Raw genomic sequence first — 40,985 nt, 5'->3', positions numbered from 1 at the left:
ACTCCGGATCTTGCCATTGCAAATATCCCTCCAGGGCTGAACCATCTGGCAACTGGATACGCAGCTCCCGCTTTTCGCGGATCCATTGCTGCAGTAGCCGCACACCTGGCAGGTTTGTATTCATTTCCAGCTGTGGGCTAGAGGCCATACCATCAAGACAGCTTCAGTGCAGCAATGCAGTTTCGCAAGTATCAGGGCTTAGGCAATGATTTTATTTTGATTGACGCCCGTAAAACTGAATCACCCCCGATACATCCAGATCAGGCACGCTTGTTGTGCGATCGCCGCTTCGGTGTTGGCGCTGATGGGTTGATCCTTGCTCTACCTCCACAGGGACTGGGTGATGTGCGGATGCAAATAATTAATGCAGACGGTTCTGAGGCTGAAATGTGCGGTAATGGGGTCCGCTGTTTTGCTCGATTTCTGGCCGACCTCGATGGCGCCACTCCATCCGGTTCGTGGCGGGTAGAAACACCTGCAGGCATCATCGTTCCGCAGCTTCTAGCCGATCAACAGGTTTCGGTAAACATGGGGGAACCTTTTCTATCCCCCTCGGCCATTCCCACGAGCATTGATGTTGGTGAATTGCTGCCCGAAGCCTGGTTGGAGGTGGCAGGTGAGCAGCTGCTTGTGGCTGCTGTTGGCATGGGCAATCCCCATGCAGTGGTTCAGGTTGATGACCTTGATCTAATTGCTTTTACAGAATTGGGTAGTGAGTTGGAAATACATCCTGCTTTTCCCGCCCGCACGAATGTGCATTTCGTTCAGGTGATTTCGCCAAACCAGCTGCGAATGAAGGTTTGGGAACGTGGCGCTGGCGCAACTCTTGCCTGTGGTACTGGCGCGTGTGCCGTTTTGGTTGCAAGCCATTTGCGTGGCGCTTGCGCTCGTGAAGCTGATATTGAGCTGCCTGGGGGCTTCCTTCATATTCGCTGGGACGAGGACAACCATCTGCAAATGGTTGGGCCTGCTGAATTTGTTTTTAGTGGTTATTGGTCTATAGAAGAAAATACAGAATTGCAATTCACTAAATCTATTGATTGCTCAATTGATTGCAGCCAGGGCTGCCTAGATCCTGAAAATTGCCCAAGCGCCAGCGCTCGCGCAAACGCAATGGCAGTGTTGGATAAATTTTCGCTAAATCAATTGGTAGATCTAGCCAATGAGTCTATTGAGCAACGCACAATCAAACGTATCAAAGGTGGTTGATTCATTGCTTTATTTAGACGCCTGCGCTGCGGCCCCGCCCCATCCACTGGTGTTGGCAGTTATGGCTGAATATCAGGCTGATTGCTGGGCGAATCCATCTAGCCTCCACAGTGCTGGCCTTATGGCCGCCGATCTTTTAGAACGAAGCCGCCTTGAGTTGGCTGCCCTAGTTGGGCTTAAGAAAGGGGAGGTTATTTTTACTTCCGGTGGCACCGAAGCAAATAATCTTGCTCTCTTTGGGGTGTGCAGGCGTTTAACTCCTGGCAGATTGCTGCTTTCACCCCTTGAGCATCAATCTGTAAGAGCCCCTGCCGCTCAACTTCGATTAGAAGGCTGGCAAATTGAATTGTTACCCGTTGATCAGCAGGGGCTTGTGAAGCTGGAGGAGCTGGAGAAATTACTTGAGCCTCCCACCCGTTTGCTTAGCCTCGTTTGGGGTAGCGCTGAAGTGGGAACGCTTCAACCAATGGCGGCTGTAGCAGCACTCTGCAAGGCGAAGGGTGTTTTGCTCCATAGCGATGCGGTTCAGGTGGCAGGGGAGGTTTTAGTGGATTTAGAAGCAATTCCAGTTGATTTACTTTCTGTATCCGCCCATAAATTCCAGGGTCCGCGTGGGGTTGGGGCTCTGTTGCTCGCTGATGGCATCGAACTACAGCCGCAGATACGTGGTGGTGGTCAGGAGGGGGGGCATCGATCCGGCACTGAGCCGGTGATCTTGGCTGCTGGCATGGTGAAGGCTCTTGAATTGAGACAAACATGCCAGCCCCATCCAGCTGAGCAGTTGGCTCAGTTGCGGGATCGCTTAATGGAGCAGTTGCTGGAATTAATTGGCGTGCGCCTCAGCGGACCATCCAATCCCAAGCAAAGGCTTCCCCATCACCTAAGCCTGCTTTTGAGTAGCCCAGAAGGCGTTCCCCTATCTGGCAGATCGATGGTGCGCGCAATGGCCCGTGGAGGCGTTGCCTGCAGCAGTGGTTCCGCCTGTAGTAGTGGTAAAGAATTAGCCAACTCAAATTTGTTAGCCCTTGGCTTGAGTGATGCAGAAGCAGCCAGTGGCTTGCGCTTCAGCTTTGGACCATGGCTTGAGCCTTCTGATCTAGATGAAATACCAGCTTTATTTGAGCGCTGTTTGGTTGAACTATCGCTGAAAAAATTGCAATGAACTTGCCTAGCGATCTTTTTAGCGCCGAAACTCAGCTGTTAGCTGCGCTATTGGCAGCCATAAAAGCAGAACCAAAGGGTCGTTGGAGTGCTGAATTGCGCTTTGAAGGGCTGCGAATTCTGCCAGTTGCATTGCGGCTTCTGGCAGAAATAAAAAACGCATCCTTTGCTTGCTCATTGGTATTTCCTGATGCCGGCGCCAGTGCCCTAGCTAAGCGAGATGCACCAAATATCGCGAGCAGCTGTTCAAACCTCAATGATTGGCTGAATTTGCAGGAAGCAAACCAAAGCAACAGCGCAGATTTATTGATTTTTGTGGCTCCACTCCCTCCTGATTACAGCGCTGTGGAAAGTATTTGCCAGAACCACGGCGGTCCGTTGCTTTTACTGAACGGCAGATTGGAGGATGCTGCCGTTGGTATTGGCAGCGTGGCGCGGGCTCGCAGAAAGGGTTTTCTCGCAACATGGCAAAACGCTTACAGCCTTCAACCGTTGTTAGAGGCGGCTCTGCTGCATGCATATCCAGATCAGTGGTTTCTCTTCAAACAAGGCGATAGCGGTTTTGTGCCAGTAGCTGCCTTTGATAAAAAACCAGCCCCTGAAGAATTAGACGAAGCCCTTAGTAATCCTTTGGGCCAGGGATTAAGGGCGCTTGATCGATTTTTGAATGAGTTGAGCTAACTCCACCTAAGCTCTGGAAACTGTTTTTAACACCATGGCAGAGAAGCCAAGCAATTTTTTGAAGCGTTTAAACCCAATAGATCTTGGCGCTGCAGCTGCAGTATTGCTAGCCGCCGTGGGTGTTATTTGGAGCCCCAAACTTGCTGGCAGCGTTGCTAGGGCAACCGGAGGCATGAAATCAGTGCTTGTAACTGTTGATGTGAAGGGTATTCCTTCCGAGAACCCCAATGCCTTGTTAAGCAAAATCAGAGCTGACGCTAAAACGAGCCTCGTGATTCGTAATCAACCCCACGGAAGCGTAGATATCAAGCAAGTAACAGCAATAAACAAAAGAGTTGTAGTGGTGCTCCCCAGCGGCGTTGTTACCACTGCTCCAGATCCGAATGCAAGTGGTTTTTCCACACTTGATGCTCGTTTTGTGCTCCGAGGCGATGGCCAGGTAAGTAAAGCCGGCGTTGTATTAGGTAATCAAGCTTTAAAAATTGGCTCACCTGTTGAATTAGATGGCGCCACCTATAGAATTAAAGGAGTAGTTAGCAATGTTCAAATTATAAACCCCTGATATGTTTAATTTAACTAAAGCCTTGTGGGCAACTGGTTTACTTGCAAGTTGTAATTTAGGCGCTCAATTTAGTTCTGTTAGAGCCCAGCAGCTTGAGCCGCCAACCCTGCCGCTGCTAAGCCCCATGGGTTTACCCATGCTGCAAGCCCAGGTGATGTGCCCTCAATTGCAAAGGGGGGTGCAACAAGCTGTTGGGGCAGAGGCTGCTGTGTGGAGCATCAGTGTGGCCGATTCCAGCGGTCGATTACTTGCCGATATAAACGGTGATCGACCTCGCATACCCGCCTCAAATCAAAAACTTTTAAGCACCGCTATTGCCTTAGATCGTCTGGGGCCAGATCACCGCCTTAACACCGAGCTTTGGCAGTTACCAGATGGCTCTTTCCGGCTTTTGGGCAGTGGCGACCCCAGCCTTGGCTTCTTGCAACTAAAACGTTTCGCCAAGTTGGCCTCAGGTTCTGGCGGCAGCAGTAACTCTGGCAGTGGCCTTGTGCGCCTTCAGCTGGAGGAAGAACCCGCCAGTAGATGGTGGCCCCAGGGTTGGTCGCTGGCAGATCGCAACTACGACTACGGAGCTCCGATCACGCGGCTCGCGCTTACCTCAAATGCTGTTGATATGTCGGTGCAGAACCCCCCTGCCCGCATGAAGCGCCTGCTCAGCCAGGAAATTGGCCGTAATGGACGCACCGCAATGATTAGTTCAATTCCAGCCGGTAGTACAAAACCAGCAGACAGCATTTTACTGCTAAGCGAATCATCAAAATCGATGCATCACTTACTCAGCTTGGCCAATAGTGAAAGCCACAACTTCACAGCAGAGGTGCTGCTTCGCGAAGGCACCGGCAGCTGGAACTTGCCAATCACCCAGCGACGCACCTTGGAGTGGTTGCAGCAGCAAGGTTTGCCCATACAAGGGGTGGCAATTCAGGATGGTTCCGGACTCGATCGGGGCAACCGCGTTACCAGCAGGTTGTTAACCGCTCTGTTGCTACGCATGGCCCAACATCCCTACGCCAAAAACTACCTTGCAAGCATGGCCGTTACTGGCCAGAAGGGCACTCTGGCTTCTTATTTTCGAGGTACCGAATTGGAGGGCAGGTTTAGCGGTAAAACAGGCACAATCAGCGGCGTTAAAGCAGTTTCTGGTGTGCTGAGCACAGCGGATGGACCTGTTTATGTGAGCATGATTTCAAATGGGTCTGCTGCCCCGGTTACTGTGATGGGAAGGGTTTTGAAGTTGGGTATGGGGGCAGGCCATTGCCGCCAGTTGGGTTTTTAAGCAGAACGGCGGCCAATTTTGCGAGCGTTACTGCGATTTGTTGATACGGAATTCCCCTGATCTGGCGGAACCTCAAGATCACTGCTTTGCAGCCTTACAAGCTCGCGTCTACCAGCGATAACCACTTTGCCCATCTCCTGCAAGCGACTATCTAGTTCGCCAAGCACTTGCTCGGCATAGCGATTAGCACCTTGCTGCACAGTGGCCGCTTCTTGACGACTGCGCAAAAGCAAGGCTTCAGCTTGTTGCTGTGTAGTTTGACGGAAATTAAGTGCTTCTTTTTGCAGCCGCTCTGCTTCTGCTTGGCTTTCTTGCTGAAGCCTGATGGCCTCTTGGCGTATTTGTTCTAGTTCTTGGAGTGATTGCTGGCGGTTTCGTTCGTGGGCCTCAGCCGAACTGCGTTTCATTTGTTGGTGTTCCTGCTCTAACTGTTGGAAACGCGCACCAGCCTCCTGTTCCAACTGCTGACGTCTTGCTGCAAATTGCTGGTCCATCTGGGCCACTCTTGCTTGATGTTCCTGTTCGGTTGCAGCAACTTGCCGCCTTGCTTGTACAAGCAGTTGCTCTCCTTGTTGCCTGGCCTGTTCGCGCACTTCGGCTCCTTGGCGCTCCGCCTCTTGTCGAACGCTGGCACCGTTAATCAAAGCATCTCTCTCCCTACGGGCTTGGCTAATAATTTCTTCAGCCTGCTGGCGTGCTTGCGCCAGGTAAGCCTCTTTTTGACGCATCAGTTCAACGGCCTGATCCACCTCCCTAGGCAGTGATTGGCGAACCGCATCAAGTATTTCAACAGCGTCTTGCTCGTTAACCAGGCGACCACCGGAGAAGGGAACCCGCGTTCCCTCGAGCACAATTTCTTCTAGCTGATCAAGCTGATCGAGTACTTCCAATCGAGCCTGGGCCATCTGGTTCTCGCAACATCACTCCTGTTGATTAAACAGCTCGATCAGATCGATCGCCACCATTTCGGGCACCATATGTGCCACATCACCGCCAAAACGGGCCACTTCCTTAACAACACTGCTACTTAAAAAGCTGTGGCTCACAGCTGTAGCCATAAAAAGTGTGTCCACAGCAGGGGAGAGGCTGGCGTTTGTATGGGCCAATTGCAACTCAAATTCGAAATCGCTCAGGGCTCTTAAACCCCGGAGGATTACGCGTGCCTGCTCTTGCAAAGCAAAATTAACGGTTAAGCCAGAAAAACTTGTGATCCGCACCTGGGGGAGATGGCTTGTTGCGATGCTCAGTTGTTGCAAACGTTTTTCAAGGCTAAAAGTGGGCTGCTTATTTGGGTTTTGCAGCACTGCCACCACCACTTCATCAAAAAGAGCGCTGGCCCTTTGAATTAAATCGAGGTGCCCAAGGGTAACTGGATCGAAACTACCTGGATAAACGGCCCGCATGCTTATGGGGTTGCTCTCCCTAGAGTGACGCAACGCGCTCCAGGGGTTTCCATCACAGGGCTGAAGGCGGGCCACCAGCCACTCATTCAGGATCCAGCTCGATTGGAGGCTTTGCTTAAGGCTCTGCCAGTAGAACCAGGCTGTTACTTAATGCGTGATGCTGAAGATCGCATCCTCTACATAGGTAAATCAAAAAGTTTGCGCAGCCGAGTGCGTAGCTATTTCCGTGATGGACCTTCTGATCGCCCCAGAATCAACTTAATGGTTCGCCAAGTGGTGGAGATTGAATTCATTGTTACCGATAGTGAGGCTGAGGCGTTAGTTCTTGAATCAAATCTAATCAAGAACCACCAGCCTCATTTTAATGTACTTTTAAAAGACGATAAGAAATATCCCTATTTGTGCATCACGTGGAGCGAAGATTATCCGCGTATATTTATTACAAGGCAACGCAGATTCCGCCGCGCGAGTGATCGTTTCTACGGGCCATATGTCGATGTTGGTTTGTTGCGGCGCACCCTAGCAATCGTTAAGCGAGTATTTCCTCTGCGGCAACGGCCTCAACCCTTGCATCGAGATAGAACCTGCCTTAACTATGACATCGGTAGATGCCCTGGCGTTTGCCAGGAAAAAATTTCTGCAGAAAATTATAAAATAATAATCCAAAAAGTTGCAATGGTATTTCAAGGCCGAAATGATGAGCTGCTAGATTTACTACAACAGCAAATGGTTCGTTATGCCGAACGTCTTGATTTTGAAGCAGCCGCACTCGCGCGCGATCAATTAAAAGGCCTAGAGCTACTTACATCTGAGCAGAAAGTTGCCTTACCAGATTCTGATATCAGTAGGGATGTGATTGCATTAGCAAGTGATGATCGTGTAGCTGCAGTTCAATTATTTCAGGTTAGAGCAGGTAAATTAGTTGGACGTCTTGGCTATACAGCTGATGCCGAAGCGGCATCCCCCGGCGCGATTCTGCAAAGGGTGCTGGAGGAGCACTACAGCCAGGTGGATCCGGTGGAAATTCCCCCTGAGGTTTTACTGCAACATCCCCTGCCAGAGCAGGAATTACTTGAGGCCTGGCTGCGGCAGAGACGGGGGCGCAAGGTAACCCTGCTGAATCCGCAACGGCAGCAGAAAGCCGAACTAATTGAGATGGTTGTGCGCAATGCCAGTTATGAATTAGTTAGGGCGCAGCGCAATGCTGAACAGCAGCATTTAGCCCTTGAGGATCTAGCTCAACTTCTAGAATTAGAGCATCCTCCCAGACGTATTGAAGGTTTTGATATCAGCCATATTCAAGGCAGCGATGCAGTGGCATCCCAGGTGGTATTTATCGACGGACTTCCCGCGAAACAGCATTATCGCAAATACAAAATTCAAAGTAGCAGCATTCAATCGGGGCATAGTGATGATTTTATGGCGATGGCGGAAATTATGCGCCGCAGGTTTAGACGCTGGAGCCAAGCAAAGCAAGGGGGCGCTGATTTAAATGAATTGCGGCGCCGTACCAAAACAACATTGCAAAGCGATGGTTTAATCGATTGGCCTGATGTTGTGATGATCGATGGCGGTAAGGGACAGTTATCTGCAGTGATGGAAGCACTTAGAGAATTGGATTTGGCTGATGAGTTAGTGGTTTGTTCACTTGCCAAACAAAAAGAGGAAATATTTACCCCAGGTGCTTCTAATTCTTTAAATACAGAACCTGATCAATTAGGGGTAGTTCTCTTGAGACGGCTGCGGGATGAAGCCCATAGATTCGCGGTTGGATTTCACAGGCAACAGCGAGGAGAGCGTATGAAGAGATCCCGTCTTAGCGACATTCCAGGTCTTGGACCTAAACGTGTAAAAGATCTGCTTGCTCATTTCCGTTCAATTGATGCAATTCAATTGGCTACAGCTGAACAATTAGGGGGATGTCCTGGGATGGGCTCAGCATTAGCTAAACAAATTTACGATTATTTTCATCCAACAAATGATGAGGAAACCGCTTAGACCATCGTTACAAATTCCTCAGAAATACTTGGATGTAATGCCATCGTTCTATCAAAATCCGCTTTGGTTGCGCCCATCCCTACTGCAATTGCAGCCATCTGAATAATTTCAGCTGCATGGTTGCCAACCATGTGGCACCCTAATATTCGATTAGAGGTTTTAGCTACTACAAGTTTTAATATGCACCGAGGCCCAACGGCAGGTAAGGCTTGCTGCAAGCTACGAAATTTGGCTTTATATATAACTATATTTTCAATTCCAAACCTGTTAGTGGCCTCATCTTCACTCAGGCCAACACAGGCAAATTCAGGCTGCGTGAAAACTGCTGTAGCAATAATCTCGTGGTTTACAACCCTTTTGATTCCTGCAAATACATTATCGGCAACTGCCCTACCTTCGTCAATCGCTACCGGGGTTAAATTGACCCTATTTGTAACATCTCCCACTGCATAGATATGTTCGATATTTGTTTGTTGGTATTCATTAACTATTATCCGATCCTTTTCATGGGTGATAGCTGCCGCTTCCAATTGTAAATTTTTTATAAATGCACCCCTCCCCGCAGCCTGTAATACCGCCATGGCATTGAAACTCAGTTGCTCTCTAGCAGTGGAATCGGAGTTATTGCGAGTGCAATTAACATTGTATTTATTTCCCTGCTTTTGGATGCTATTGGGTGAGCAACCAAATTCTAATTTAATGCCTAATTCTTGCATTTCAGTTTCTATAGCTTTTACCAATTCTGTGTCAAATTCCTTCAGAAGCCTATGTTTTCTCACGATTTGAGTTACTTTAATGCCAAGGCCAGCTAAAATACAGGCAAACTCGCAAGCTATGTAGCCTGCTCCAATAATTAAGATCGATTCTGGCAATTGCTCTGCCTCAAAAAGATCATCACTTACCCAGCCCAACTCTCCCCCTGGAATATTTAATCGTGCTGGAGCTCCTCCCACTGCAATTAATATATTGCTGGCACTTACGCATCGTTCCCCAACTTTAATAGTATGCGCATCTACAAATGAAGCCCAACCTGTTATTAATTCGATTCCTGCACTCTCAAGGGATTTAATATATATATGATTAAGCCTATCTACTTCCCTGCGTACATTTGCCAATAATATTTGGCTATTGCAGCCATTATTTTTTATATCCCACCCATAACTTTCTGCGTTTTGTAAAGTTTCTTTGTATTCAGATCCATACACTAAAAGTTTTTTGGGCACACAACCTCGAATCACGCAGGTGCCCCCAACTCTATTGCCTTCAATGATTGCCACTTTTGCTCCATGGCGTGCGGCTCGTTTGGCAGCTGCAAGTCCCCCTGAGCCGGCGCCAATCACCAGAAGATCAAAATCCATAAGCTAATCAAGCAACCCATTCATCTTGGTTCCTCGCAGTGGCAGTTGGCATTTGGGTGCTGAATGATCAGCTACATCCGTTGCAAGCGGCTTTGGCATCCTGCAAACCCAGCGATGCGAGGGTTCTATTGGTGGAATCCCTATCTGTTTTAAATGCCGGGCCCCATTTGCAGAAGCAGATCTTTTTTTGGTCTGCTCAACGGCATTTTGCGGATGAATTGCGTTGTGCGGGTTGGAGGGTTGATCTTGTGGAGGCCCCCAGCTACGCAGAAGCTTTGACGGGTTGGCTCACAAGCCACGGCATCAGCGAACTTCGGGTGATGGAACCAAGTGATCGCCCTATCCACAAGGCGATCGAACGTATTGCCGCCCAGCTGGAAACTCAGCCTGATTGGCAGCTGCGTTGGTATCGCAATAATCAATTCCTCTGGAGTAAGGCTGAATTCGCTGAATGGGTGGGCACTAAAAAGCAATTGCGGATGGAATTTTTCTATCGCGAGGGCCGTAAGCGTTTTGATCTGCTGATGGCAGCTGATCAACCTTTAGGGGGCGAATGGAACTTCGATAAGGAAAATCGCAAACCACCGCGAGGTGGGTTGATGGGCCCGCCCGCCCTGTGGTTTGAGCCCGATAGCTGCACAGAAGCAGTGATCGAAAAACTATTGGAGTTGCAGGATAAATATCAACTCACAGGCGCGGCGCGGCCTTTTCGTTGGGGTGTTAATAGGCAGCAAGGCCTGGATGTGCTCGAGCATTTCATAGCTACACGGCTTGCAGATTTCGGCCCATATCAAGATGCAATGGTGCAGGGTGAAGCAACCCTCTGGCACGCACTAGTAAGTCCTTACTTAAACCTTGGCTTGTTGCAGCCCCTTGAAGTTTTGAAACGCCTTGAGCAGGCGGGCCTTGAGCAACAGGTGCCGCTGGCCAGTTTGGAGGGGGTGATACGTCAAATACTTGGCTGGCGAGAATTTACCCACGGCCTCTACCAGCATTTCGACGCCAACTACCAATTTTCAAATGCTCTTGAGGCCACAGCTCCAATACCAACTTTCATCACTAATCTTGGCGGAAGCGGTATGCAATGCCTAGACAGCGTTTTGGCAGAACTGGCTAGCAGCGGCTATCTCCATCACATCCAGCGTTTAATGGTGCTTGGCAACTTAGGTCTTTTGGCAGGCTGGGATCCCCAGGCATACGTTGCTTGGTTTACAAGTCAATTTGTTGATGCCCACGATTGGGTAATGCAAACAAATGTGCTTGGTATGGGGCTTTGGGCTGATGCTGGAAAACTCGCTAGCAAGCCCTACGCCGCTAGCGGCAAATACTTGCAACGTATGGGAACCTATTGCCAAAACTGCCGTTTTGATCCAGCTAAACGCAGCGGACCGGATGCTTGTCCTTTTACAGCCCTCTATTGGAATTTCTTAGATCGCCACTCAGAGCGTTTTCGCAGCCATCCGCGGATGGCATTAATGATTAAACAACTAGATAAATTCAGTAGCGAAGAAAGATTTGCCATTGCTGCAACCGCGGCAGGTTATGAATGGGCTCAAAGCGGTACTAACAAATGAGCTTGCATCTTTCAGCTGAAGCTTATCTTTGGTTTAAAACACTTCATATTATCGGTGTTGTTGTATGGTTTGCTGGTCTTTTTTACTTAGTAAGACTTTTTATTTATCATGTAGAGGCAGAAGAGCAGGCAGAGCCTCTCCGCCAAGCTTTTGAACAACAGTTTGGTTTGATGGAAAAGCGTCTTGCAAATATAATTACTACCCCTGGTTTGATTGTAACAATTGTTGGTGCAGCAGGTTTACTAATTGGCAACCCAGGCTGGTTATCTCAAAGTTGGTTGCATGCCAAACTTGCTTTTGTAGTAGTTCTTTTAGGCTATCACTGGTTTTGTTATCGCCTGATGGGTTTACTTGCTCAGGGAAAATGTGAATGGAGCGCAAAACAGTTACGCGCTTTTAATGAATTGCCCACCTTGCTGTTAGTAATTGTTGTGATGCTGGTGGTATTCAAGAATCAATTTCCCACCAGTGCTGCAAGCTGGTTGATAGTGGGGCTGGTGGTTTTTATGGCTGGCACTATTCAGTTCTATGCCCGCTGGCGGCGCCTGCGGGCAGAACGGGAGGCGAGCCATGCTTCTTGATCACCCTTTGCGCTTAGTGCTCTCTTCAGTTACGAAGGAAAGTTGCCCCAAGACACTCAATTTTCACTGCCACACCCTTTGTAGTGATGGAAGCCTCTCGCCAAAAGCTCTAGCTGAGCAGGCTGTGCAGATTGGGCTTGAACACTTTGCTGTTACTGATCACCACAGCCTTGAAGCCTATCCAATTATTAAAAATGAATTAGCGAGATTTCAAGCGGCTGGTAAAGCGGTTCCTACTCTTTGGAGTGGCACTGAAGTGAGTTGTGTTCTTGAAAATTGCTTGGTGCATGTTTTAGCCCTTGGCTACAAACCAGATCACCCCGCCATGGCTCCATACCTAAGGGGGGATGCGGTGGTGGGGGAAAAATTGAATGCCTCTTCAGTAGTGAAAGCTATACAGGCAGCTGATGGCTTGGCTTTGCTTGCCCATCCCGCCCGCTATCGGCTCAATTTCAAGCTGTTGGTGAAAGCGGCAGCGGCACTCGGCTTTGATGGGGCAGAAGCCTGGTACGACTACGAAATGCAACCTCGTTGGCGCCCAAGTGCTCATGTGTGTGATCGGGTGGCTGCTCTAGCTAGTGAACTCAACCTTTTGCATAGTTGTGGCACCGACAGCCACGGATTAAGCCTGTTGGGCCGCTAAATTTACTTTTAGTAAATATGGGTGTTATGGGATTCTTCGATCGCTTCCGCCGCAAGCCCAATGAAGTGGAGCCAGACAAAAGCTTTTTCCTAGAACCAGATAGTGCTGGCAGCCTCGGCGACGTTAATTTCATGCGTCGCCCTTACAGCATTCGGCGCACCTTTCCTGGCACCGCAGCAAACCCAGGTCTCAAGGAACGCATTGAAGAGGTGGATTCGATGGCATCACGGCTCGAGAAGGTTTCTGACGGACTTCCAGAAGCGACAGTGAGCGAGCCAAGCTCATATAACAACGATGTGGTGCCAAAGCCAGTTAAAAAAACCTTCGCTCAACAAATTAGTCAGGAAGAGCTTGAAAATCGCATGAGGGGTTCTGCTGTTTCAGGCACAAATGTGCCTGGTAGCGCATCAAAGAAGCCCGTTGAACCTGAAAAGATTGCTCCGCCAGTGGCCCGTTCTGCCAAGCCTGGATCAATAGATCCCTTCAAGAACATGCTTAAAGACCTGGGCTAATTTCGCTATTTTTGACAGTTTCAATATTTTTATCTGTTGTTAGCACCAATTCTTTCAAAAACTGCAACTGTTCTTGTTCTGGATTTTCCCATAAACCGCGATTACTTGCTTCAAGTAGACGTTCTGCCATATCGCGTAATGCCCACGGATTGCTCTGTTTTATTGTTCTCTGAACATCAAGATCCTCCAGCCATCGTTTACAGATTGCGCCATAGGCCCAATCTGGCACTAAATCAGTGCAGGCATCGTAGGCAAAGAGATAATCAAGGCTAGCAGCAAATTCAAAGGCTCCCTTGTAGCCATGCTTTTGCATTCCTTCTATCCAGCGAGGATTTAAGAGCCGGCTGCGTATAACTTTGTCTAATTCTAGAGCTAAAGGTTTTGGTCTTGGCCGTTCAGGTTGAGAGTGGTCGCCAAACCAGAGTTGGGGATCACTGCCCCGAATACGCCGCACTGCAGCAGCCATACCGCCATGAAATTGGTAGTAATCGTCTGAATCAAGTAGATCATGTTCGCGATTGTCTTGGTTGTGCAAAACAACTTGCACTTCTTCAAGGCGTTTTTCCAAGCCGATGCGATCTGCAACTGGCTCTTCACTGGCCTGGTAACGCCATTTACTCCAGTTTAGAAAAGCTTCAGCTAGATCATCTTTGCTTTCCCAATTTCCACTTTCGATCAACCCCTGCAAACCAGCTCCATAGGCTCCAGGGGCTGAACCGTAAACCTGGCAACCGCCGCAACCATCCGCCTGCTGTTTAACGATGTGATTCGCTTCCTTGAGCCAATGTAGTAGTTGTGGAAAAGCATCTCTAAAAAAGCCCGAGATTCGTACTGTTACATCAACTCTTGGCCGGCCAAGAAAATTAATAGGGATCAATTCGAGCCCCACCATTCGCCGATTGGGGCCATCCCATAAAGGCCGAACCCCCATAAAGGCCAGCACCTGCGCTACATCATCTCCACCACTGCGCATCGTGCTGGTGCCCCAAATTGAAATGGCCAAATGGGTTAAGTGATCACCTTCGGCCTGAAGATGTTGCTCGAGAAGGGAGTCTGCAGCTTTTCTACCGATATCCCATGCCGCCTCCGTTGGCACTGCTCGTAGATCTACTGAATAGAAATTTCTTCCCGTTGGAAGAACTTCAGGCCTGCCACGGGTTGGAGCTCCAGAAGGACCAGCCTCAATGCGTTCCCCCCGCAGAGCAGCGAGCAGATTGTGGCGTTCTAAGGGGGCGCAACCTTTCAACCTTGGGAGTAAATCCCGATTGATCTGAATCAGCTCTGCTGCAGTGTTGCTGCCAGGAGCAGCAACTAATCCAGCGAGGCAACTGGCTGCAAGATTCTCAAGTGCGGTGATGCCATCACCCTGGGTGCGCAGAACCATTTCTGGAGCAATCGCTTGAAGCCGTTGCTGATCTGCTGATGTGAGTAGATCAGCTTCGGCTGCTGTTAATGGATCGAGGCAGAGGCAAAGATCTTTTGCAAGAGCGCGGCTAAGGCCAATGCGGCTGGAGCCGGGGGAACGGGCAATTGCCAAAAGCAATTCAGTTTCAGCAGCAGTTGTGGGCGCACAGCCATAAATGTGCAAACCAGTTCGTATTTGTGCTTCTTTTAATTCACACAAGTAGCCATCAACCCTGCTTATTTTTTCATTGAAATTGTCGCTAAAAAATGAATCAATATTACTATTTTGAATGCCAATTGTGGTATTTAATTTTTCTAGATCTAGGGCTTGCATTTTCTCGTTAAGCTTTTCTGTTAATACCTCAACTCTATTGCTTGCCATGGTGGATGCTTCCCAGTATTCATCAACTAAGCCTTCCAATTCAGCGAGTTCGCGATATAATCCAGCCCTACCTAAAGGAGGGGTGAGGTGATCTAAAATAACAGCCTGGCTGCGGCGTTTAGCTTGGGAGCCTTCGCCGGGATCATTAACTATAAATGGATAAATATTTGGTAGGGGTCCGAGGGCTATTTCAGGAAAACAATTTTTAGATAGGCCAATACCCTTTCCGGGTAGCCATTCTAAATTTCCATGTTTACCAAAATGAATAACAGCATTTACTTTGAACACTTGCCTAATCCATAGGTAATGGGCCAGATAACTGTGGGTTGGAGCTAAATCAGGGCAGTGATAATTCAAGGCAGGGTCGCGGTCGTATCCCCTGCTGGGTTGCAACATAACTATTATGTTGCCAAAAATTAAACCGCAAATAGGAAATTTTTGTTTATCAAGCCCTTGATCATTTGTAGCCTTTCCCCAGCGCTCTTCAATTAATTCTTGCGGTTCCTGAGCCAGTTGGGAAAACCAATCCTGATATTGAGCTAAGTCCAGTTCAGCGCATGGGGCTAGGTGCCAGCTTTCAGGATCAGGGCTGCGAGCTTCTGTTAGGGCTTTGATTAATTCATCACCATCAATTGGCAGAGGCTTTTCTCCAAGTTGATAACCCTCTGCCTTGAGCCAATGCAGCACTTCCACAACGCTGGCTGGTGTATCTAGGCCCACACCATTCGCTAGGCGACTGTTGCGGCAGGGGTAATTGGCTAAGACCAGAGCAATGCGTTTTTGGCTCTCGGGTGTGCGGCGTAATTGCACCCAAGCAGCAGCTAACGCTGCCATCCAATCCAAGCGTTCCACATCGGGGCAGTAGCGCTGAACAGCACATTCGAGGGCGGTGTCAGCCCGATAAAGCTCCTTAAAACAACCAATACGCCCAGTGATGCGGCCATCAAGCTCCGGAAGAGCTACCTGCATGCTGAGATCTAAGGGGCTGAGGCCAACGCTGCTGGCGGCCCAGCGTTGTTTGGGAAGGGTGCTGCAAAGCAATTGCAACACCGGTACGCCAAGACTGCGCCAAAGGGGTGCACCCGCCTCTGCTTCATCGGCCTTCACCGAAGCAAATCCAGTAGCGCAGAGCACCAATTCCACCTGCTCTGCTTTAAATAATTGCCTTACCCCCTGTTGAACCAATTCATCCCTCAGGCTGCTAACCAGTAACAGTCGCGGACATAAACCTGCAGCCCTAATTGAAATTAAGCAACTATCTAATAGCTCGAGATCGGCGCTATTCCAAAGAGCTCGATAGAAAAGGAGACCTACTCTCGCTCCACTATCCATACACCAGTTGTAAGGCAAAGGATCTGGTTGGGGTATTGGTTTTGGCGTTTCCATTGGCTTTCCTTCAAGCCATTGGCTGCAGCACGTCAACACTTGAGCCATATTTTCAGGGCCCCCTTCCCTCAAGCTGCGCCCGATAGCAAGGCTTAAAAATTCCGGAAAGTTTCCAAGGCTTGCCAGTTCAGCTTCACCCTCAGCGGTGCCGCTAATGATTAAAAGACCCCTTTGATCGCTGGCTCTAGCCCATTCCCTCAGTTGTTCGATGCCGTAGCTCCAATGGCCCCGCCCCCCCAGCAAGCGAACCAGCACTAATTTTGCTTTCACCACAGTGCTGCGCAGGTAGTGGTCTACAGCGGCTGGATGTTGCAGCGCTTGCAGGTTTAAACCCCGCAAAGCCATCTTTCTGCTTTGGTTAGCCAGCAGGCTTAAGTCGCTATCAGCGCTGCTGAGAAACAAAAAAGGTGCAGCCGATTGCTCCACTAAAAAAGGTTCCTGGCTACTTAGGTCGCCAGGGATAGCTGCCAATCTGTGCATCTAGCCATCATCCCTGGCAAGGGGATGAGAAGATCAAAGCAAGGTTTCTGCCGCCAGATGAATCAATTTCTCCCGTTTGCCTGGTTCGGTGGCCGCTGCGTGCCATTTGCTGAAGCCACTCTTTCTGTGGCCACCCATGCCTTGCATTACGGCACAGGCGCTTTTGGCGGCATGAGGGCTATACCTAATCCAGATAATTCACAAGAAATACTGCTGTTTAGAGCCGATCGCCATGCGAAGCGATTGAGTGAAAGTGCGAAGCTCTTGCTCACAGAATTAAGCGCAGAGACGGTCATGGATGCCGTTAGGCATTTTTTAAAGGCAAATAAACCAACAAAGCCCAGTTATTTAAGGCCATTTGTATATACCTCAGATCTTGGAATTGCGCCGAGATTACATGATATTGAAACTGATTTTTTGATATACGGTATAGAGTTAGGTGATTATTTATCACCAGATGGTGTTACTTGCAGAATTAGTTCATGGACCAGGCAAGAGGACCGATCCCTTCCGTTAAGAGGAAAAATCAGCGGCGCTTACATAACCAGTTCTTTAGCAAAAACCGAAGCGGTTAAAAGCGGTTTTGATGAAGCGTTACTTTTAAATAGCCGCGGTAAGGTAAGCGAAGCAAGTGGAATGAACTTGTTTATTGTTCGCGATGGTATTTTGTTTACCCCCGGAGTTGATCAAGACATATTAGAAGGAATTACAAGAGCCAGTGTTATCGAACTAGCTCGCAGCATAGGTATAGAGGTGGTGGAAAGACCGATAGATAAAACTGAATTATTTATAGCTGATGAGGTATTTCTTACTGGAACAGCGGCTAAAGTAACCCCAGTGCGACGGGTGGAAAGCACAGAATTAGCCACATACAGACCCGTTATGGATACGCTTAGAGAAAGGCTCACCGCCATTACTGAAGCCAGAGACCCTAAATTTGAACATTGGGTAACCAGGGTGAACATAGGGGAATGACAAGTTTTCTTGAACGGCTCCACAGCCCGCAGCGACCGGTGTTGGTGTTCGATGGAGCAACGGGCACGTCATTACAGCAGATGGAGCTCACCGCAACTGATTTTGGTGGTGTCGCTTTAGAAGGATGCAACGAGATATTGGTGCGTACACGGCCCGATGTAGTTAAGGAGGTGCACAGGCAATTCCTCGAGGCTGGTTGCGATGTAATTGAAACAAATACCTTCGGCTCTACATCACTAGTTCTTGCTGAATACGATCTTCAAGCAGAAGCATTTGAACTAAACAGGGAGGCTGCCAACCTGGCCAGGGAGATGGCCGATGCCTACAGCAGCGAGGAAAAACCTAGATACGTAGCTGGTTCGATCGGACCAACAACTAAGTTACCCAGTCTTGGCCACGTAAGTTTCGATGTAATGAAGGCCTGTTTTGCTGAACAGGGTCGCGGTCTTTTAGCTGGAAATGTGGATTTATTCATTGTGGAAACCTGCCAAGATGTATTACAAATAAAGGCTGCATTAAGCGGATTAGAACAAGCATTTGAAGAAACGGGTGAGAGGCGCCCGATAATGGTTAGCGTAACGATGGAAACAACTGGCACGATGTTAGTTGGTTCTGATATAGCTGCAGTTGTTGCAATATTAGAACCGTTCTCAATCGATATCCTTGGCTTAAACTGCGCCACCGGACCAGAGCAAATGAAGGAGCATATGCGCTATCTAAGTGCCCATGCTCCATTTGTTGTTAGCTGTATCCCGAATGCTGGTTTGCCTGAAAATGTTGGCGGTGTTGCTCATTATCGCTTAACCCCCATAGAGATGAAGATGGCACTTCATCATTTCATCGAAGATCTTGGCATTCAAGTTATTGGCGGATGTTGTGGTACCACCCCTGCTCATATTGCAGCCTTGGTGGAATTGGCAAGAGAATTAAAACCTGCCCCTCGCCAGGTTCGACTCCCAGTGCAACGCATTGAGCGGCCCCAGCTTCAAGCTGAATCTGCAGCCGCTTCTCTTTACAGCACCACTAGCTACGAACAGGAAAATTCTTTTCTTATAATCGGTGAGAGATTAAATGCAAGCGGCTCAAAAAAAGTACGCGAATTGCTTAATGAAGAAAATTGGGATGGATTAATTGCTGTTGCCCGCAACCAAGTAAAAGAGAATGCTCATATCTTGGATATAAATGTTGATTATGTTGGGCGAGATGGTGAATCTGACATGCATGAACTTGTTAGCAGGCTTGTAAACAATGTAAATCTTCCATTAATGCTTGATTCAACCGAATGGCAGAAAATGGAGGCTGGTCTTAAAGTTGCTGGTGGAAAATGTTTACTTAATTCCACTAACTATGAAGATGGCGATGATAGATTCTTCAAGGTGCTTGAATTGGCTCGAAGCTATGGGGCGGGAGTTGTTGTTGGCACAATCGATGAAGAAGGTATGGCCCGCACTGCAGAAAGAAAATTTGCAATAGCAAAACGCGCCTATTTAGATGCTTTGAAATATGGAATTCCGGCAAGAGAAATTTTTTACGATCCCTTGGCGCTACCAATCTCTACCGGAATAGAGGAAGATAGGCGCAATGCTTGTGAAACAATTAAAGCAATTAAACGAATACGCACCGAATTACCTGGAGTTCATGTTTTACTAGGAGTTAGCAATATTAGTTTTGGTTTATCCCCAGCGGCTCGGATTGTATTGAATTCTATTTTCTTACACGATTGTTGTGAGGCTGGAATGGATGCGGCAATAGTTAGCCCTGCTAAAATATTGCCTCTTATAAAAATTAGCGATGCACATCAGAAGGTTTGCCGCGATCTTATCAATGATTTACGTGAGTTTGAAAATGGTGTTTGTAGCTACGACCCCCTCACAACTCTCACCACCTTATTTGAGGGGGTAAGCGCAAAAGAAGCCAGGGAATCTGGACCATCCTTGGCGGATCTTGCCGTTGAAGAGCGCTTAAAACAGCATATTATCGATGGGGAACGAATCGGATTAGAAGCTGCCCTGATGGAGGGTTTGCTGCAATACAAACCTCTAGAGATTGTTAATACTTTTTTACTTGATGGTATGAAGGTTGTTGGCGAATTATTTGGTTCTGGTCAAATGCAACTTCCATTTGTTTTGCAGAGTGCTGAAACTATGAAAAGTGCTGTTGCATATCTAGAACCCCATATGGAAAAAATAATCGGCGCTGATGGTAAGGTTGAAAGCTCAGCTAAAGCAAAGTTACTGATAGCAACAGTAAGAGGGGACGTTCACGACATTGGCAAGAATCTCGTAGATATTATTCTCACAAATAACGGCTACGAGGTTATTAACCTTGGCATTAAACAATCCGTAGAAGCCATCATTGACGCTCAGCAAATTCATAAAGCTGATTGTATTGCGATGAGTGGCTTACTAGTGAAATCTACTGCATTTATGAAGGATAATCTAGCCGCATTTAATGATGCGGACATTAATGTTCCGGTTATTTTAGGCGGGGCGGCACTCACGCCTAGGTTTGTTAATAAAGATTGTAGAGATGTTTATAATGGCCAGGTTATTTACGGGCGAGATGCTTTTACTGATTTACGATTTATGGATGCTTTAGTTGCTGCAAAAAAAACTGAACAATGGGATAATAAATCTGGTTTTCTTGGTATTGCACCTGAAGGATTTGGTGCTGAAGTTGTATCTTTACCCGCCGAAACTAAGTTAGACGCTTTTGAAACACCCAATCCTACTAATCCTAATTTAAATGAATTAGTTATATCAAACGATCGCTCTGATGCAGTACCGGAAGAAGTTTTCATCGAACCCCCATTTTGGGGCACTAGGGTTTTGTTGGAAGAAGAACTACCAATTGATCAAATTTTTGCTTATTTAGATAAACAGGCTCTGTTTGCTGGCCAATGGCAACTTAGGAAAAATCAAAAGCAAACACGCTCTGAATATGAATTGATGTTGCAAGAGAGGGCTGAACCTGTGCTAACTGAATGGGTGCAGAGAATTCGCGAAGAAAAACTCTTGTCACCTAGGGTTATTTACGGATATTTTCCTTGTGGTAGAAAAGCAAACAGTGTTGTTGTATATGACCCTTTAAATTCAGATAAATGTCTTGGAAAGTTTGAGTTGCCTCGTCAGAAATCTGGTAACCGCTATTGCATCGCAGATTTTTATAGAGATTTACAAAATGAGAAACCCACAGATGTGTTACCAATGCAAGCTGTAACTATGGGAGCAGCTGCCACGGAGTTTGCTAAACAATTGTTTGAAGACAATAAATATACTGATTATCTCTATTTTCATGGTCTTGGTGTTCAATTAGCTGAAGCGCTTGCCGAGTTGGTTCATGCGCGTATCCGCAAAGAAATGGGTTTTGAAAATGTGGAGCCGAAATCCCTAAAGGATGTCCTTGCCCAGCGTTATCGCGGCAGCCGCTATTCGTTTGGTTATCCAGCCTGCCCGAATGTTGCAGATTCCCGGCCTCAATTGGACTGGTTAGGGGCCGATCGGATTGGTCTAACAATGGATGAAAGTGATCAACTTGATCCAGAACAGAGCACCACAGCGCTAGTGGCTCTACACAGCCAAGCCCGTTATTTCAGCGCGTGATGCTGGCATGACAGCCTGACGGTTGATCTGATTGTTTTCATGGCAATTTCAGGGCCTGATGGCGTTGATGCTGCAATCGCAGCTGGTGTAGATCTCGATGGCTCAGCAATCCCCGCGGAAATGCTGGCCCTCTATCGAGAAGTAATGGATCTAGAGAGTGCCCGGGCCCGCAGCGGCGTCACAAAGTCAATGCGCAACAGAATTGTTCGAACAGGCGCAAAGCATTTAGATCGAGACGTTCTCAATAATCGCCTCATTTTGGCCGGCTGGGAGGGCCTCAAACCCAAGGAAATTGCCTTTTATTTCAGCTAGCTCTATTCGGGTCTACGCCCCTCAAGAGCATCAATAACTTCTTGCTGAAACGCTTCCAAGCTGCTGGAATCGGAGAGGTCGAAACCCTCTCCTGCGGCATTTTGGGTGAGTTCCTGAAAATGGAAGGCCCCCTCACCATTGGCTAAAAACTCCATAGCTGATGTTTCGCCGCTCTCGGCAAAGGCATCCACTAAGGCATGGAATGCCGCATCTTCGGTGAAATCCCAGCTCATCGGGTGCTTGCAGGTTGGAGAATTTGGGTGTTTTGTAACCAGTAAAAGCTGGCCACCCCAAGACCCATAGCGCCTCCCCCCCCGATTCCGTCAAGTGTTTGTTCCGATTTATCAGACTTATGACCACATCAACATCGATTTTTAACGTGCTTGGTACAAGCCTGAAGAGCTGTGGATGCCAGCCCCTCACAGGTTGGTTTCGCGATGGCAGCTGCCGTACCAACGCGGCAGACCTTGGCCGGCACAGCGTATGTGCCGTGATGAGTGAATCCTTCTTGAGTTACAGCAAGGCCCAAGGCAACGATCTCTCAAGCCCCAACGAAGCAAATGCTTTTCCAGGTTTGAAACCTGGTGATCGATGGTGTCTTTGCGCGCCTCGCTGGCTTGAGGCCTACTGGGATGGCATGGCCCCCCAAGTAGTGCTTGAAGCTTGTGAATTTTCAACTCTCGAGGTAATTCCACTCGAATTGCTGCAGGAAAAAGCCCTACCAGGGGATGCTTTGCCCGTCCCAGGCAAGGAACCTGCCTGATTCAAGAGGGGTCTGCTTGGCTATTAGCGATACCAGTTGCTCGGCTGCCCGCTCAGCACTAAAAAGTTTTTCCGGAGCCACAGCGGTTCTGAAGGGCTCAGAAAGCGCAGTGGCAGTGGTACCTGGATGCAGCAAAGTTACTGCCACAGCTGGTCTTCTCCGTTGCCATTCAATTGCAAGAGTGCGAAGCAGTTGGTTCTGCGCAGCTTTTGCAGCGCGGTAGGAATACCAACCGCCAAGTTGGTTGTCGCCAATGCTGCCAACCCTGGCGGAAAGGCTTGCGAACCAAGCCTGCTCGCCATGCCCAAAGGCCTCATCCACGGCTTTGGCAAGCAGGATTGGTCCAAAGGCGTTCACCGCAAATGATTCCTCTAAACCAGTGCGGCTTACTGCCTGCAGACGCTTTTCAGGCCCAATCCCTCCACTATGAAGCCATCCAGCGGTGTTGATCACCAGCCTTAAGGGCCCATGCTGCTGCAATTCAGTTTTTAAATCGTTTAGGGATTGCTCTGAGCAAATATTTAGCGGCAATGGTCCACCCCTACCGGCCCTTAATAGCTTCAGTTTTGGAGCTTCTCGCTCTAGAACCACACCAATAGCTCTACCAATGCCCCCTTGGCCCACCACAAGGGCAGTACCCTCCAGCTGATCCCAATTGAGGTTGCGAGCCATTGCTAACACCACGAAGGGGCGCATGATGGCAACTGAAGGGGGTTAAGCGTTTGGTCTTGTCGATTTCCCTGCTAGGTGGTGGTGCTTGGGGCAGCACCTTGAAGCATCTTTTTGGGCAGTCGGGCCATCGAGTTGAGCTCTGGCGTCGATCCAATGGTTTTGATGCACTTTCAACCTTGCAACACTCCGATCTAGTGGTGTGTGCAGTTGCTTTTGCTGGTGTTGAGAGCCTTGCGCTGCAACTTTCAAGCTGGAATTGCCATGCGCCACTGCTGAGCTGTTCCAAAGGGTTGGACCCCCTAACTGGCTCTACCGCCAGCCAGATTTGGCAAAAGTATTGTCCGCAGCGGCCGTTGTTTGTGTTGAGCGGCCCAAACTTGGCAAAGGAATTGGCCAACGGCTTACCTGCCGCCAGTGTGCTGGCAGGCACTGATCAACTTTTATTGGCAAAGCTGCAGAAGGAGTTAAGTAGCGACTGCCTCAGGCTTTATCGAAATAATGATCCCGTGGGAACAGAGGTGGCGGGGGCATTGAAAAATGTGATCGCTATTGCCGCTGGAGTGTGCGATGGTCTTTGCCTCGGTTCAAATGCCAGAGCATCTCTCCTCACGCGTGGTTTAGCGGAGATGGGCCTTGTGATTCAAGCCCTCGGCGGTAAAGCGGAAACTCTTTACGGCCTCGCTGGTCTTGGTGATCTTTTAGCTACTGCAACCAGTGCGCTGAGTCGTAATTATCGATTTGGCAATGCATTAGCAGAGGGATTAACAACCAGCGCTGCCCTTGAGCGAATTGGGGCGATTGTTGAAGGTGTGCCCACCTGTGAGGCGGTATTAGCCCTTGCTGCTAAAAAACATTTGAGTTTGCCAATAGCAACCGAAGTGCAACAACTTGTAGAGGGACGTTGCGATCCCCGCAGGGCGCTTCAAAAGTTAATGGAAAGGGAATTACGCCACGAATGATCAGCAGCACACACCAAGGCATAGCCATCTGCGCTTTTGATGCATTCAGTGAAGTCCCACTGGGCGGCAACGGGGCCACGGTTGTTTTACTTGATAAACCAGCATGCACAAACTGGATGCAGGCTCTTGCTACAGAATTAGCACAATCAGAAACTGCCTTTTTATGGCATAACAAACAACAATGGTGCTTGCGCTGGTTTACACCAAGCTGCGAGGTATCTCTGTGTGGCCATGCGAGTCTTGCCGCGGGCCTTGCCTTGTATCAATGGGGAAAATTTGATCTAGGTGAAGAGTATTTCTTTTCAACTAGCAGTGGAGATCTCAGAATCGAAGTACATTCAGCAAAACTTGCCAGCTTAGATCTACCAACCACAGGTTTAACGTTTCGAATTCAAGAGGCTTGGATGGCAGAGCTGCTGGGTACAAGTCTTCTTAATCAATGGAGCTCAGGACTTGCCTATGGGGTTTTGCTTGTGTCAGCAAGCTTTCCCCTAAGCAAGCTTGATCCTCAAAATCCTGTGTGGCGCAATGGACCAGAAAAAGCTTGGCTGGTTATGCAAGCAGCAGAGACACCTCACCACTACCAACTGCGGTTTTTTGCCCCTGGTTTGGGTATTAGCGAAGATCCAGTTACAGGTTCAGCTCACGCTTTAGTAGCGCCTTGGTGGTGTGAGCAGCTAAATCTTTCTGAAGTGAGCGGCTGGCAGCCCTCCCAGCGACCAGGAGGAATGCTTTGCATTCCACAGAAAAACAGTCAAATTAGAATTAAAGGCAGCGGCACACTGCTTTGGAAAGGGGAGCTGCCCTGGATTTCAACTAACAGTGATGGGGTGGCATGGAAAAAGTAGAACGCCTAAAGCTATTTCTAAAGCGCCATAGTGGCAGCCTTTTTTTGTGCTCCGCCCCTTTATTTTTTGCGGCGTTGGTTGTAGTACTTATTTCTCCAAGTTTAAAGCCTCAGCAATCACAACTAGATCCAGCAATGCTAGAGGCTTTACTAGAAGATCCAATAAAAAATGAAAATAATAAAATTATATCAAAGCAAAATAAGAGATCCTTAAATACTCAGCGCCTTGATTTAAAAGTTCCTAATGCTGATCAACCAGCTCCTTCACTGGAGATAAGGGTGATGCTTCAGGAAACAAAAAGCACTTCAAATGTTGGTGCAAACGGTCCTTGGCAATTGCAGTTGCGCAATGGCAACACCTGGAGATCTGGCCAAGGAATGCTACCCCTAAATTGCATTGAGGGCCTGCTGCAGATCGGCGATGATAAAGGGCCTAATGAACTATGGCTCAGGCCTAATAATGGAGGAATAGTTGCACTTGATGCTAAGAGTTACCGCGGTGAATTTAGATTTTATTGCGAACGTGGAGGTCTTATAATCGTGAATCATCTACAACTTGAGGATTACATAGCATCAGTAGTAGGAGCTGAAATGCCAAGCGATTGGCCGGAGGAGGCATTGCGGGCTCAAGCGGTTGCTGCCCGTTCCTATGCCTTGGCCCACATGGCTCGACCCGCAGATCCCCATTGGAACCTTGGCGCCACAACTCGCTGGCAGGCATACGATGGCTTGGAAAGTGAAAGTGAAGCTTCGCGGGTGGCAGGCAGCTCAACGATGGGCCTAGTACTTAGTTACAGAGGCGGGATTGTTGAAAGTCTTTATGCCGCCGATAAGAAGATAACTATCGAAGCCCATGGCCATTTGGGCGCAAGTATGAGTCAACATGGAGCAAAAGAGTTGGCTCAACAAGGATTTCGATTCTCACAAATATTAGCTAGATACTATAGGGGTGCCAATTTAGCTCGATTGAAGAGGTCGGCATGAATTCTTTAGCAGAACAATCTCTGGCCTGCCAAAGAAAAGCTATTTCTCTTGGTGCTTTGGTACCTCTACAAACAGAAATTTTAAAGTCTGCATCCTGGGATCCTTTCATACTCCGCAAACTGCATGGCTACACTCCAAAGCATTTGAAAGAGGTTGGACCAAAACAAAATCCTTTCTCACCTTGGGATCGAAATTTAGAACTTAATAAACTTGATCAACATATACTTTTGCTTAATAAATATCCTGTTGAACCAGGACATTTACTTCTGATCACAAGGGATTGGAAACCCCAAACAGGCTGGCTAAGTGAATGTGATTGGCAGGCATTAAGAGAGGTTTGGCAAATGCAAGCTGGCCTATGGTTTTTCAATAGTGCTCCGGAGGCAGGAGCAAGTCAGCCCCATAGACACTTACAACTCTTACCTCGAGCTAAGGGAGAAATTATATGTCCAGAAGCTGAGAGATTTGAGGCAAATGCTGTTGCAAATAAGTCTTCTTGGCCGTGGAAAGTTGGCTTAAAAGCAACACCAAATAATGAGTTACCAAGCTTAGATTTTCTGATTAGATCATATGCTGAACTTGCAGAAACTCATGGAGTTGGCAACCCAAATAAGGATAAAATCCCGCTTCTTCCTTACAATTTACTAATAAGTAATAAGTGGTTTGTCTTAATTCCGAGATCAAAAGAAGGGCATAAGGGTTTCAGCCTTAATGCCCTCGGATACGCTGGCTTCTTGCTGGCTACAGCTGAATCAAACCTTGCTTGGCTGCATGAAAATGGCCCTTCCCAGTTACTAGCAGAAGCAGCCATTCCTACTCATTAGTTTGATCGCGCTCCATCTGAGCCTCAAGGGTGCCAATAGCCGCGTTTACAGCCGCTAGCTGCCTTTCCACGGCATCGCGCCAGCCTTTGAGCATGTAGAGCTTACGGCGCTGGTGCCTGGCCCTTGAGGATTTGAGGTCGGTATCGTTCCAGCAGCAATCTGGCATCGAAAACATGGGAAAATAATCAAACCAATTAGGTTCTAGCCAACCTTCTGTGGCTTGTGTTGTCCCCTTGCCTAAATTCCGTGACATCACAGGACAGCAAGGCTCCATCAGCCTTTGGCCTGCCAAAGATTTTTAAAACTGCATCTAAAATCACCAAACTGCATAGAGCTAATCTCATATTGAGACAGGTAGGCCCCACCGGTCTTATGCGCCAAAAATATTTGGCTTTGCTTGTATTGCCTTTTTTGGCGCCTGTTGCAAGATCAGAGGTGTCCTTGATGGCCGGTCAACAAGCCAGACCATTAAATGGCACCTTCAATAATGTGCCTGTGCTGCATTCCAACCAACCTGAGGAGGTGGCTGGACCAGGGATACTCGTGAGCACCACCTCGGGGGACGCCCTGGCTGAAAATGGCCAGAGGTTAAACCATGCCACTTATACGTTTAACGGCGAATTTGGCGTTCATGCCCATCACAAATATCATCCCTTAGCTCAAGAGAGGCGCCTATACGGAACAAGACGCAGCCAACTTACTATCGCCGCGATCGCTATAAATCCTGGGGATCGAGATGTTGTCCTTCAATTTGAACGCGGCTCAGTTAAAAATAGTTTTGAAGCTCCTTATCAATCAAACAATTTACTCGGTGTGATTCCTCAAGGTCATCGGCCCTGGAATACAGGCCCAGGGGCTGCAACCGCCGCTCAAATGATGCGGGGAACCCTTGATAGGAAATTACCTGAAGCAATCCGGATCCCACCTCGCAGCCGCATAGTAATTTTTAGTACGGATTTGCCCTCAAACGGCATTGCTAATGCATTAATAAAAGGTCGTAGCGATGGAGCTTTTCAATTAGCAGTGGTTGCTGCCAAAATGCCTAAGTCTGATCAGGAAATTATTAACATTCTTGATTCTGATCAATTTGCACCAGGCCGTACATATTTAAATAAAATAAATAAGATTAAGGATAGAAGTGTATTTTCAAGAGTTGCAGGTGTAGCAATAGGAGATACGTATCAAGCAAGTGTTATCCACAACCTTCTTGAGATGCCTTTACATGTTCCGCTTACCACAACAAATCGCCACAATTTTGGCACCGGAGAGAATCAGGTAAATCCATTAGTAACAAGAATGCTTGATTCCTCTTTAGATAATATTGGTACTTACGGAGTTAGGTTTGATCTAGACATGAGTTTGGTTGGTAATGGGCCATATAAATTGGTTTTGAGTCATCCAACCCTGCGAGGTCGTCAATTCGTATCATTTCGAGGAACCATCGGTTTAAAAACAATTAATGGCTATGAAGAGCTACATGTTGGAATGAGATCTGGGCAAAGTTTAGTGCTTAAATCTCTTGATCTCACGCCAAATCAGCCTCAGAACATTCGTTTGAGCTTGGTATATCCAGCTGATGCAACGCCAGGCCATCTGCTTAGTATTGTTTCAGATACGCAATTGGGTATGTTGCGGAGTAAAGAGGAGGCCTTGAAAAAAGCACGCAAACAATCAGAAGCTATTCCAATGTTTGTTATGGAACCTCCAGCTACGGCTGAGCTAAAGCTTGCTCCTCGCAAGGCTCCGATCAACTCCGTTAAGCGGCAGGTACCTGTACCTATACCTCCACCACAATTGCCAGCACTTCCTCCTGCGATGTTACCGATAGGTGGTTGGCCTCCCTCATTGCCAGCGATGGTTGATACCAATAGGCCGCATAAATTAATTAGAAACTGGCTTAACCGCTAGTTCCACATCTACAAAGTCCCCTTGGCAAACAGCCCAGACGAACGCAAAGTAACACTGGTTCTCCAGTGTGCTGCCATTGAGCAGCTAGACCGTTTGCGTAAGCAGTGGGGAATGAGAAGTCGCGGCCCAGCGATTGAGCGCTTACTTGAGATTATTTTAAAAGATGAATCAGAGCTCGAAAAGGAGCAGGAAGCTAGTGAAAACTATGAAAATTCGTTAGTTCAGCACGTTCAAGGGGCACTCGTGCTGATATCTCTAGCTGGTGAGAATGAGGATATTCCAGATTGGCAAGTTGATGAATCTGATCAGCGCCCTTCAGCAATTGATCTACCAGGATTCGTATCAAAGCGCACACAGCAATTAAGGAGAAGTTTGCAAACACCTGTTGTTGATCCGCCAACGAGTGTTGGAATTACCTTAATAGATTCGCGCCAGTTAGATGAGTGTATTCAAGCGGTACAAACCCATTGGATGAATCTTTACGGAAACGAACCAAATCAAGCTGTACTAGAAGCTGGTATGCATTGGTTGAGCCACGACATATGGCCCCTATCTGATGCCAGTGAGGGAAATATGTTCACATGGAATGCGCTTCAGCAGGTGATGATTGGCTATGCCCCCAGCTGGGATTTACGGGATCCATCAGTTGATCGTGTCATTATTGCTGCCGGTTTGCTGGAAGATCCTTTTGGTGGATTAGCTCTAAAAATAAGAATTCCATCATTGGTGGGCCGGATGACTCAGCGGCTGAGGCGGCGGCGGCGAGGGACTCCGTTTCTTGATCTCCAAGCAACGATGACAACCCAAGGAGCACTGCAACTTCTAAAACTTCCAACTAGTGCTGGTTGCAGTCTTACATTGCAAGATATTCGGGAAGCCTACCGACATCAAGCGGTTGCCGCTCATCCCGACGCAGGTGGCGACCCTGAGGAAATGAGAAGACTTAATGAGGCATATCAACTTCTCAAGCAAAGATATCTAAAACCCTTATAAAACCTTTTAAAATACTTGAAATAATATCTACGCTATAAAACATTTACATTGTCCCGTAACTCTTATCTAAGAATTGATATAAGACTTGAAATGAGACTCATCTAATATTTGCAAGACTATTTTTTATTCAATTTTTCATTTTGATATTTTTTGATTTTTTCATTTGTCCTCCCTATGGGTTTTGCTCCCTTTAAGTAATTGATTGATTTCTAGGCTCCTTCTGGTTCTGTCCAACTTATTGTCCAGCTCTTCCGGGAAAAGCTTTTATGGCAGTGAATATCAACTGTAAATACTCGGTTTTTTATATAAAAATAATGCTGAGTATCTGTGTTTATCACAGGTACTCAAAAATATCTAATCATTTTCTTATGCATCTCATTTAAGACCTGCTTTAGTTCTTAGATTGATTCTTAGATGGGATGAATGGAATAAGATTGCTAGGCAAATAGCAACAAGAATTCTGCAGGCAGGCTGAGCTAAGTGTTGTCAATCTCACTTAAGTCTTGCCGTAGGTCTTTAATCAAGAATTATTTGAGATTAACTAGACTTAATTTTTTTATTGCCTAGGCGCTGGTTTGCATGCCTTGGATCAAGTAATTGAAATAGGGCTCCAATAATTTTGAATCTTCTGCTGAAACAAGCGATACCGAGGCAGCCTTCATGCAACGCATCGCTTCCACCATTCCCTGCATGGGCACGCCAAGGCTGTTGTACATCTCTCTAGCCCCTACAAGCCCTGTGTTTTCGATGAAACGGGTACTTCCAGCAAGAACTCCATAGGTAATTAATCTCAAATACCAACCAAAATCCCTTAGACACTGAGCCCTTTGTTTCTGACCGTAGGCATTGCCCCCCGTAGCCACATATTCTGGTTTGATACTAAAAAGCTGCTTTGCAGATTCAGCAACGATTTTTTCTTCGTTCTCGCTCAGAATTTTTGCCACCCTTAGGCGCTGAGTTCCACCACTAAGGAAATCAACCATCGATTGCAATTCGCCACCACTGGGGTAACGCAGCTCATCGTCTGCTTGAAGGATCAGATCGCGTACAACGCTCATCGCAATGCCGGTGCCTAATTCAGCTTATCTAACTCAGGCCACCAAGCTGCCCAAATCGTTTGTTTTGCCTTGGTCTGTAACGCCACGACTTATGGTCGTGTTGTGAAAACAAATCCCAGCCAGCCAAATCTGCTCACCCTTGAGATCCGCGATCTCAGTGGGGAGGGTGATGGCATCGGTGAAGAAGGCGGAAAAATAGCCTTTGTTAATGGTGCTTTGCCTGGTGAACAGGTGGAAGCTCGCCTCACCGGAGCATCCAAAGGTATGGTGCGCGGTGAAATTCGTAAATTGTTGCGTGCTTCACCTGAACGCCGTCTACCTGCTTGCATCCTTGCTGGTGATTGTGGCGGCTGCAGCCTTCAGCACTGGAATGATTCAGCGCAGGCAAACTGGAAACAAAGCCGAGTTCAGCAAGCATTAAAAAGAATCGGTGGCCTTGAAATAGAGGTTCAGCCAATCCTCGCGGCAAAAGCGGTTTTGGGTTATCGCAACCGGGCAATCATCCCAATCCAGCCCTCAAGCCATGGAATAAAGGCTGGTTTCTACAAACGTCAAAGTCACGATGTAGTGAATATGAATCACTGCCCAGTGTTGGATCCACGCCTCGATGCACTTATTGCACCAATTAAGCAGGATCTAGAAGAATGTGGCTGGCCCGCTTACTGCGAAGCAAGCCACAGCGGTGAACTACGACATCTTGTTTTGAGGATTGGCGCCAACAGTGGCGAAATACTCCTGGGTTTAGTGGTGAGAAGTTCCCCTCTGGATGGGGTTGATGTACTGGCTCAGGAATGGATAGAGCGATGGCCTGCAGTAGTAGGAGTTGTGCTGAACACTCAACCAAAACCAACAAACACTCTGCTTGGCCCCACCCAGCAACTAATCGCTGGAAGGCCATGGCTTCTAGAGCGATTTGCTGAATGCAGCTTTGCCATTGGCCTTGATACTTTTTTTCAGGTTCATACTCCCCAAGCAGAAAAACTAATCCCACTTTTACAGCAGGGCCTCGCACTAAAAAGTGGTGAGGTTTTGATTGATGCATTTTGCGGTGTTGGAACCCTCGGCCTGCCATTAATTTGCGGCGGATCAAGGTTAATTGGAATCGAACAACATCAAGCAAGCATTGAAAGAGCTGAAGATAATGCTCGCCTTAATAATTTAGAAAATGCAGAATTTATAAATGGGTCGGTGGAAGAAAAACTTGCTGAACTATTGCCAATAGCTGATGCGCTTTTATTAGACCCCCCTCGCAAGGGTCTTAGCGAACGTTTAATTGCAACTATCAATGAATGTCCACCGGAACGGATCGCATACGTAAGTTGTAATCCATCAACATTGGCTAGGGATCTTGCTCGCCTCACCAGTGGCGGTGAATTGGAATTAATTTCTGTTCAACCAATTGATTTTTTCCCTCAAACAACCCATTGCGAGGCTGTTGCTTTACTTAGACGCGTAACTTCGCGTTAAAAGTTTTTTGCAACAATTCAATTATATTTAGCATAGGTGCTTCCACTTGCTCATCTCTTAATGTGCAATCTTCAGCTCTAAACCTAAGCCTCACAGCTATACTGCAAAAACCAGGATCTACTTGAGCACCAGTATATCGATCTAATAACTGCACATTTTCCAAAAGAGAACCCCCCCATTTACGCATTGAGCCAAGTATGAGGTTGGCCTCTATGGTTTCAGACACAACGAATGCCAAATCTCTTTCGCTCGCTGGCACGGTTGGATAGGCTTTAAATACGGGGTTAAAAAGTTTATTTGCACTGGCAGCTGTTAATAATTGTTCGAGCTCAAAATCAAAGAGGCAACAACCACTAGGGAGCTTGTGGCTGTCTGCTAATTCAGGATGTATTTCGCCAAATATTCCCACCACCTTCCCATTGAGATACAAACTAGCAGCTCGGCCAGGGTGTAATTGTGGTTCGCCATTATAGGTTTTATCCTGTAATTCCAAGCCAATTTCTCTAAAAGCTTGTGCAATAACTCCCCGCGATTTGTAGTAATTTGGATTAATCATTTGCCCACTATTGCTCCATAATTCTGAGCCTTTATGGCCGCAAATAATGCCTGTTAATCGAATTGTTTCGGCATAAAAATTATCAATTTTTCTAAATACTGTGCCAATTTCAAATCCCCAAAATCCAGGTTGTGGGGATTGTAAGTTTCGGCTAGCTGCAAGGAGTAATCCATCACTTAAATTAGTACGAAGATTGCCATAATCTGCTAAGAGTGGATTAGATAATTCTACTTGCTCAGTATTATCATTAGGATCTTTCGGTACTAATGATAAATGTGTTAATTCCTGAAGGCCCGCTGCCCGAAGTGCGGAGCAAAGGCGCCGTTGCAATTCCTCCTGTGCGCTTAAACCTCCAGGCTCCAGCGGATCAGGAAGGTGGCTGCAAAAGCGGTCGTAGCCAACTAGGCGCGCCACTTCTTCAATTAGATCAACCTCCCTCTTGAGATCACCCTGGCGGGCCGGTGGCACCAACACATGCCATATTTCGGATTCAGCTTGGGCTTCCCCTTCACTACGAACATGGCAGCCCAAGCTCTCAAGAATATTTACCACGTCTTCACTATTGATTTCTTCATAGCCTGAGTCGCCTCCATCAAGGGGCCCTAACAGTTTTTCAAGGGCGCTTCTGCGAAAAATAATTGGCTCGATCTCCTCTTTACTTTTGGCTGCTACCCAACGCCTAGTTGCTTTAGCGCCACAGATTTCTTGAAGTAAATCCACTGCACGATCAGCTGCTGCTAAACAATTGGCCTTTGCAACCCCTCTTTCAAAGCGCGCAGAAGATTCACTGCGAAGTGAGGCGGCTCTACTGCTGCGTCGCACTTGAGGGGCTGAGAATACTGCCGCTTCTAATAAAATGGCTTTCGTTTGCAATTGAACCGAGCTGGCTTCACCGCCCATCACTCCGGCTATTGCAACAGGAATATCCTGCTCTGTAACCAATAAATTCTCACTAGTTAATTTTCTCTCTATCCCATCTAGGCATTTAAAAGCTTCGCCTGGTTTTGCTAGCCGCAAGGCAAAGCAAGCAGCTTCACCCACCATGTTGCTGTCGTAGGCGTGGAGTGGTTGCCCCGTTTCAAGCATCACCAGATTTGTGATGTCTACAACGTTATTAATGGATCTTTGCCCCGCGCCCTCGAGCCGGCGTTGCAACCAGAGGGGAGATGCCGCCACTTGCACATTTTCTAGTGCCGTAAGAGAAAAAAGTTCGGAAAATTCAAATAGCGATTCACTTTCTAAATTCTCAGCTTTTGAGCCCTTTGAAACCTCTGGAAAGACAACAGATAACTGTTCAAGTGCAGCCACTTCTCTTGCTAACCCCAGCATCGACAGGCCATCAGCTCGATTTGCAGTGATTGCTAACTCAAAAATTCGATCATCCAGTCCTAGTAACGGTCCAACCGGTTGACCTAATTGAGGTAATTTCTGAGCTGAGGAAAGGGCAATTTGCTCCAGGTCTGCAATTCCATCAACATCTGTGTGAAGGCCAAGTTCAGCGAGGGAACAGAGCATTCCGCAACTATCTACCCCTCTTAATTTCGCCGGTTTGATATCAAGTTTTATTGCTGGCAGATAGCTTCCAACAGTGGCTACAGCCACAGCCATACCCTCTCTTACGTTGCTCGCACCGCAAACGATTTGTAAAGGTGCGCTAGCGCCTATCGAAACATCGCAAATATTTAATTTTGTGGCATCAGGGTGGGCTGTTTTGCGCTCAACTCGTCCGCAAACCACCCCATTAGCCCTCAGGCTTAGATCCTCATCCGCTTCCACTTCGAATCCAGCCATCGAGAGCTTTTCAGCTAGAGAAGTTGGATCACAGCTGAACGGAACTAGCTCCCTGAGCCATTGCAGCGAAACGCGCATTTAAAAGCAAGAGCAGCGGCTGGATCCTACCGATTGCAGGCACCCAATCGGTTATGCTCATGGATTGTCACACCGCAAGTTAGAAGCGGCGCAACGTCCTTATGGCCAAAAACAAGGGCGTCCGGATCGTGATCACCCTCGAGTGCACGGAATGCCGGTCCAATCCCTCCAAACGCAGTCCTGGGGTGTCTCGTTACACCACGGAGAAGAACCGCAGGAACACCACCGAACGGCTGGAGATCAAAAAGTTCTGCCCCCATTGCAACAAATCAACTGTCCATAAAGAAATCAAGTGAGTTGAGCGAAGCTCATCATCTCAAAATTTCTTTGCTTCCTGCACCTATTTCCTAGTTGCGGTTTTTAGTTTTTTCCTCTGAATTCCAATGTCCAGTTCATTCTTTAAAAAGCGTCTCTCCCCAATCAAGCCAGGCGATCCTATCGACTATAAGGACACTGAGCTTTTAAAAAAATTCATAACTGAGCGTGGCAAACTACTGCCGCGTCGCATGACAGGCTTAACAGCTAAACAACAGCGCGATTTAACTAATTCTGTTAAAAGAGCTCGTATCATGGCTCTGTTACCATTTGTAAATCCTGAGGGTTAATGTGTAAGCATTAACTTAAAGAAGTTTATGATTAATATTTAACTGTGCAAATTGGCGATTTAGTTGGTTACGTGCCCGAGGGCCGTGCACCACGAATAGGATTGATAAAGGATTTAAAAACTGGAAAAGCAGTATTACATTCCCCACCAGAGGCCAAGCTAAGTAAGGGATATCCAGTTAGGGAGCTTTTTTTAATCGCATCTTGTAGCCATTGGCCTGATAAAGATCTGTTGAATGGCCTATGTTCTATTAAATTAGCTTCCAGCATATTTGCAACTGCGTGGATACAATCCCAAAACAAAGAAAATTTTAGCTCAAGCGGTCTTGGGGCAAACCTTTTAGATTTTAGTAAATTACTTTTCAATTCTCCTTCTCCAGCTGAGCTCGCATCTTGTTGGCTTTCCCTGGCGGCGAATCAAGATTTATTTAGATTGAAGCGTGATAATATCTGCGCCCGCAATATTGATGAATTGCGCTCTTTGCGGGGCACGCGGCGACGCAAGTATTTGGCATTAGAAATTAAAGCTGCTTTAGAATTAGTTCAGCCTTCAACTTTTATCGCCAATGAAGAATTTCCGCACGAATGCTTAATAGAAGCTGAAAAACTCCACTCGCAATGTTTGGACTTTCAAGAAGGAGACAACGATCGCATTGATCTCACTTATTTGCGTTGCTTCAGCATTGATGATCCAAGCACCCTCGAGGTTGATGATGCGCTCTCGTTGGAAATTGATCTAGATGGCCGGCAGAAGATATGGATTCATGTGGCAGATCCCCATCGACTTATTGCCGCTAATAGTTGTCTTGACTTAGAGGCAAAACGGAGAGCTTCAAGTCTTTATTTAAGTGACAGGCTAGTGCCCATGTTCCCACTTCAACTTGGCGCTGGCCCATTTAGTCTTACGCCTGGGCTTAATAAAGCAGCCCTAAGTGTTGCCGTATGCCTCGATAGCGATGGCTCAATTTTAAGTTGTGATATCTATCGATCCTGGGTTCGCATTACCTATGCGCTCAGTTACAACGATGCAGACGAACTTATTGACCTTGCCCCCCCCGAGGATCCTGATCTTTCCTTATTGCATAATTTGCTTTTAACTCGCCGCACCTGGCGCCTAGGGCAGGGCGCATTAATGATGGATCAGGCAGAAGGTCGGTTATTTCGAACTGAAGGGGAACTAAAACTTGAAATTACAGAGCCGTGTTTGGCAAGGGCAATGGTTGCTGAAGCAATGGTTTTAGCTGGAGCAGCGGTAGCCAATTGGGCAGAAAAACTACATTTAGCGATGCCCTTTCGGGGTCAAGCAGGCAACCAAAGTCTTAGCGAACAACAATTGCTAGCCATACCACCAGGAGCTGTGAGATGGGCTCACCAACGCCTTGGCCTTGGGCGAAGCCGATTGCATTCAAGCTCTTCCCCGCATCAAGCTCTTGGCCTAGAAAGCTACCTGCAATGGACATCTCCAATACGTAGATATGCTGATCTAATGGCCCATCGCCAGTGGTTGCAATATTCAGGTTTACTAAAAGGAACCCCAAATAATGAAGAAGATATCAAACCTCAGCTTGAGCAATTGGAGCAGCAAAGTAAGGAGGTAGCCCAAATAAGTAGAGAAGATCAACGGGCTTGCTTGCTTGAATGGCTGCAGCTGCAAAAACAAAAAAGGGAGTTACAGCCAGCAATTATGTTGCGTTGGCTCCGAGAAGATCAGGATCTTGCACTTGTGCGGATAGAAGCGTGGGCAATGGAATTACCTGCTCGTTTGCGCGATAGGGCAATTCCAGGGGATTTGCTAAATATACAAATTCAAGAAGTTGATCCAGGCCGAGATTTATTGCATCTCAAAGCAACAATTGGTTGATTCTCCACCACGGACCCCATGGATTCCAACGGCCAAGGGCGGTTATTCGTTTGCCGTGCAAATTTGCCATTTGCATTTTTACCAATGGCTCAAGGCTGATAAGAGGCCATTCGATTCCATCCCAATAACCAAGCCATTGATCTTCTGCTTTGATATTTAGCTCCATTATTTGGGCTTGTTCGCCTGGTTCTGATGGGGGAGCCAAGGGGGAGCAAGTTTTGGAATTTTCATTAAGGGCGGCCATCTGCTGATCTCGCCAATTGGATGAATGCCAAGGCAGATCTTCCAATATGAACGGAGCTAACGGTGCCTTTTGATCATTGATTAAATGTTGCTGTATCTGCCTCACCTTGAGATCCGAAGGCAGCAGCCCCCCTCGAGAGCACAGGGCTGCTGCCATACCAGCAGCTTGACCAATATTTAGAATTAAAGGACCCAATCTCGTGGCGCCGTTAGCTATATGGCTAACACTAATTCCCTTATCTGCCATTAATAAATTTGATATTTCAGCGCCATAAAGACAATCAAAGGGTATACAAAATGGTGTGCCGCTCCATCTTCCTCCCCAAGGAATTGATTTTGGCGCCAGGGGCCAATCTGCACCAGGATAATGGTGATCGTTTGGATAATTACCAACAGCAATGCTATTTTTAGTATTTAATTTATTTTTTTGATTAGGTAATAGATCTTGTTCAATAACTGTGCAGGCACCAATTAATCGTCTGCTCTCACGCCAATAGGCCTGAAGGGCTAAACAACCCCCGGCCTGATTCGATGGGAATGCATTAGCAGGCTGCAATAAACCATTGCTAATTACTTGCAATTCATTCAAAAAGTTAAGGCTGTGATTTTGCATTGCAGCGCGATGTTCGCTGATACGAACTTTTGAGCCGCTGAAGGGTGCCCTAGGATCTTGATGCCAATCGTTTCCGGCTTTGGGCCAATTCAGCATCAGCCAATTTTGTGGAAGATGTCCATAGCTAAGGGTTCTAAGCAAACCGTGGGGATTAAGGCAATCATTAAATGGCGGGTTCGCTTGTTTTAATTGGGGAATGAATTGATTACCCACCAAGCTGCCCTTCCACTTACCGATAACAACCCAAGTTGGAGATTGAACAGGTTGAGCGGTAAAAAATGGATCTTGCTTCAGCTGTTGCATAGGGGGAGCACTGGGCTCGTTCCATTGCTCTTTAGGTTCCCAGCCAAAACGATGTTTTATGCCGGCTAAAGCAAGGCTTTCTGCTAATTCAGTGCCATCAATAATTAAATCAAACTTAACCTGGAGTTGAGAATTAGAATCGCTGAATATCGCTTCCACCAGCCTGTTACCCAGTCTGTTCAGTTTTTCCAAATTCATCCCGCTGCGCCATTGCAGATTTGGTTCAGCTGCCAGCCAGCCCTGAAATATTTCCTCTGCTTGGCCGGGTTGAAAACCAAAACAACTAACCCAGTTTTGGTCTAACCCTTGGGGCACTTGTTGCCTTAGTTGGCGTAGCAACGCACCCCACAAACCTGTTTGCCAGGGGCTCAATTCGTTGCCATCCGGCGCGGAAACACCGCTGGCACTCAGCATTCCCCCCACCCATGCCCCTGGCGTAACGAGCAAGCACTTGGTTCCGCTGCGGGCGCATTGCAAGGCTGCTCCAAGGGCTCCGCTGCCGCCCCCAAGTATTAGTACCGGCGTGGATATGGTTTCAAGGCTTAAAGGCATAATTTTTTAGCAAATGTGGAACTTGGCAGTCCGCACCACCTGGGTAAGATCAGTGGCGATGACTACCACCCTCACTTCTCCGCTCTACTACGTCAACGATCGTCCCCATATCGGTAGTGTTTACACCACTTTGGCCGTAGACGCCCTCGCCCGCTATCGGCGCCAGCGTGGGGAGCAAGTGGTTTTTGTTACCGGTTGCGATGAACATGGGCAAAAGATACTTCGCACCGCTGAACAAGCCGAAATCCCACCTCAATTACATTGCGACAAAATTAGCGCTGAATATGTACAAAATTGGGCTGAATGGGGAATTAGCAACGATCGTTTTATCAGAACTAGCGATCCCCGCCATCGTTTAATTGTTAATCAATTCTTTGAAAGAGTACAGGCGAATGGAGATATTATTGAGGGTAGGCAACAAGGTTGGTATTGTGTTGCCTGCGAGGAGTATAAAGACGATGCCTTCTCTTCTAATAACCCAACTTGCTCAATTCATCAAAAGCCCCTTGAATGGCGAGATGAAAGTAATTTATTTTTTCGTTTATCTCGCTATCAAGATCAAATTAACTGTTTAATTTCAAGAGATGGATTTATACGCCCTGCCGCACGGCGCCGTGAGGTAGAAAATTTTGCTGCCGCTGGATTACATGATTTTTCAATTTCTCGCGTTGATTTGCCGTGGGGTATACCTGTACCCGGTCATAACAACCACACTTTTTATGTTTGGTTTGATGCCTTACTCGGTTACATCACAGCCTTATTAGAACCAAATGATCCTCCAGATTTAGATCTTGCCCTTTCGCGGGGATGGCCCGCAAGTTTACATATAATTGGCAAAGATATATTGCGTTTTCATGCTATCTATTGGCCTGCAATGTGTCTTTCAGCAGGTATTGAACCCCCAAAGGCAGTTTTTGGCCACGGTTTTCTCACCCGAGAGGGCCAGAAAATGGGCAAATCATTAGGTAATACACTTGATCCAAATGCACTTATTAAATCCTTCGGGGTAGATGCTGTTCGTTGGTACTTACTACGCGACATCCAATTTGGTGATGATGGTGACATACAGCAAAAACGTTTACTTGATCTTGTTAACAATGATCTCGCAAATACTATCGGAAATCTTGTTAACCGCAGTATTGCCATGGCAAGGAAGTGGTTTGATGGCGTGCCAGAACCAAATATCCTTCCAGACAAAGATCATCGTCTAGCTATTGTTTGTGTGCAAATCAGTTCCCAACTTGATTCTAGATATATAGAGCTTAACTTTCGCTCCGCTGCTGAGGATGTTCTTCTATTAGCTGCTGATGCAAACGGGTTTCTTAGCGAAACAGCTCCATGGTCTGCCATTAAGGATCCCAACAATAGAGATCAAGTTGCCTCTGATTTATATGCAGTACTCGAATCTTGCCGCTGGCTCGGCGTGCTGTTATATCCCCTTCTCCCAGCACTAAGTATCCGTTTGCTTGATCAATTAGCAGAACCTTCCCCCAACTGGGAGACCCAGTTGCATTGGGGCTTACTAACTCCCGGTAAAAAGCTTGCAGAACCAATTCCCCTAATGCAGCGCCTAGAGCTGGAGAATGAATTGTGAATATTGCAGGCCCTTTGGTCGGCTTGGTTTTGCTACTTTCTGCTTGCCAAATTTCAGAAGATTCAACTGCAAAAGCCCCGGTACCATTTAAATTTAAGCAGCTAAAATTACATCAAAACGACCGAAGCGGTAAAAAACTATGGGATCTACAGAGCCCTAAGGCTAGCTATCGCATCAATCAGCGCATTGCATACATTGAGATGCCCGAGGGTTTATTATATCGCAATGGACAAGCTTCGTATAGAATTACAGCTAAGCGCGGTACAATTATTAACGATGGTGAACAAATTGAATTAATTAACTCAGTAAAATTAACTACTTTGGATTATCGTAAAATTACTTTATTAGCCGGCCGTGCCATCTGGAAGCCAGCTGAGAATATCATCGACTTAATTGACAAACCACAGGCGCTTGATCCCACGAGAACACTTAGCGCTGGCAAAGCCCGATTTCATATAAATCGTGAGGATTTGGAATTGAAGCAATCGCCCCGTTTACTGATCTGGACAAAACAACAGAAGGCACCTGAGTTACCACAACTTGATCTCCTAGTAAGAACTGCAAACTGGAATCTTATAAATGGCAAATTAAATGCTGCTGGTCCGATCAAAAGCCTGCAAAGGCCCCAAAAAGATCAGCAACGCTTTTTAACTGCAGTAGCCCTTGAGGGCAATACCAAAGAGGAATGGCTCGATTTTTTTCCGCCAGTGGTCATTACAGATCCAGCAAAGAAAATGGAACTAAAAGCTGGCCTTAGCAGGTGGTGGATTAAACAAGAGCGCATTACATCGCTCGATTATGCGGAAGCTAAGCT

37 protein-coding genes are annotated in these 40,985 nt (G+C 47.3%); 26 read left to right on the top strand and 11 right to left on the bottom strand.

Translation table 11 applies throughout. The features are described 5' to 3' along the window. The coding region (locus tag AC2JC8_RS01440) for an Hfq-like protein (RefSeq protein ID WP_484594084.1) at positions 1–124 on the bottom strand (124 nt) is incomplete at its 3' end. 50 nt (positions 125–174) lie between these two features. Between AC2JC8_RS01440 and dapF the strand changes: the two genes are divergently transcribed. The 5 genes from dapF to AC2JC8_RS01415 are packed head-to-tail and all read left to right on the top strand — an operon-like array spanning position 175 to position 4,892. Next, a complete protein-coding gene (dapF, locus tag AC2JC8_RS01435) occupies positions 175–1,209 on the top strand; it encodes a diaminopimelate epimerase (protein ID WP_484419739.1) in 1,035 nt (344 codons plus the stop codon). Further along, entirely contained in the window at positions 1,202–2,371 is a 1,170-nt protein-coding gene (locus tag AC2JC8_RS01430) for a cysteine desulfurase family protein (RefSeq protein WP_484419738.1), read from the top strand. The genes dapF and AC2JC8_RS01430 overlap by 8 nt, the downstream gene beginning before the upstream one ends. Further along, complete coding sequence (locus tag AC2JC8_RS01425) at positions 2,368–3,051, top strand: DUF1995 family protein (RefSeq protein WP_484400226.1); 684 nt, start codon at positions 2,368–2,370, stop codon at positions 3,049–3,051. The genes AC2JC8_RS01430 and AC2JC8_RS01425 overlap by 4 nt, the downstream gene beginning before the upstream one ends. Positions 3,052–3,085: 34 nt before the next feature. Continuing rightward, on the top strand, positions 3,086–3,613 hold the full coding sequence (locus AC2JC8_RS01420) for a DUF4330 domain-containing protein (protein WP_484400225.1): 528 nt from the start codon (positions 3,086–3,088) through the stop codon (positions 3,611–3,613). A gap of 1 nt (position 3,614) precedes the next feature. Beyond that, positions 3,615–4,892, top strand: coding sequence for a D-alanyl-D-alanine carboxypeptidase/D-alanyl-D-alanine-endopeptidase (locus AC2JC8_RS01415; protein ID WP_484594075.1), 1,278 nt, complete (start codon positions 3,615–3,617; stop codon positions 4,890–4,892). Here the strand turns inward: AC2JC8_RS01415 and AC2JC8_RS01410 are convergent. Then, positions 4,889–5,797, bottom strand: coding sequence for a hypothetical protein (locus AC2JC8_RS01410; protein WP_484400223.1), 909 nt, complete (start codon positions 5,795–5,797; stop codon positions 4,889–4,891). The two genes, AC2JC8_RS01415 and AC2JC8_RS01410, sit on opposite strands and share 4 nt — an antisense overlap. 15 nt (positions 5,798–5,812) lie before the next feature. After that, positions 5,813–6,295, bottom strand: a complete 483-nt coding sequence (gene coaD, locus AC2JC8_RS01405; protein ID WP_484594083.1) for a pantetheine-phosphate adenylyltransferase — start codon at positions 6,293–6,295, stop codon at positions 5,813–5,815. A 60-nt stretch (positions 6,296–6,355) separates the two neighbouring features. Between coaD and uvrC the strand changes: the two genes are divergently transcribed. Beyond that, positions 6,356–8,293: an excinuclease ABC subunit UvrC gene (gene uvrC / locus AC2JC8_RS01400; RefSeq protein WP_484400250.1), complete on the top strand. Its 1,938-nt coding sequence runs from the start codon at positions 6,356–6,358 to the stop codon at positions 8,291–8,293. Here uvrC and gorA read toward each other — a convergent pair. Further along, positions 8,290–9,651, bottom strand: coding sequence for a glutathione-disulfide reductase (gene gorA, locus AC2JC8_RS01395; protein ID WP_484594074.1), 1,362 nt, complete (start codon positions 9,649–9,651; stop codon positions 8,290–8,292). The two genes, uvrC and gorA, sit on opposite strands and share 4 nt — an antisense overlap. A gap of 38 nt (positions 9,652–9,689) precedes the next feature. Between gorA and AC2JC8_RS01390 the strand changes: the two genes are divergently transcribed. Genes AC2JC8_RS01390 through AC2JC8_RS01375 form a run of 4 tightly spaced genes read left to right on the top strand, consistent with a single transcriptional unit; the run spans position 9,690 to position 12,961 of the window. After that, complete coding sequence (locus AC2JC8_RS01390; protein ID WP_484594073.1) at positions 9,690–11,225, top strand: cryptochrome/photolyase family protein; 1,536 nt, start codon at positions 9,690–9,692, stop codon at positions 11,223–11,225. After that, positions 11,222–11,806: a protoporphyrinogen oxidase HemJ gene (gene hemJ / locus AC2JC8_RS01385; RefSeq protein WP_484400218.1), complete on the top strand. Its 585-nt coding sequence runs from the start codon at positions 11,222–11,224 to the stop codon at positions 11,804–11,806. Before AC2JC8_RS01390 ends, hemJ begins: the two co-directional genes overlap by 4 nt. Further along, entirely contained in the window at positions 11,796–12,449 is a 654-nt protein-coding gene (locus AC2JC8_RS01380; protein WP_484400217.1) for a PHP domain-containing protein, read from the top strand. The genes hemJ and AC2JC8_RS01380 overlap by 11 nt, the downstream gene beginning before the upstream one ends. Positions 12,450–12,475: 26 nt before the next feature. Continuing rightward, positions 12,476–12,961: a hypothetical protein gene (locus AC2JC8_RS01375; RefSeq protein ID WP_484419736.1), complete on the top strand. Its 486-nt coding sequence runs from the start codon at positions 12,476–12,478 to the stop codon at positions 12,959–12,961. Here AC2JC8_RS01375 and cobN read toward each other — a convergent pair. Beyond that, entirely contained in the window at positions 12,945–16,613 is a 3,669-nt protein-coding gene (cobN, locus tag AC2JC8_RS01370; RefSeq protein ID WP_484400214.1) for a cobaltochelatase subunit CobN, read from the bottom strand. The genes AC2JC8_RS01375 and cobN overlap by 17 nt on opposite strands. 57 nt (positions 16,614–16,670) lie before the next feature. On the opposite strand from cobN, the gene AC2JC8_RS01365 reads away from it, so the two are divergent. Genes AC2JC8_RS01365 through AC2JC8_RS01355 form a run of 3 tightly spaced genes read left to right on the top strand, consistent with a single transcriptional unit; the run spans position 16,671 to position 21,502 of the window. Then, complete coding sequence (locus AC2JC8_RS01365) at positions 16,671–17,588, top strand: branched-chain amino acid transaminase (RefSeq protein ID WP_484400213.1); 918 nt, start codon at positions 16,671–16,673, stop codon at positions 17,586–17,588. Next, positions 17,585–21,190, top strand: coding sequence for a methionine synthase (gene metH, locus AC2JC8_RS01360; RefSeq protein ID WP_484594072.1), 3,606 nt, complete (start codon positions 17,585–17,587; stop codon positions 21,188–21,190). Before AC2JC8_RS01365 ends, metH begins: the two co-directional genes overlap by 4 nt. Positions 21,191–21,229: 39 nt before the next feature. Then, the gene (locus AC2JC8_RS01355; protein WP_484400210.1) at positions 21,230–21,502 is read left to right on the top strand and encodes a small RNA NsiR4-regulated ssr1528 family protein; all 273 of its coding nucleotides are present in this window, start codon (positions 21,230–21,232) and stop codon (positions 21,500–21,502) included. 2 nt (positions 21,503–21,504) lie between these two features. On the opposite strand, the gene AC2JC8_RS01350 is transcribed toward AC2JC8_RS01355, so the two are convergent. Next, entirely contained in the window at positions 21,505–21,735 is a 231-nt protein-coding gene (locus AC2JC8_RS01350) for a hypothetical protein (RefSeq protein WP_255132475.1), read from the bottom strand. 119 nt (positions 21,736–21,854) lie between these two features. Here AC2JC8_RS01350 and AC2JC8_RS01345 point away from each other — a divergent pair, with 119 nt between their 5' ends. Then, a complete protein-coding gene (locus AC2JC8_RS01345; protein ID WP_295457399.1) occupies positions 21,855–22,265 on the top strand; it encodes a DUF2237 family protein in 411 nt (136 codons plus the stop codon). Here the strand turns inward: AC2JC8_RS01345 and AC2JC8_RS01340 are convergent. Beyond that, positions 22,221–22,961 (bottom strand): SDR family NAD(P)-dependent oxidoreductase, encoded by a 741-nt coding sequence (locus AC2JC8_RS01340; RefSeq protein WP_484400209.1) that lies wholly within the window; start codon positions 22,959–22,961, stop codon positions 22,221–22,223. The two genes, AC2JC8_RS01345 and AC2JC8_RS01340, sit on opposite strands and share 45 nt — an antisense overlap. 32 nt (positions 22,962–22,993) lie before the next feature. On the opposite strand from AC2JC8_RS01340, the gene AC2JC8_RS01335 reads away from it, so the two are divergent. From AC2JC8_RS01335 to AC2JC8_RS01320, 4 genes are read left to right on the top strand one after another with little or no spacing between them, the layout of a single operon-like run. Continuing rightward, a complete protein-coding gene (locus tag AC2JC8_RS01335; protein WP_484400208.1) occupies positions 22,994–23,896 on the top strand; it encodes an NAD(P)H-dependent glycerol-3-phosphate dehydrogenase in 903 nt (300 codons plus the stop codon). Next, positions 23,893–24,744, top strand: coding sequence for a PhzF family phenazine biosynthesis protein (locus AC2JC8_RS01330; protein ID WP_484400207.1), 852 nt, complete (start codon positions 23,893–23,895; stop codon positions 24,742–24,744). Before AC2JC8_RS01335 ends, AC2JC8_RS01330 begins: the two co-directional genes overlap by 4 nt. Beyond that, complete coding sequence (locus AC2JC8_RS01325; RefSeq protein WP_484400205.1) at positions 24,732–25,727, top strand: SpoIID/LytB domain-containing protein; 996 nt, start codon at positions 24,732–24,734, stop codon at positions 25,725–25,727. The genes AC2JC8_RS01330 and AC2JC8_RS01325 overlap by 13 nt, the downstream gene beginning before the upstream one ends. Continuing rightward, on the top strand, positions 25,724–26,551 hold the full coding sequence (locus tag AC2JC8_RS01320; RefSeq protein WP_484400204.1) for an ATP adenylyltransferase family protein: 828 nt from the start codon (positions 25,724–25,726) through the stop codon (positions 26,549–26,551). The genes AC2JC8_RS01325 and AC2JC8_RS01320 overlap by 4 nt, the downstream gene beginning before the upstream one ends. Here AC2JC8_RS01320 and AC2JC8_RS01315 read toward each other — a convergent pair. Then, entirely contained in the window at positions 26,541–26,804 is a 264-nt protein-coding gene (locus AC2JC8_RS01315) for a sigma factor SigF (protein WP_484400203.1), read from the bottom strand. The genes AC2JC8_RS01320 and AC2JC8_RS01315 overlap by 11 nt on opposite strands. Between AC2JC8_RS01315 and AC2JC8_RS01310 the strand changes: the two genes are divergently transcribed. Both AC2JC8_RS01310 and AC2JC8_RS01305 read left to right on the top strand, forming a co-directional pair. Further along, complete coding sequence (locus AC2JC8_RS01310) at positions 26,798–28,459, top strand: DUF3370 family protein (protein WP_484400202.1); 1,662 nt, start codon at positions 26,798–26,800, stop codon at positions 28,457–28,459. The genes AC2JC8_RS01315 and AC2JC8_RS01310 overlap by 7 nt on opposite strands. A gap of 21 nt (positions 28,460–28,480) precedes the next feature. Then, positions 28,481–29,452, top strand: coding sequence for a molecular chaperone DnaJ (locus tag AC2JC8_RS01305; protein ID WP_484400200.1), 972 nt, complete (start codon positions 28,481–28,483; stop codon positions 29,450–29,452). Between the two features lie 563 nt (positions 29,453–30,015). On the opposite strand, the gene AC2JC8_RS01300 is transcribed toward AC2JC8_RS01305, so the two are convergent. Then, complete coding sequence (locus AC2JC8_RS01300; RefSeq protein WP_484594071.1) at positions 30,016–30,510, bottom strand: allophycocyanin; 495 nt, start codon at positions 30,508–30,510, stop codon at positions 30,016–30,018. Between the two features lie 102 nt (positions 30,511–30,612). On the opposite strand from AC2JC8_RS01300, the gene rlmD reads away from it, so the two are divergent. Continuing rightward, positions 30,613–31,977, top strand: coding sequence for a 23S rRNA (uracil(1939)-C(5))-methyltransferase RlmD (gene rlmD / locus AC2JC8_RS01295; protein WP_295476127.1), 1,365 nt, complete (start codon positions 30,613–30,615; stop codon positions 31,975–31,977). Here rlmD and pheT read toward each other — a convergent pair. Next, positions 31,955–34,402, bottom strand: coding sequence for a phenylalanine--tRNA ligase subunit beta (gene pheT, locus AC2JC8_RS01290; RefSeq protein ID WP_484594070.1), 2,448 nt, complete (start codon positions 34,400–34,402; stop codon positions 31,955–31,957). The two genes, rlmD and pheT, sit on opposite strands and share 23 nt — an antisense overlap. A gap of 101 nt (positions 34,403–34,503) precedes the next feature. Between pheT and rpmG the strand changes: the two genes are divergently transcribed. The 3 genes from rpmG (at position 34,504) to AC2JC8_RS01275 (ending at position 36,866) form a co-directional block, all read left to right on the top strand. Further along, positions 34,504–34,698, top strand: a complete 195-nt coding sequence (gene rpmG / locus AC2JC8_RS01285; protein ID WP_106499878.1) for a 50S ribosomal protein L33 — start codon at positions 34,504–34,506, stop codon at positions 34,696–34,698. 87 nt (positions 34,699–34,785) lie between these two features. Next, positions 34,786–35,007, top strand: coding sequence for a 30S ribosomal protein S18 (rpsR, locus tag AC2JC8_RS01280; RefSeq protein WP_255131737.1), 222 nt, complete (start codon positions 34,786–34,788; stop codon positions 35,005–35,007). A gap of 431 nt (positions 35,008–35,438) precedes the next feature. Next, entirely contained in the window at positions 35,439–36,866 is a 1,428-nt protein-coding gene (locus AC2JC8_RS01275) for a ribonuclease catalytic domain-containing protein (RefSeq protein ID WP_484594069.1), read from the top strand. On the opposite strand, the gene AC2JC8_RS01270 is transcribed toward AC2JC8_RS01275, so the two are convergent. Further along, positions 36,847–38,577 (bottom strand): FAD-dependent oxidoreductase, encoded by a 1,731-nt coding sequence (locus tag AC2JC8_RS01270; protein WP_484594068.1) that lies wholly within the window; start codon positions 38,575–38,577, stop codon positions 36,847–36,849. The genes AC2JC8_RS01275 and AC2JC8_RS01270 overlap by 20 nt on opposite strands. A gap of 58 nt (positions 38,578–38,635) precedes the next feature. Here AC2JC8_RS01270 and metG point away from each other — a divergent pair, with 58 nt between their 5' ends. Both metG and lptC read left to right on the top strand, forming a co-directional pair. Further along, complete coding sequence (gene metG, locus AC2JC8_RS01265) at positions 38,636–40,171, top strand: methionine--tRNA ligase (RefSeq protein WP_484420206.1); 1,536 nt, start codon at positions 38,636–38,638, stop codon at positions 40,169–40,171. Continuing rightward, on the top strand, positions 40,168–40,985 hold an 818-nt coding region (lptC, locus tag AC2JC8_RS01260), incomplete at its 3' end, for an LPS export ABC transporter periplasmic protein LptC (RefSeq protein WP_484594067.1). The genes metG and lptC, both read left to right, overlap by 4 nt.

This window comes from Synechococcus sp., assembly GCF_982614295.1.
Note: the sequence above shows the minus strand (reverse complement) of the source record. Positions and strands in the feature narration are given on the sequence as shown.

What these genes read in the sequence shown, in the direction of transcription:
- AC2JC8_RS01420 (WP_484400225.1), top strand. Translation starts at nt 3,086, where the DNA reads ATGGCAGAGAAGCCAAGCAATTTTTTGAAGCGTTTAAACCCAATAGAT.
- AC2JC8_RS01375 (WP_484419736.1), top strand. Translation starts at nt 12,476, where the DNA reads ATGGGATTCTTCGATCGCTTCCGCCGCAAGCCCAATGAAGTGGAGCCA.
- AC2JC8_RS01425 (WP_484400226.1), top strand. Translation starts at nt 2,368, where the DNA reads ATGAACTTGCCTAGCGATCTTTTTAGCGCCGAAACTCAGCTGTTAGCT.
- AC2JC8_RS01330 (WP_484400207.1), top strand. Translation starts at nt 23,893, where the DNA reads ATGATCAGCAGCACACACCAAGGCATAGCCATCTGCGCTTTTGATGCA.
- rpmG (WP_106499878.1), top strand. Translation starts at nt 34,504, where the DNA reads ATGGCCAAAAACAAGGGCGTCCGGATCGTGATCACCCTCGAGTGCACG.
- AC2JC8_RS01340 (WP_484400209.1), bottom strand. Translation starts at nt 22,961, where the DNA reads ATGCGCCCCTTCGTGGTGTTAGCAATGGCTCGCAACCTCAATTGGGAT.
- rpsR (WP_255131737.1), top strand. Translation starts at nt 34,786, where the DNA reads ATGTCCAGTTCATTCTTTAAAAAGCGTCTCTCCCCAATCAAGCCAGGC.
- AC2JC8_RS01320 (WP_484400204.1), top strand. Translation starts at nt 25,724, where the DNA reads ATGAATTCTTTAGCAGAACAATCTCTGGCCTGCCAAAGAAAAGCTATT.
- AC2JC8_RS01270 (WP_484594068.1), bottom strand. Translation starts at nt 38,577, where the DNA reads ATGCCTTTAAGCCTTGAAACCATATCCACGCCGGTACTAATACTTGGG.
- AC2JC8_RS01365 (WP_484400213.1), top strand. Translation starts at nt 16,671, where the DNA reads ATGAATCAATTTCTCCCGTTTGCCTGGTTCGGTGGCCGCTGCGTGCCA.
- AC2JC8_RS01415 (WP_484594075.1), top strand. Translation starts at nt 3,615, where the DNA reads ATGTTTAATTTAACTAAAGCCTTGTGGGCAACTGGTTTACTTGCAAGT.
- gorA (WP_484594074.1), bottom strand. Translation starts at nt 9,651, where the DNA reads ATGGATTTTGATCTTCTGGTGATTGGCGCCGGCTCAGGGGGACTTGCA.
- coaD (WP_484594083.1), bottom strand. Translation starts at nt 6,295, where the DNA reads ATGCGGGCCGTTTATCCAGGTAGTTTCGATCCAGTTACCCTTGGGCAC.
- AC2JC8_RS01410 (WP_484400223.1), bottom strand. Translation starts at nt 5,797, where the DNA reads ATGGCCCAGGCTCGATTGGAAGTACTCGATCAGCTTGATCAGCTAGAA.
- metH (WP_484594072.1), top strand. Translation starts at nt 17,585, where the DNA reads ATGACAAGTTTTCTTGAACGGCTCCACAGCCCGCAGCGACCGGTGTTG.
- cobN (WP_484400214.1), bottom strand. Translation starts at nt 16,613, where the DNA reads ATGCACAGATTGGCAGCTATCCCTGGCGACCTAAGTAGCCAGGAACCT.
- AC2JC8_RS01325 (WP_484400205.1), top strand. Translation starts at nt 24,732, where the DNA reads ATGGAAAAAGTAGAACGCCTAAAGCTATTTCTAAAGCGCCATAGTGGC.
- dapF (WP_484419739.1), top strand. Translation starts at nt 175, where the DNA reads ATGCAGTTTCGCAAGTATCAGGGCTTAGGCAATGATTTTATTTTGATT.
- AC2JC8_RS01380 (WP_484400217.1), top strand. Translation starts at nt 11,796, where the DNA reads ATGCTTCTTGATCACCCTTTGCGCTTAGTGCTCTCTTCAGTTACGAAG.
- hemJ (WP_484400218.1), top strand. Translation starts at nt 11,222, where the DNA reads ATGAGCTTGCATCTTTCAGCTGAAGCTTATCTTTGGTTTAAAACACTT.
- pheT (WP_484594070.1), bottom strand. Translation starts at nt 34,402, where the DNA reads ATGCGCGTTTCGCTGCAATGGCTCAGGGAGCTAGTTCCGTTCAGCTGT.
- metG (WP_484420206.1), top strand. Translation starts at nt 38,636, where the DNA reads ATGACTACCACCCTCACTTCTCCGCTCTACTACGTCAACGATCGTCCC.
- AC2JC8_RS01355 (WP_484400210.1), top strand. Translation starts at nt 21,230, where the DNA reads ATGGCAATTTCAGGGCCTGATGGCGTTGATGCTGCAATCGCAGCTGGT.
- AC2JC8_RS01350 (WP_255132475.1), bottom strand. Translation starts at nt 21,735, where the DNA reads ATGAGCTGGGATTTCACCGAAGATGCGGCATTCCATGCCTTAGTGGAT.
- AC2JC8_RS01345 (WP_295457399.1), top strand. Translation starts at nt 21,855, where the DNA reads ATGACCACATCAACATCGATTTTTAACGTGCTTGGTACAAGCCTGAAG.
- AC2JC8_RS01315 (WP_484400203.1), bottom strand. Translation starts at nt 26,804, where the DNA reads ATGTCACGGAATTTAGGCAAGGGGACAACACAAGCCACAGAAGGTTGG.
- AC2JC8_RS01300 (WP_484594071.1), bottom strand. Translation starts at nt 30,510, where the DNA reads ATGAGCGTTGTACGCGATCTGATCCTTCAAGCAGACGATGAGCTGCGT.